Annotated in this window: 46 protein-coding genes; 8 read left to right on the forward strand and 38 right to left on the reverse strand. The window is 71.9% G+C overall.

Annotated features, from left to right (window positions below; translation table 11 throughout):
• Positions 1–532: 532 nt before the first annotated feature.
• The 34 genes from DI005_RS13030 to DI005_RS13195 form a co-directional block, all read right to left on the reverse strand.
• Positions 533–1,192 (reverse strand): response regulator transcription factor, encoded by a 660-nt coding sequence (locus tag DI005_RS13030; protein ID WP_112272488.1) that lies wholly within the window; start codon positions 1,190–1,192, stop codon positions 533–535.
• Positions 1,189–2,745 (reverse strand): ATP-binding protein, encoded by a 1,557-nt coding sequence (locus DI005_RS13035; protein WP_233520119.1) that lies wholly within the window; start codon positions 2,743–2,745, stop codon positions 1,189–1,191. Before DI005_RS13035 ends, DI005_RS13030 begins: the two co-directional genes overlap by 4 nt.
• A complete protein-coding gene (locus tag DI005_RS13040) occupies positions 2,690–2,986 on the reverse strand; it encodes a hypothetical protein (protein WP_113642257.1) in 297 nt (98 codons plus the stop codon). The genes DI005_RS13035 and DI005_RS13040 overlap by 56 nt, the downstream gene beginning before the upstream one ends.
• A gap of 84 nt (positions 2,987–3,070) precedes the next feature.
• The gene (ileS, locus tag DI005_RS13045; protein ID WP_113642258.1) at positions 3,071–6,241 is read right to left on the reverse strand and encodes an isoleucine--tRNA ligase; all 3,171 of its coding nucleotides are present in this window, start codon (positions 6,239–6,241) and stop codon (positions 3,071–3,073) included.
• Positions 6,242–6,533: 292 nt separating this feature from the next.
• On the reverse strand, positions 6,534–7,088 hold the full coding sequence (locus DI005_RS13050; RefSeq protein WP_113642259.1) for a hypothetical protein: 555 nt from the start codon (positions 7,086–7,088) through the stop codon (positions 6,534–6,536).
• 89 nt (positions 7,089–7,177) lie between these two features.
• Positions 7,178–8,053, reverse strand: a complete 876-nt coding sequence (locus DI005_RS13055; RefSeq protein ID WP_112272497.1) for a DivIVA domain-containing protein — start codon at positions 8,051–8,053, stop codon at positions 7,178–7,180.
• A 49-nt stretch (positions 8,054–8,102) separates the two neighbouring features.
• Complete coding sequence (locus tag DI005_RS13060) at positions 8,103–8,387, reverse strand: YggT family protein (RefSeq protein WP_110340495.1); 285 nt, start codon at positions 8,385–8,387, stop codon at positions 8,103–8,105.
• 31 nt (positions 8,388–8,418) lie between these two features.
• Positions 8,419–9,039 carry a cell division protein SepF gene (locus tag DI005_RS13065; RefSeq protein WP_112272499.1) on the reverse strand — a complete coding sequence of 207 codons (621 nt, stop codon included), beginning with the start codon at positions 9,037–9,039 and terminating at the stop codon, positions 8,419–8,421.
• Positions 9,040–9,117: 78 nt separating this feature from the next.
• A complete protein-coding gene (locus DI005_RS13070; RefSeq protein WP_113642260.1) occupies positions 9,118–9,846 on the reverse strand; it encodes a YggS family pyridoxal phosphate-dependent enzyme in 729 nt (242 codons plus the stop codon).
• A 2-nt stretch (positions 9,847–9,848) separates the two neighbouring features.
• Positions 9,849–10,547: a peptidoglycan editing factor PgeF gene (pgeF, locus tag DI005_RS13075; protein WP_113642291.1), complete on the reverse strand. Its 699-nt coding sequence runs from the start codon at positions 10,545–10,547 to the stop codon at positions 9,849–9,851.
• Between the two features lie 169 nt (positions 10,548–10,716).
• Positions 10,717–12,033 (reverse strand): cell division protein FtsZ, encoded by a 1,317-nt coding sequence (ftsZ, locus tag DI005_RS13080; RefSeq protein WP_112272503.1) that lies wholly within the window; start codon positions 12,031–12,033, stop codon positions 10,717–10,719.
• 391 nt (positions 12,034–12,424) lie between these two features.
• Positions 12,425–13,234 carry a cell division protein FtsQ/DivIB gene (locus tag DI005_RS13085; protein WP_112273192.1) on the reverse strand — a complete coding sequence of 270 codons (810 nt, stop codon included), beginning with the start codon at positions 13,232–13,234 and terminating at the stop codon, positions 12,425–12,427.
• Between the two features lie 206 nt (positions 13,235–13,440).
• A complete protein-coding gene (murC, locus tag DI005_RS13090; RefSeq protein ID WP_113642261.1) occupies positions 13,441–14,844 on the reverse strand; it encodes a UDP-N-acetylmuramate--L-alanine ligase in 1,404 nt (467 codons plus the stop codon).
• On the reverse strand, positions 14,828–15,964 hold the full coding sequence (murG, locus tag DI005_RS13095; protein ID WP_112272507.1) for an undecaprenyldiphospho-muramoylpentapeptide beta-N-acetylglucosaminyltransferase: 1,137 nt from the start codon (positions 15,962–15,964) through the stop codon (positions 14,828–14,830). Before murG ends, murC begins: the two co-directional genes overlap by 17 nt.
• Complete coding sequence (ftsW, locus tag DI005_RS13100; RefSeq protein WP_112272508.1) at positions 15,961–17,430, reverse strand: putative lipid II flippase FtsW; 1,470 nt, start codon at positions 17,428–17,430, stop codon at positions 15,961–15,963. The genes murG and ftsW overlap by 4 nt, the downstream gene beginning before the upstream one ends.
• The gene (gene murD, locus DI005_RS13105) at positions 17,417–18,832 is read right to left on the reverse strand and encodes a UDP-N-acetylmuramoyl-L-alanine--D-glutamate ligase (RefSeq protein ID WP_113642262.1); all 1,416 of its coding nucleotides are present in this window, start codon (positions 18,830–18,832) and stop codon (positions 17,417–17,419) included. The genes ftsW and murD overlap by 14 nt, the downstream gene beginning before the upstream one ends.
• Before the next feature lie 5 nt (positions 18,833–18,837).
• Positions 18,838–19,923 carry a phospho-N-acetylmuramoyl-pentapeptide-transferase gene (gene mraY / locus DI005_RS13110; RefSeq protein ID WP_112272512.1) on the reverse strand — a complete coding sequence of 362 codons (1,086 nt, stop codon included), beginning with the start codon at positions 19,921–19,923 and terminating at the stop codon, positions 18,838–18,840.
• Positions 19,920–21,380, reverse strand: coding sequence for a UDP-N-acetylmuramoyl-tripeptide--D-alanyl-D-alanine ligase (murF, locus tag DI005_RS13115; RefSeq protein WP_113642263.1), 1,461 nt, complete (start codon positions 21,378–21,380; stop codon positions 19,920–19,922). Before murF ends, mraY begins: the two co-directional genes overlap by 4 nt.
• Entirely contained in the window at positions 21,377–22,972 is a 1,596-nt protein-coding gene (locus DI005_RS13120) for a UDP-N-acetylmuramoyl-L-alanyl-D-glutamate--2,6-diaminopimelate ligase (protein ID WP_113642264.1), read from the reverse strand. Before DI005_RS13120 ends, murF begins: the two co-directional genes overlap by 4 nt.
• A 328-nt stretch (positions 22,973–23,300) precedes the next feature.
• On the reverse strand, positions 23,301–24,224 hold the full coding sequence (locus DI005_RS39695; protein ID WP_369973574.1) for a hypothetical protein: 924 nt from the start codon (positions 24,222–24,224) through the stop codon (positions 23,301–23,303).
• Complete coding sequence (locus tag DI005_RS13130; RefSeq protein ID WP_112272520.1) at positions 24,221–24,703, reverse strand: hypothetical protein; 483 nt, start codon at positions 24,701–24,703, stop codon at positions 24,221–24,223. Before DI005_RS13130 ends, DI005_RS39695 begins: the two co-directional genes overlap by 4 nt.
• Complete coding sequence (locus DI005_RS13135; RefSeq protein WP_113642265.1) at positions 24,700–25,953, reverse strand: MCE family protein; 1,254 nt, start codon at positions 25,951–25,953, stop codon at positions 24,700–24,702. Before DI005_RS13135 ends, DI005_RS13130 begins: the two co-directional genes overlap by 4 nt.
• Positions 25,953–27,107 (reverse strand): MCE family protein, encoded by a 1,155-nt coding sequence (locus DI005_RS13140; RefSeq protein ID WP_112272524.1) that lies wholly within the window; start codon positions 27,105–27,107, stop codon positions 25,953–25,955. Before DI005_RS13140 ends, DI005_RS13135 begins: the two co-directional genes overlap by 1 nt.
• A complete protein-coding gene (locus tag DI005_RS13145) occupies positions 27,107–28,291 on the reverse strand; it encodes an MCE family protein (RefSeq protein ID WP_112272525.1) in 1,185 nt (394 codons plus the stop codon). Before DI005_RS13145 ends, DI005_RS13140 begins: the two co-directional genes overlap by 1 nt.
• Positions 28,291–29,331 carry an MCE family protein gene (locus tag DI005_RS13150; RefSeq protein WP_112272526.1) on the reverse strand — a complete coding sequence of 347 codons (1,041 nt, stop codon included), beginning with the start codon at positions 29,329–29,331 and terminating at the stop codon, positions 28,291–28,293. Before DI005_RS13150 ends, DI005_RS13145 begins: the two co-directional genes overlap by 1 nt.
• Entirely contained in the window at positions 29,328–30,380 is a 1,053-nt protein-coding gene (locus tag DI005_RS13155) for an MCE family protein (protein WP_112272528.1), read from the reverse strand. Before DI005_RS13155 ends, DI005_RS13150 begins: the two co-directional genes overlap by 4 nt.
• Entirely contained in the window at positions 30,377–31,681 is a 1,305-nt protein-coding gene (locus DI005_RS13160; RefSeq protein WP_113642266.1) for an MCE family protein, read from the reverse strand. The genes DI005_RS13155 and DI005_RS13160 overlap by 4 nt, the downstream gene beginning before the upstream one ends.
• The gene (locus tag DI005_RS13165; RefSeq protein WP_170200591.1) at positions 31,678–32,526 is read right to left on the reverse strand and encodes an ABC transporter permease; all 849 of its coding nucleotides are present in this window, start codon (positions 32,524–32,526) and stop codon (positions 31,678–31,680) included. The genes DI005_RS13160 and DI005_RS13165 overlap by 4 nt, the downstream gene beginning before the upstream one ends.
• Positions 32,526–33,320, reverse strand: a complete 795-nt coding sequence (locus DI005_RS13170) for an ABC transporter permease (protein WP_112272532.1) — start codon at positions 33,318–33,320, stop codon at positions 32,526–32,528. The genes DI005_RS13165 and DI005_RS13170 overlap by 1 nt, the downstream gene beginning before the upstream one ends.
• Before the next feature lie 24 nt (positions 33,321–33,344).
• The gene (locus DI005_RS13175; protein WP_113642267.1) at positions 33,345–34,118 is read right to left on the reverse strand and encodes a glucose 1-dehydrogenase; all 774 of its coding nucleotides are present in this window, start codon (positions 34,116–34,118) and stop codon (positions 33,345–33,347) included.
• A 7-nt stretch (positions 34,119–34,125) separates the two neighbouring features.
• Complete coding sequence (locus DI005_RS13180) at positions 34,126–35,634, reverse strand: aldehyde dehydrogenase (RefSeq protein WP_113642268.1); 1,509 nt, start codon at positions 35,632–35,634, stop codon at positions 34,126–34,128.
• Between the two features lie 9 nt (positions 35,635–35,643).
• On the reverse strand, positions 35,644–36,528 hold the full coding sequence (locus tag DI005_RS13185; RefSeq protein ID WP_112273194.1) for a 3-oxoacyl-ACP reductase: 885 nt from the start codon (positions 36,526–36,528) through the stop codon (positions 35,644–35,646).
• Between the two features lie 5 nt (positions 36,529–36,533).
• Positions 36,534–37,622 carry a Zn-dependent alcohol dehydrogenase gene (locus tag DI005_RS13190; protein WP_112272535.1) on the reverse strand — a complete coding sequence of 363 codons (1,089 nt, stop codon included), beginning with the start codon at positions 37,620–37,622 and terminating at the stop codon, positions 36,534–36,536.
• Positions 37,623–37,713: 91 nt separating this feature from the next.
• Positions 37,714–37,905, reverse strand: a complete 192-nt coding sequence (locus tag DI005_RS13195) for a ferredoxin (protein ID WP_112272536.1) — start codon at positions 37,903–37,905, stop codon at positions 37,714–37,716.
• A 90-nt stretch (positions 37,906–37,995) separates the two neighbouring features.
• On the opposite strand from DI005_RS13195, the gene DI005_RS13200 reads away from it, so the two are divergent.
• The 5 genes from DI005_RS13200 (at position 37,996) to DI005_RS13220 (ending at position 43,615) form a co-directional block, all read left to right on the forward strand.
• The gene (locus DI005_RS13200) at positions 37,996–39,213 is read left to right on the forward strand and encodes an acyl-CoA dehydrogenase family protein (protein WP_113642269.1); all 1,218 of its coding nucleotides are present in this window, start codon (positions 37,996–37,998) and stop codon (positions 39,211–39,213) included.
• Between the two features lie 8 nt (positions 39,214–39,221).
• Entirely contained in the window at positions 39,222–40,286 is a 1,065-nt protein-coding gene (locus tag DI005_RS13205) for an acyl-CoA dehydrogenase family protein (RefSeq protein WP_113642270.1), read from the forward strand.
• A complete protein-coding gene (locus DI005_RS13210) occupies positions 40,283–41,881 on the forward strand; it encodes a long-chain-fatty-acid--CoA ligase (protein ID WP_113642271.1) in 1,599 nt (532 codons plus the stop codon). The genes DI005_RS13205 and DI005_RS13210 overlap by 4 nt, the downstream gene beginning before the upstream one ends.
• Positions 41,882–41,886: 5 nt before the next feature.
• The gene (locus tag DI005_RS13215; protein ID WP_113642292.1) at positions 41,887–43,059 is read left to right on the forward strand and encodes a hypothetical protein; all 1,173 of its coding nucleotides are present in this window, start codon (positions 41,887–41,889) and stop codon (positions 43,057–43,059) included.
• A 64-nt stretch (positions 43,060–43,123) separates the two neighbouring features.
• On the forward strand, positions 43,124–43,615 hold the full coding sequence (locus DI005_RS13220; RefSeq protein ID WP_113642272.1) for a hypothetical protein: 492 nt from the start codon (positions 43,124–43,126) through the stop codon (positions 43,613–43,615).
• A gap of 125 nt (positions 43,616–43,740) precedes the next feature.
• On the opposite strand, the gene DI005_RS13225 is transcribed toward DI005_RS13220, so the two are convergent.
• The 3 genes from DI005_RS13225 to DI005_RS13235 form a co-directional block, all read right to left on the reverse strand.
• Positions 43,741–46,440 carry a bifunctional GNAT family N-acetyltransferase/acetate--CoA ligase family protein gene (locus tag DI005_RS13225; protein WP_113642273.1) on the reverse strand — a complete coding sequence of 900 codons (2,700 nt, stop codon included), beginning with the start codon at positions 46,438–46,440 and terminating at the stop codon, positions 43,741–43,743.
• Positions 46,441–46,445: 5 nt separating this feature from the next.
• The gene (locus DI005_RS13230; protein ID WP_112272540.1) at positions 46,446–47,618 is read right to left on the reverse strand and encodes an acetoin utilization protein AcuC; all 1,173 of its coding nucleotides are present in this window, start codon (positions 47,616–47,618) and stop codon (positions 46,446–46,448) included.
• A gap of 124 nt (positions 47,619–47,742) precedes the next feature.
• Positions 47,743–48,591, reverse strand: a complete 849-nt coding sequence (locus tag DI005_RS13235; protein ID WP_113642293.1) for a sulfurtransferase — start codon at positions 48,589–48,591, stop codon at positions 47,743–47,745.
• A gap of 138 nt (positions 48,592–48,729) precedes the next feature.
• Between DI005_RS13235 and DI005_RS13240 the strand changes: the two genes are divergently transcribed.
• The 3 genes from DI005_RS13240 to galE all read left to right on the forward strand — a co-directional run bounded on the left by DI005_RS13240 (position 48,730) and on the right by galE (position 51,824).
• The gene (locus DI005_RS13240) at positions 48,730–49,425 is read left to right on the forward strand and encodes a metal-dependent transcriptional regulator (RefSeq protein WP_112272542.1); all 696 of its coding nucleotides are present in this window, start codon (positions 48,730–48,732) and stop codon (positions 49,423–49,425) included.
• Positions 49,422–50,594 (forward strand): galactokinase, encoded by a 1,173-nt coding sequence (galK, locus tag DI005_RS13245; protein ID WP_112272543.1) that lies wholly within the window; start codon positions 49,422–49,424, stop codon positions 50,592–50,594. The genes DI005_RS13240 and galK overlap by 4 nt, the downstream gene beginning before the upstream one ends.
• Before the next feature lie 225 nt (positions 50,595–50,819).
• Positions 50,820–51,824, forward strand: a complete 1,005-nt coding sequence (galE, locus tag DI005_RS13250) for a UDP-glucose 4-epimerase GalE (RefSeq protein ID WP_112272544.1) — start codon at positions 50,820–50,822, stop codon at positions 51,822–51,824.
• Here the strand turns inward: galE and DI005_RS13255 are convergent.
• On the reverse strand, positions 51,790–52,890 hold the full coding sequence (locus DI005_RS13255) for a DUF4192 domain-containing protein (RefSeq protein WP_113642274.1): 1,101 nt from the start codon (positions 52,888–52,890) through the stop codon (positions 51,790–51,792). The two genes, galE and DI005_RS13255, sit on opposite strands and share 35 nt — an antisense overlap.
• Positions 52,891–52,929: the final 39 nt, after the last annotated feature.

The raw sequence follows: 52,929 nt of genomic DNA on the forward strand, positions 1-52,929 counted from the left end.
TCCGGACCGCGAGTCCCCCACTCCCGACCGCGAGTCCCCCGCTCCGGACCGCGAGTTGCCCGCTCCGGACCGCGAGTCCGCCACTCCCGACCGCGAGTCCCCCACTCCCGACCGCGAGTCCCCCACTCCCGACCGCGAGTTGCCCGCTCCGGACCGCGAGTCCCCCGCTCCGGACCGCGAGTCCCGCACTCCCGACCGCGAGTTGCCCACTCGGGACGACGCAAGGCACCCCAGGTCGCCCGAACCCGAACGCAGTGAAGGCCACCTTCACTGCGTTGAACAGGCACAGCGGCGCGCAGCGCCTCCGCTTGGGTGGTGGGGGGAGGCGGGCGGGCGCAGGGAGGGTGATCTTCACTGCAGCCAGCGCGTCCCGGCAGACCCCGGCCCCCAACGGGGAACTCGCGGGCCCGAACGGGCAACTCGCGCGTCCGAACGGGGAACTCGCGCGCCCCAACGGGCAACTCGCGCGCCCCAACGGGCAACTCGCGCGCCCGAACGGGGAACTCGCGCGCCCGGGCGGGGAACTCGCGGTTCAGCCCAGGCGGTAGCCCATGCCGCGCACGGTCACGATGTGGTCCTGGCCGATCTTGCGGCGCAGGGTCCGCACGTAGACGTCCACGACGTTCGAGCCGGGATCGAAGTCGTACCCCCACACGTGCGAGAGGATCTGCTCGCGCGAGAGCACCTGCCCCGGATGCCGGAGGAACAGCTCCAGCAGAGAGAACTCCCGCGCCGTGAGGTCCACCACGCCGTGAGGGGTCTCCGCGCGGCGCGTACGGAGATCCAGCGACACCGGCCCGTTGCGAAGCACCGTCACCTCGGGCGTGCGATCGGCAGGCCGCAGCCGGAGACGTACCCGCGCGAGCAGCTCCTCGAACCGGAACGGCTTGGTCATGTAGTCGTCGGCGCCGCCCTCCAGGCCGGCGACCGTGTCGTTCACCGAGCCACGCGCCGTCAGGATGATCACCGGCGTGCTGACCCGCGCCTGCCGCATCGCCTGCAGCACCGCGAAACCGTCCCGCCTCGGCAGCCCGAGGTCGAGCACGACGAGGTCGTACCCGCCCGCCACGACATGGGCGAGCGCGGCGTCGCCGTCACCCACCACCGTGGTCACGAAACCGTTGGCTCGCAAGCCCTTCTCGACGAACGAGGCGATGCGCTGCTCGTCCTCGGCGATCAGGATCCGGCTCATCCGCGTGCTCCCCCCGCTGGTAGTTCGATCCCGAACGTCGCCCCCTGCCCCGGCTGCGACACGACCCTGGCCTGGCCGTGATGTGCCTCGGCGATGGCCTTGACGATCGCCAGGCCGAGCCCGGCCCCACTGCCGTCTCGCGCGCCGGTGGCACCGCGCACGAATCGGTCGAAGATCCGCGGAGCGTCCTCCTGCGACACACCGGGGCCGGTGTCGGTTACCCAGAACGACACCGATCCGTTGTGGACGGCCGAGCCGATCCGGATCACCGCGCCATCCTGCGTGTGCTGCACGGCATTCTGCGCCAGCTGCACCACCGCCTGCGTGACCCGCTGACCGTCGATCCAGACCTCACCCTCGCCGAGCGACTCCAGTATCCACGACCTCGGGGCGATGGCCCTGACCTTCGCGTCGATGTCGCTCGTCAGCTCCGGCACGGACGTCCACTCGGGACGCAGGAAGTCCGGCTGCTCCGCCTTCGCCAGCAGCAACAGGTCGTCGACGATGCGCGCCATCCGGTCGAGCTCGTCGGTGCACAGCCGCACGACCTCGGCTCGCTCGGCAGGATCGTCACCCATCACCTCCAGGTGCCCCCGGATGATCGTGATGGGGGTGCGCAGCTCGTGGCCCGCGTCGTCGAGGAACTGCCTGCGCGTGGCGAACGCGCTCTCCAGCCGGTCGAGCATCGCGTTGAACTGCTCGGCGAGCGCGGCGATGTCGTCGCGGCCGTGCACAGGGATCCGGTGGGTGAGGTCCTGCTCGGTCAGTTCCGCAGCCGCGCGGCGCACCGTGTTGACCGGGGCAAGGATCTGCCCGGCGACCACCCACGACACCCCGGCGGCCAGCACGAGCGCGACCGCGCTGATCGCCAGCAGCGTGCGCACGGTGTCGTTGGCGTCGGCCTTCGCGATGTCGACGACGTAGCCACTGACGAACCACGCCCGCGGCTGGCCCGAGCCGGACGGCGGCAGCACGTCGACCCGCAGCCAGCGCAGCTCGCCGCCCTCGGTCTGCACGGTTCCGGTCGCCTGCGGCGCGTTCACGATCTCCCGCAGCAGGGCGTCGTCGAACGCGACGTGGTCGAGCCCCTGGTCGCTCTGCCGCACGGTGTTGAGACCGTTGCCCTCGGCCACAACACCCAACAGCACCTCGGCCCGGTCCGGGTACTGGCCGGCGAGATGCCGTTCGAACAGCTGGTACGGGTCGGTCAGCTGCTGGTCCGTCGCCGGGTCCCGGCCCATCTGGGCGACCCGACGGAACTCCTCGACGTCCTGCTCGAGACCGCTGTTGACCCTGCGGTCGATGGCCCGGTACTCGAACTCGGCGACGAGCAGCACGACGGTGGCGAGCCCGGCGGTCATCACCAGCACGAGCCAGCCCATGATCTGCACCCTCGCCGGCACTCGCGTGCCGCGCGCCGACGCCGGTTTGCCCGCGATCGGCTGGTACACGGTCGGCCGGTCGCTCAGCGGAGCGCCCGGCTGCCGACCCGAGCCGTCAGCCATCGTCGCCGTCGTCGTCGCGGTCGTCGTCGCGGTCGTCGTCGTCATCATCGTCGTCGTCCACCGGCGGTGGGGGTGGCAGCTTCGTGTCGCTCGGTGTGCTCGTCGGCTCGCTGGACGACGGGGTCGGCGTGGCGGCCGAGGTTCCCGCCGGTGCGGACTCCCCGATACGCACGACCTGGGAGGTCTCCTTCGGCGGGCTCGGTTCCGACAGCAGCAGCGTGGCCAGCACGGCAGCGACGGGCAGGGCGAGCACCGCCACCAGCGCGACGATTCGCGGTGTTCGACTCATACCCTCACCCTCTCGCCCGGAGGCGAAAGCCCGATGAGCCGAAGATGAGGAAATCTTCATCGACGGCTCACCCGGCCATCGTCCCTAGCTTTTCGCGACGGCGACGCTGACCTTGTCGCCGTCACCCACCGAACCGGAGAATCCGGAGGGCACCGGGCCGTACTCGACCGCGGTGGCGAGGGTCTCGGCGGCGACGAACCGCTCGTGCGCCCTCGCGGCGGCGAGCACGTCCTCCGGCGCGTCGACGGTCAGCGTGATCCGGTCGGCCACGTCGAGCCCGGCGTCGCGGCGGGCCTGCTGCACCACGCGCACCAGGTCCCTGGCAACGCCCTCGGCCGCGAGGTCCGGCGTGACGTCGGTGTCGAGCAGGACGAGGCCGGAGCCTCCGGGCAGCTCGGCCGCCGCGCCGGAGTCCTTCGCGACGAGCCTGCGCTCGTACTCGCCGTCGACCAGCTCGATCCCGGCAGCCACCACGGCGCCCTCCGGTGTGGTGCTCCACTCCCCGGCCTTGACCGCCTTGATGACGCGCTGCACGTCCTTGCCGAGCCGTGGCCCCGCCGCCCGCGCGTTCACCGCGACCTCGAACCCGCCATGCGCGGCGACGTCGGTGGTCAGCTCAACCGACTTGACGTTCACCTCGTCGCGGATGATGTCGGCGAACGGCCGGAGCAGCTCGGAGTCCTCCGCCGCCACCAGCAGCTTCGCCAGCGGCAGCCGCACGCGGAGTTTGTTGGCCTTCCGCAGCGACAGCGCCGACGAGCACACCTGGCGCACCCGGTCCATGGCCGTGACGAGCGCGGCGTCGGCGGGCAGCTCGGACACGCTCGGCCAGTCCGTGAGGTGCACGGACCGGCCGCCGGTGAGCCCGCGCCACACCGCCTCGGTGGTCAGCGGCAGGAGCGGCGCCGCCGTCCGGCAGACCACCTCGAGCACGGTGTGCAGGGTGTCGATGGCGTCCTGCTCCCCGGCCCAGAACCGGTCGCGCGAGCGCCGCACGTACCAGTTCGTCAGCACCTCGAGGAAGTCCCGCAGGGTCGCGCACGCGCCCGCGACGTCGTAGTGGTCGAGCGCGTACTCGACGTCGGTGACGAGCTCGTGGGTCTTGGCCAGCACGTAGCGGTCGAGCACGTGCTGGGAATCGGTGCGGACCTTGCCCTCCACGCCCTCGGCGCCCGCGTACAGCGCGAGGAAGTAGTACGAGTTCCACAGCGGCAGCACGGCCTGGCGCACGGCGTCGCGGATGCCCTTGTCGGTGACGATCAGGTTCCCGCCGCGCAGGATCGGGCTGGCCATGAGGTACCAGCGCATCGCGTCGGAGCCGTCGCGATCGAACACCTCGGTGACGTCCGGGTAGTTGCGCAGCGACTTCGACATCTTCTGCCCGTCGGAGCCGAGCACGATGCCGTGCGAGACGCAGGTCCGGAACGACGGCCGGTCGAACAGCGCCGTCGCCAGCACGTGCAGCGTGTAGAACCAGCCGCGGGTCTGGCCGATGTACTCGACGATGAAGTCGCCAGGGTAGTGGTGCTCGAACCAGTCGGCGTTCTCGAACGGGTAGTGCACCTGGGCGTACGGCATCGAGCCCGAGTCGAACCACACGTCGAGCACGTCCGGCACGCGGCGCATCGTCGACTTCCCCGTCGGGTCGTCCGGGTTGGGCCTGGTCAGCTCGTCGATGTAGGGCCGGTGCAGGTCGGTCGGCCGCACCCCGAAGTCGCGCTCCAGCTCGTCGAGAGAGCCGTAGACGTCCACGCGAGGGTAGTTCGGGTCATCCGAGGTCCACACCGGGATCGGCGTGCCCCAGTACCGGTTGCGCGAGATGGACCAGTCGCGGGCGTTCTCCAGCCACTTGCCGAACTGGCCGTCCTTGACGTGCTCCGGGTACCACGTGATCTGCTGGTTCAGCTCGACCATGCGGTCCTTGAACTCGGTGACCGCCACGAACCACGACGACACCGCGCGGTAGATCAGCGGGTTGCGGCAGCGCCAGCAGTGCGGGTACGAGTGCTCGTAGGTCTCGTGCCGCAGCAGGATGGCGCCCTGCCGCGCCGCGGACCCCGTGCCGTTCTTGAGGTCGCGGATGATGTCGGCGTTGGCTTCGAAGACGTTCTGGCCCTCGTAGTCGGGCACCTGCGCGTCGAAGCGGCCCTTGGAGTCGACCGGCGTCACCGGGGTGATGCCCGCCGCGTCGGTGACGACCTTGTCCTCCTCACCGTAGGCCGGTGCGATGTGGACGATGCCCGTGCCGTCGTCGGTGGTCACGTAGTCGGCGGCGAGCACCCGGTGGGCGTTCTCGTGGCCGGCGAAGTACGGGAACGGTGGCGCGTAGCGGGTGCCGAGCAGGTCGGCCCCCTTGTACCTGGCGACCACCGACGGCTCCTCGCCGAGCTCCTTCGCGTAGGCGCCGGCGCGGGCCTCCGCGAGCACGAACCGCCTGCCCTCGGCGTCGGCGACCTGGACGTAGTCGACGTCGGGATGCACGGCGGTGGCCAGGTTGGACGGGACCGTCCACGGTGTGGTGGTCCAGATGAGCAGGTACGCGCCGTCGAGGTCGCTGTCGTTGCCCTCGACGCGGTAGCCGATGGTCACCGCGGGGTCCTGGCGGCTCTGGTAGACGTCGTCGTCCATCCGCAGCTCGTGGTTGGACAGCGGCGTCTCGTCGCGCCAGCAGTACGGCAGCACCCGGTAGCCCTCGTACACGAGGCCCTTGTCCCAGAGCTGCTTGAACGCCCAGATCACCGACTCCATGTAGGTGACGTCGAGCGTCTTGTAGTCGTGGTCGAAGTCCACCCACCGGGCCTGGCGGGTGACGTACTCCTGCCACTCCTTGGTGTAGCGCAGCACTGACTCGCGGCAGGCGCGGTTGAACTCCGCGATGCCCATCTCGTCGATCTGCGACTTGTCGGTGATGCCCAGCTGGCGCTCGGCCTCCAGCTCGGCGGGCAGCCCGTGGGTGTCCCAGCCGAAGCGGCGCTCGACGCGCTTGCCGCGCATGGTCTGGTAGCGGGGGACGATGTCCTTGACGTAGCCCGTCAGCAGGTGGCCGTAGTGCGGGAGGCCGTTGGCGAAGGGCGGGCCGTCGTAGAAGACGTACTCGTTGGCGCCGTCGGTGCCGGGCTCGCGGGCTTCCACGGTCGCCGCGAACGTGCGGTCCGACTCCCAGTAGGCCAGCACGTCCTTCTCCAGCACGGGGAACGACGGCTGGGAGGGGACCTGGTCGGCGGGCTGCCCGCCGACGGAAGCCTTGGGGTACATCCGGGGTGCTCCTCGCGGTTCGTCTGCTCTCGTACGGGCTCGGCGAGCCCACACGGGGACGACACGGCGCACTGGGCGCACGTTCCGCGGTACCACCCCGCTTGCCCGCGCCGCTGGGGCGAGGGCCTCTCGTTCGGCGGCTGTGACGGGCCGCGACCGTCCGGTTCTACTGAGGCGCGCACCGCGCCCGTTCTTCCGGAGGCTCCCCGGTGATGGCCGGATCGACGCCTGTGCCTACCAGATTAACGGGTCCCGGCAAACCCTTTGTGCTCGGCTCCTGGACCTCAGTAGCTCACTTGCGCGATTCGCGCTTCTCGCGGTGCTCTGCGGCGAGGGTCGCGTCCGGGGTGCACAGCGCGCACGGCGTGAAGCCGAGGTCGCGGGCCTCCTTGACGGGCAGCGGGATGGTGTCCTTGCTCTCCAGCCACGTGCACCCGCCGAGGTGGTAGCGCGGGTACTCGTCCACCACGAGCACCTCGGTCTCGAGCGCCGAGACCACGAGCAGGTCGGCCGCGTCGGTCTGCTCCTCGGCCGGCTCTCCGGCGACGGTCTTGAGTTCGCCGGTCGCGGGAAGCAACGCCGTCTGGCCCTCCTCGGTGGGCTCGTCCGTCGTCTCCCGCTCGGCGTCCTTCTCCCCCGGCTCGTCCCCTTCGGCATCCGGTTCGGCGTCGGCGGGGCTCTGCGCCCTTGCCGCCGCGCGCCTGCGCAGCCAGTCGACGACCAGCAGGAGTCCGGCGAGCACGGAGAGACCGATGGAGATCCAGGCCCACAGCGAGTTGGCGGTGATGAGCGCCGTGACCACCAGTCCGAGGGCGGCCAGCACCAGGATGAGGACGAAGTAGAGCACGGTGAATTACAGCACGGAGGAGACAGAAAAACGGTTCCGACCCTCCCACAAGGAGTGTCGGAACCGTTTCTGAGCGCTATGTGCGGGCGTCAGCCCGCTTCAGCACGGGGACCGAACGAGTAACCCTGCCCACTGCCGCCGCCCGCGCTGCCGCTGCCGGACTGACCGGAGCCGGACGAGGACGCCGAAGCAGGTGCGGCGGAGCCGCGGTCGTCGAGTTCGCGCAGCTGGGACTCGAGGAACCCGCGCAGGCGCGTGCGGTATTCGCGCTCGATGGTGCGCAGCTCCTCGATCTTCTTGTTCAGCGAGCTCTTCTCGGCGTTCAGGTTGTTCATCGTCTCGGTGTACTTGCGCTGCGCCTCGCGATCCAGGGTGGTCGCCTTGTCGCGCGCCTGGCGTTCGAGGGTCTCGGTCCTCGTCCGCGCGTCGTTCAGCATGGTCTCGGCACGGGTGCGTGCCTCGTTGACCATCGAGTCCGCCTTCGAGCGGGCGTCGGAGAGCAGCTGCTCGGACTTGGTCCGCGCCTCGGCCAGCATCCCGTCGGACTCGGTCTTGGCCTCGGCCGTCAGCCGGTCGGCCATCTCCTGCGCGAGCCCCAGGACCTTCGCGGCCTGCACGTTCGGCTCACCGCTGTCCCCCATGAAGCCGTGGGCCTGCGTCTGCTCCATCGACGACGGCGGGGGCACCGGCGCCAGCCTGCGGGACGGGGTCTCGTCGCGGGGCGGAGCCTGCGATGGGGCGCCGACACCTGCCTTCGCGGACTCCAGCTCGCTACGAGTCGATTCCAACTCGGCATCGAGCTGCTCGACCTGCTGCCGCAGCTCGTTATTGTCCTCGATCAACCGGGCAAGTTCGGTCTCCACCAGGTCGAGGAACGCATCAACCTCGTCCTCGTTGTAGCCCCGCTTGCCGATTGGAGGCTTGCTGAACGCGACGTTATGCACGTCAGCAGGGGTCAACGACATCTGATCACCTCACGCACTCCATGGCCTGCCGGACAACCCGGGTTCCCCGTTACCCGGGATACGCCAGTTGCATCAGTATGAACACAACCAACAGCAGCACCATAATCGATAAGTCCAGCCCCACGCCGCCGATCCGCACGATCGGAATAATCCGGCGGACGAGTCGAACCGGTGGGTCCGTCACTGTGTAGATGGTCTCGAGCGTGACCGCAACCCCGCCCGCGGGCCGCCAATCACGGGCGAACGCTCGAACCAGCTCCACCACGATCCGTGCCGTGAGCAGGAGCCAGAAGGCAAAGAGCAGCCAATAAAGGATCAACCGGACCGCATCCACGTCACCACTCTGCCACACCCCGGACGTCCGCCTAATGGCGGAGGAACAAGCCGCCCTCGGCGATGCGCCTGCGGTCCTCGGCGGTCACGTCGACATCCGGCGGTGAGAGCAAGAACACCTTGTTGGTGACCTTGTCCATGGACCCCCGGAGCGCGAACGCGAGCCCCGCCGCGAAGTCGACAAGTCGCTTCGCGTCGGCGTTCTCCATCTGGGTGAGATTGATGATCACGGGGGCGCCGTCGCGATACGCCTCGCCGATCTCGCGCGCCTCGTGGTAGCTCTTCGGGTGCAGCGTGGTGATCCGGCTCAGCGGGTCACGGCCGGCCGCCGACGACGCCGCCGCGCGCACCGGCTCGGGCGCCGGCCGCAGGCGAGCGACCGGGTCGGGCTGCCGGTCCACCGCGAGCGCTCCGTGTGTCGCGGGCTCACCCGGCGTGACCGGACGGCGAGTGCGCACCGGCTCGACCTCGTCGAACTCGTCCATCACGTGGTAGCGCGGCCTCGATCGCCGCGGCTGCGCTTCGCGGGGCTCGTCGTAGGCGTCGTAGTCGTCCTCGTCGGAGTAACCGCGCCGGTAGTCGTCGTCGAAGTCGTACTCGTCCTCGGCTGGGACCATCCCGAAGTAGGCCTTCAGCTTCTGCAGCGCGCTCATGCCCCTCCTTCGCCCTTCACGGCCGCCCCCACCCTGACGCTGAGTCACGCGCACGGACGCCGCTGTGGGTGAACCTCTCTATGGCGAGGCTAGACCGCGACCGCCGAGCAACGCAGTTCCGACACGCACACACGTTGACCCGTGCGCGATGGCTTGCTCCAGATCGCCGCTCATACCAGCGGAAATCTCGGTCGCCTCGGGATGATCACGACGAAGCGACCCGGCCGCCTCCGCGAGCCGCGCGAACGCGGGCGCCGGATCGGCACCCAGCGGAGCGACGGCCATAAGCCCCCGCAAGTGGAAAATGTCACTCTTCTCAGCGATCCGTTCCGCGAGGGCCGGTAACTCTCCGAGCGGGCAGCCGCCCCTGGCCGGATCGTCGTCGAGGCTCGCCTGCACCAGCACGTCGAGCGGGCGCTCGCGCCCGCCGGCGTCGAGCGCGGCGGCGACCGACTTGGCCAGCGCGTCGGCGAGCCGGGGCGAGTCGACCGTCTGCACCTCGGCAGCCCACCGGGCGACCGAGCGCGCCTTGTTGCGCTGGAGCCTGCCGACCATGTGCCAGCGGACCGCCGCGTCCGGGCGCAGCCGCGCGACCTCACCGGTCTTCGCCGCCGCCTCCTGGTCCCGGTTCTCGGCGAGGTCGGCCACGCCGAGGTCGGTCAGCAGCGCGGCGTCGTCGGCCGGGAACGTCTTGGTGACGGCCAGGAGGCGGACCTCGCTCTCGGAGCGGCCCGCGGCCTCGCACGCGGCGGCGATCCTGGCGCGGACTGCCGCGAGGTTCTCGGCGAGCTCGGCGCGGCGGTCCATGCTCAGGCCTCGATCCACGTGATGCCGGCCAGCCGGCCGGTCGGGGCCTGCCTGCGGTGGCTGAACAGCGTGTCGTCCTCGAAGGTGCATCGGGGGTCGACGCCGATCTTGCCCACACCCGCGTCGGCGAGCTGCCGCCACAACCCGGCGCGCAGGTCGAGGGCCGCGGTGCCCTTGCGGCTGCGACACCTGCTGCCCGGCAGGTGGGCCTCAACGTCGGCGGCCATCTCGAGCGGCACCTCGTAGCACTCGCCGCACACCGAGGGCCCGAGCAGTGCCTCGATGCGATGAGGCTGCGCGCCGAGCGAGCGCATGGCCTCCAGCGCCGCGGGCACCACGCCGACCCTGGCGCCGACGCGGCCGGCGTGGACGGCGGCGACGACCCCGGCCTCGGCGTCGCCGAGCAGCACGGGCACGCAGTCGGCGACGAGCACGACCAGCGCGACGCCCGGCCGCGCGGTCACGAGCGCGTCGGTGGCCTCGGCCGGCGCGCGCTCGGTGCCGTCGACGATCGTGGCGGTGCGGCCGTGGACCTGCTCCATCCAGGCGATGCGGTCCAGGCCCAGCTCGGAGGTGAGCCGCTCGCGGTTGGCGGCGACGGCGGCCGGGTCGTCGCCGACGTGGTCGCCGAGGTTGAACGAGTCGTACGGCGGCTTGGACGCACCGCCCGCCCTGGTCGTGACCACCCGCCGGATGCGCAACACGCCACCCTTTCCGTCAGTGCGAAGTCTTCCCGGAGAGCCTAATAAAAGCCCCCAAGGCCACGGTGATCAGCACAGCGACGCGCAGCGTCTCCGCTCGGGTGGTGGCGGGAGACGGGCGGGCGCGCTGAACGCACCAAAGGTGGCCTTGGGGGCAGTCGTCAGTGGGTCAGCGGCGCATGAAAGGCGGGACGTCGACGTCGTCGTCGGACGGGTCGTCGGTCACCGGGAAGGCGCGGCTGGGCAGGCTGCCCTGCGAGCGCTGTGCCGACGAGGTCGGCTGGTAGCCGCCGCGCGCGCCCGTGCCGGCCTGCGGGGGCAGCGACCCCGACTGGGAGCCGTGCCCGTTGCCCGCCGAGGGCGGCTGGGTGCGGGACACCGGCGGCGTCGGGTGCCCGTTGCCGCCGTTGCCCGCGGGCGGCGGGGTGCTTGGCGCGGACGCCTGCGCGGAACCACCGCCGCCGACCTGGCCTGCCTCGGCGGTCGCGGTGGAGCCGCGCGAGCCGAACGTGCCGGGGTCGAGCTTCTTGTGTGTGGGCGCGCCCGCGTCGAACCCGGCCGCGATCACGGTGACCCGCACCTCGTCGCCGAGCGAGTCGTCGATGATCGTGCCGAAGATGATGTTCGCTTCGGGGTGGGCGGACTCCTGCACCAGCGAGGCCGCCTCGTTGATCTCGAAGAGTCCCAGGTCGGAGCCACCCGCGATCGAGAGCAGCGCGCCGTGCGCACCGTCCATCGACGCCTCGAGCAGCGGCGAGTTGATCGCCTTCTCCGCGGCCTGCACGGCGCGACCCTCGCCACGCGCCGAGCCGATGCCCATCAGAGCGCTGCCCGCACCCGACATCACGCTCTTGACGTCGGCGAAGTCCAGGTTGATCAGTCCGGGCGTGGTGATCAGGTCCGTGATGCCCTGCACACCGGAGAGCAGCACCTCGTCGGCCGAGCGGAACGCGTCCATGAGCGAGACGCCGATGTCGCCGAGCTGCAGGAGCCGGTCGTTGGGGATCACGATCAGCGTGTCGCACTCGTTGCGCAGCGCCTGGATGCCCTCCTCGGCCTGGCGGCCGCGGCGCTTGCCCTCGAACGAGAACGGACGCGTGACGACACCGATCGTGAGCGCACCGAGCTTGCGCGCGATCTGCGCGACGACGGGCGCGCCACCGGTGCCGGTGCCACCGCCCTCGCCCGCGGTCACGAACACCATGTCGGCGCCCTTGAGGACCTCCTCGATCTCCTCGCGGTGGTCCTCCGCGGCCTTCTGCCCGACCTCGGGGGCGGCGCCGGCGCCGAGCCCGCGGGTCAGCTCCCGGCCGATGTCCAGCTTGACGTCGGCGTCGGACATCAGCAGCGCCTGCGCGTCGGTGTTCACCGCGATGAACTCGACACCCTTGAGGCCGACCTCGATCATCCGGTTCACGGCGTTCACGCCGCCGCCGCCGATACCGACGACCTTGATCACCGCGAGGTAATTGTGCGGGGGCGTCATCGGATTCGCCTTCCTGATCGTGGTGCTGTTCCTGCCTCCGCCGGAGGTCGACGACTTGGGTGGTGTGGTCCCCGAGAAACTCTCAACCTCTAGTCGAGGTTTAGAGTTATGTCAACTCCAACGTTGCTGTAGGACGGTAGGCATCGGGCAGGCTCGAATCCAGGAGCCACGCCGTGTGTCGCGGACGTCATTCGCCACAACGTGTTCCCGCGTTCGGCTCACGCCGTCAGGCTGGAGCAGGCGCAGCTCGTTGTCGCCGGGCCCCGATCGTCAACGGCGCATCGGTTCGCGCGGTGCGCCACAGCCCGGTAAGCACCACGTCGCCCATGGGTCCTCGTCGGTGGACTCGCCCTGGCCGGGCACAGGCTCAGCCGTCGTCACCGGCCAGGCCTCACGACACCGTCGGCAGCTCCGGACTCGAAACGTCGTAGATCTTGCCCTTGCGGGTCATGAGCGCGGCGAGCACCTTGCCCTTGCGGTCGGCCTGCTCGGCGTCGCCCCAGCGCACCACCTTGCCGTCGGCCAGCGTGAACTCCACGCTGCCCGGCGACTCCGCGCGCAGGACTGTGACGCGCTCCCGCAGCTGGCCGGGCAGCGAGGCGAGCACCTCGGTCACCGCGCGCGTCGCCGGGTCGCGAGGGCCCACCTCGGCGAGCTTCAGCTCGGGGAAACCCTTGGGCGGTTCGGGAATCTCCTTGTACACCACGCCACCGGTGTCCACGAGGAACAGCGCCTCACCCGTGTTGTAAAAGCCGATCGGGGTCCGCTCGGTCACCGCGATCTCGATCGTCGAGGGCCACGAGCGCGACACGTCGACCGTCGCCACGCCCGGCAGCGTCGCGACGCGCGCGGCGATGTCGTCGGTGTCCACGCGCAGCATCGCGCGCCGGTCAGGCACCTGCGCGACCTCCCGCACCTGCTCGGCCGGGATGCTCTCCGCGCCGACCACCTCCACCGAGCGCACGCCCAGCAGCGAGGTGAAGAACAGCACGTAGACCAGTCCCGCCACCGTGAGCACGCTCAGCAGCGCCACCCAGCGACGCCGCAGCGCCTTGCGCCGCGTCACTCCCGTGCCCGTGCGTGCCCTCGCCGACTCGGGCCTGCGGCCACGGCGGCTGCGCAGCTCCTCGGTGGTCCGCCGTCGCGACCGCGTCCGCCGCCGCTCCGGACGCTGACCCGCGCGCTGCCTCGTGGTGGTCATGGGCAGCGCCGCCTTTCGCCTGTCCCAGCAGCGGCGAAGCCGCATGGTGTGGCCGACAGCCGGCACCGCAGCGGGTTCTCAGCCGCCTCCTCGCGAGGACGGCGACCACATGGTGAATCGGCGTTCATGAGGAGGCGATCCCACAGCGAGGAGGAGGCTGAGGCCCCGCCGCCCGCGCCGCCACGCAAACCACTTCGCAACACTCCCTAGGCGCCACGGCGGTCGAGTTCGGCGAGGATCTCGGGCCCGAGCTGCGTGACGTCCCCAGCGCCCATGGTGACCAGCAGGTCGCCCGGCTTGACCAGGTCGGCGGCGAGCGCGGCCGCCCGGTCGAACGCGGGCTCGTAGTGCACGGTCGCGCCGGTGATCCGTTCGGCGATCAGCTCACCGGTGACGCCGGGCTCCGGCTCCTCCCGCGCACCGTAGACGTCGAGCAGGATCACCTCGTCGGCGAGCCCGAGCGCGGCGGCGAACTCGTTCGCGAAGGTCCTGGTGCGCGAGTACAGGTGTGGCTGGAAGACCACCACGACGCGGCCGAGCCCCGCCGCGTGCCGCACGGCGCGCAGCTGCGCCGCGACCTCCGTCGGGTGGTGGGCGTAGTCGTCGTAGACGCGCACGTCGGCGGCGCGGCCCTTGAACTCGAAGCGCCTGCGCACCCCGCCGAACGCGGCGAGGCCCTCGGCGAGCCCGTCGGCGGGCGCGCCCAGTTCCAGCCCGGCCAGCAGCGCGGCGACGGCGTTGAGCGCCATGTGCTCACCCGGCACCGCCACCCGCACGTCGAGCTCCTCGCCTGCCAGCGCGATCCGCACGGTCCCGCCGTCCTCGTGCGGCGTGTAGCCCAGCACGCGGGCGTCCTGCTCGCCGGTGGCCGAGCGGCCGTAACGGCGCACGCGCACGCCGTCGGCCTCGGCGCGCGCGGCCAGTTCGGCCGCCGGGGCGTCGTCGGCGCAGACGATGAGCACCCCGCCCGGCTCGACGCGCTTGGCGAACTCCGCGAACACCGCGACGTAGGCCTCCGCCGTGCCGTGGTGGTCGAGGTGGTCCGGCTCGACGTTGGTCACCACGGCGACCGACGGCGTGTAGGTCAGGAACGAGCCGTCGCTCTCGTCGGCCTCGGCGACGAACATGCCGCCCTCGCCGTGGTGGGCGTTGGCCCCGGACTCGTTGAGGTCGCCGCCGATCGCGAACGACGGGTCGAGCCTGCAGTGCTGCAGCGCGACCGTGAGCATCGACGTGGTCGACGTCTTGCCGTGGGTACCCGCGATACACGCGGTGCGGTGGCCCGCCATGAGCGCCGCGAGCGCCTGCGCCCGGTGCAGCACCGGCACGCCGCGCTCCCTGGCGGCGGCCAGCTCGGGGTTGGTGTCCTTGATCGCGGTCGACACGATCACGGCCGACGGCCCGCCCTCGAACGCGTCGAGGTTCTCCGCTCGCTGGCCCACTTCGATGCGGGCGCCCTGCGCGCGCAGCGTGAGGAACGCGCGGGAGTCCTTCGCGTCGGAGCCGGACACCTCCGCGCCGCGGGCGAGCAGGATGCGGGCGATCCCGCTCATCCCGGCGCCGCCGATGCCGATCAGATGGGCGCGTCGCAGCTCATCGGGAAGTTCCATGTCCCCCAGCCTCCAGAACCAGTTTGGCCAGCACCTCGTCGGCCTCGCGGTGCCCCAGTGCCACCGCGGCCGCGCTCATCTTCGCGAGCCGCTCCGGGTCGGTCACGAGGGGGAGCACCAGCTCGGCCACCTTTTCCGGGGTCAGCTCGGCGTCGGGCACGAGCAGGGCCGCACCGGCGTCGACGGCGGGCTCGGCGTTGAGCGCCTGCTCGCCGTTGCCATGCGGCAGCGGCACGAACACCGACGGCAGGCCGACGGCCGACACCTCGGCCACGGTCATCGCCCCGGACCGGCACAGCACCATGTCGGCGGCGGCGTAGGCGAGGTCCATGCGCTCCAGGTACGGCACGGGCACGTACGCGGGGCGGCCGGGGTACTCGCGCACCGCCACCGTGTTCTTCGGCCCGTGCGCGTGCAGCACGCCGACCCCGGCGTCGGCGAACTCCTTCGCCGCGCCGGACACGGCGTTGTTGATCGAGCGGGCGCCCTGTGACCCGCCGAAGACGAGCAGCGTGGGCGCGTCCGGGTGGAGCCCGAAGTGCTCGCGCGCCTCGGCGCGCAGCGCGGGCCGGTCTAGCGCGGTGATGGAGCGGCGCAGCGGGATGCCGATGACGTCGGCGCCGGGCAGCGTCGTGCCGGGCACGGCGACCGCGACCTTCTTCGCGAACCGGGCACCGACCTTGTTCGCGAGGCCCGCGTGCTTGTTCGCCTCGTGCACGACGATCGGCACGCGGCCGCGCGCGGCCAGGTAGGCGGGCAGCGCGACGTAGCCCCCGAAGCCGACCACCACGTCGGCGCCGACGCGGTCGAGCACCTCGCGGGTGCGGCGCACGGCGTCGCGGACCTTCAGCGGGAGCCGCAGCAGCTCCGCGGTGGGCTTGCGCGGCAGCGGCACGGGCGGGATGAGCTCGAGGGGGTAGCCCCTGGCCGGGACGAGCCGGTTCTCCAGGCCGCGCTCGGTGCCCAGCGCGACCACCTTCGCGTCCGGCCGCAGCCGCTTCACGGCGTCGGCCAGCGCTAGCGCCGGTTCGATGTGGCCCGCCGTTCCCCCACCGGCAACGACCACCGTCGGTGCCGCCGCCGAAGCGGCCTTCTCGCCCCCAGGTACGGGCTGGCTCACCTGTGTCCTCTCCGCGTCGAACTTCCTCGCCGGGTGCCGCCTCTCGGCGTGCTCCGTCGACCGTACTCCGGGGCCGCCCGCCTGCGGTCCGGCGCCGCGGCGGACCGCGCGCTGCGGGGGGCCGGTCTGCCGCCCTTGGCCTGGCCGCTCCGGCCGCTGCCCCTGCGCTTCGAGGGGGGCCGGTACGGGTCCGGCGCGGGCAGCCGCATCAGGCGCCCGAACTTACCGGGTCCCTGGGTGCGAAGTGCCGCCACCGCCTCGGGCTCGTGCCGGGCGCAGTTGGCGAGGATGCCGAACAGCAGCATCGTCACGAGCAGCGACGTTCCGCCGTAGGAGATCATCGGCAGGGTCACGCCGGTGACCGGCAGCAGGCCCACGACGTAGCCGATGTTGATGGCCGCCTGGGCCACGAGCCACACCGTGAGCGTGCCGGCGACGATGCGGATCCACGGGTCGAGATTGCGCACGGCGATCCGCAGCCCGACGAACGCCAGCAGCCCGAACAGGCCGATCACCACCAGGCAGCCGACGAAGCCGAGCTCCTCTCCGATGAGCGCGAAGATGAAGTCGTGTTGCACGTTCGGCAGGTACATCCACTTCGACTGGCCCTGCCCGAGCCCCTTGCCGAACAACCCGCCGTCGGCGAGCGCGTAGAGCGCCTGGTTGGCCTGCAGCCCCTTGCCCAACGGATCGGCGTCGGGGTTGAGGAACGACATGATGCGGTCGAGCCGGTACTCGGCGATCAGCGCGAGCAGGACGGCCCCCGCGACACCACCCGCGAAGATCACCGCGAACAGCCGCTTCGGCGCGCCCGCGAACCACAGCAGGGCAACGAGCACCACGCCGAGGGTGATCGTGCCGCCCAGGTCGGGCTGCGCCATGACCAGCGCGAACATCAGCAGCGCCACCGGCACCAGCGGTACGAGCAGGTGCCGCCACTGGTGCAGCACCTGGTACTTCACCACGAGGATGTGGGCGCCCCACAGAGCCAGCGCGACCTTGGCGACCTCCACCGGCTGCAGCGACAGCGGGCCGATCACGAACCAGCCCTGCGAGCCGTTGATCTTGCTGCCGAGCGGGGTGAGCACGAGCGCCAGCAGCCCGAGACACACGACGACACCGGTGGACGAGAGCGCGCGGATGCGTTTCAGCGGCACGCGCACGCCGAGCCAGAACACCACCGCGCCGAGCACGCAGAACAGCAGGTGGCGCTGGAAGAGCGCGTAGACGCTGGAGTCGCTGCCCGGGCTGTACGACGAGACCGACGACGCCGACAGCACCATCACGATGCCGATGGCGCCGAGCGTGCCGCACGTGGCGAGGATCAGGTGGAAGTCGGCCAGCGGGCGGGAAAGCCACGCCGTGAGCGCGGTGCGCACCGCGGTGAAGCCGCGTTCGGCCCGCTCCCTCCTGCGGCGGGGACCCCGCTCGCCGGTGCTGTCCCGGACCTCGTCAACCGCCGTCACGCTGGTGCTGCCCTCTCAGCGCGTCGACGGCCGCGGCGAACGCGTCGCCCCGTGCCGCGTAGTCGCGGAACATGTCCAGCGACGCGGCAGCGGGCGCGAGCAGCACCGCGTCACCGGGTTGCGCCAGGGCGCGGGCCGCGCTCACCGCCGAAGTCATGGGTTCATCGTCACCCGGACCCAGTCGCTTCACCGGGACATCCGGCGCGTGTCGCGCAACAGCGGCGGCGATCACGTCGGCGTCGGTGCCCAGCAGCACGACCCCGCGGAGCCGTCCCGCGACCGTCGCGACCAGTTCCTCCACGGACGCTCCCTTGAGCAGGCCGCCCGCGATCCACACCACGGAGGAGTGCGCGAGCAGGGAGCCCACGGCGGCGTGCGGGTTCGTGGCCTTCGAGTCGTTGATGTAGCGGACGCCGTCGAGCTCGGCGACCTCGACGGCCCGGTGCGCTCCGGGCCGGAAGGAGCGCAGCCCCTTCGCGACGGCGTCGGCGCCGACGCCGTATGCCCTGGCCAGCGAGGCGGCGGCCAGCGCGTTGGCCACGTTGTGCGGGCCGGGTGGCCGCACGTCGGCGAGGGTGGCCAGCTCCTCGGCATTGCGCACCGGATCGGCGACGAACGCCCGGTCGACCAGCAGGTCCTCCACCACGCCCAGCTCGCCGGGCCGGGGGGTGTCGAGCCGGAAGCCGACGTGCGCGGCGCCCTCCGGCGCGTGCTCCCCGGCCAGCCGCACCGACGTCGCGTCGGCGACGTTCCGCACCACCGTGGCCGAGCGCGCGTGGATCGTGCCCTTGGCGTCGGCGTAGGCGTCGAAGCCACCGTGCCAGTCGAGGTGGTCCTCGGCGACGTTCAGCACCACGGATGCCTTCGGCGCGAGCGTGCTCGACCAGTGCAGCTGGAAGCTCGACAGCTCGACGGCCAGCGCCTCGTGCCCCGCGAGCACGGCGTCGAGCACGGCGAAGCCGACGTTGCCGCAGGCCACGGCGTCCACCCCGGCCGCGCGCAGCACCGACTCCAGCATGCCGACCGTGGTGGTCTTGCCGTTGGTGCCGGTGACGGCGAGCCACGCGGGCGGGTGGTCCCTTTCCTGGGAGATCCGCCAGGCCAGCTCGACGTCGCCGATCACTTCGACGCCCCGCGCGGCCGAGGCCGCGAGCAGCGGGGCGCCCGGCCGCCAGCCGGGGCTGGTCACGACCAGCGCCGTGCCATCGGGAGGCTCGGTGAGGCCGGGGACGAGCGTGGCGCCGAGCCCTTCGAGCTCGGCGAGCCGCTCCGCGTTGCCGTCGGTGACGGTGACCTCGGCGCCCAGCCCGGTCAACGCGGTGGTCACCGACCTGCCGGTCACCCCGGCGCCCGCGACGAGCACCCGCATCCCGGCTGTGTCCACGCGGTCGACGCCGTCCATGCCGCCTAGCCTCCTCCGAGCCCGAGCTGCTCGCTGTAGAACAGGCCGAGCCCGAACATGCAGCAGATCGCCGCCAGCAGCCAGAACCGGATGATCACCGTGGTCTCGGCCCAGCCGGCCAGCTCGAAGTGATGATGGAACGGCGCCATTCGGAAGAGCCTGCGCCGCGTCGTCCGGAACACCGCGATTTGCAGCACCACCGAGACCATCTCGACCACGAACAGGCCGCCGATCACGATCGCGAGCAGCTCGGTGCGGGTGGTCATCGACAGACCCGCCACCAGGCCACCGAGCGCGAGCGAACCGGTGTCGCCCATGAAGATCTTCGCGGGCGCGGCGTTCCACCACAGGAACCCGACGCACGCACCGGCCCCGGCCGCGGCCACCACCGCGAGGTCGAGCGGGTCGCGCACGTCGTAGCAAGCGGCCTGCGGCGACTCGACACAGCTGAGCCGCGCCTGCCAGAACGCGATGACGACGTAGGTGCACAGCACCATCGCGGCGGCGCCGCCCGCGAGCCCGTCGAGGCCGTCGGTGAAGTTCACCGCGTTCGACCACGCCGAGATCAGCAGGTAGCAGAAGAGGATGAACACCGGCACCGGGAAGAAGATCAGCGCCAGATCACGCACGTAGGAGAGGTTCTGCGACGCCGGGGTCAGCCCGTTCTCGTCGGCGAACTGGAGCGCGAGGATGCCGAACCCGAGCGCGACGACGAGCTGGCCCACCAGCTTGGCCGTCTTGTTCAGGCCGAGGTTGCGCTGCTTGCGGATCTTGATGAAGTCGTCGAGGAAGCCGACGATCCCGAGCCCGACCGACAGCCCGAGCACCAGCAGGCCCGACGCCGTCGGCCCGTCGTTGGTCGAGCTGCGCAGCCAGTCGGCGAGGTGGGCGACGAAGTAGGCGACCACCATCGCGACGATGATCGCCACGCCGCCCATCGTCGGCGTGCCGCGCTTGGACTTGTGCCCCTCCGGGCCCTCCTCGCGGATCTCCTGACCAAAGCCCTGCTTCGAGAAGAACCGGATCAGGTACGGCGTGAGCAGGATGGAGACCAGCAGCCCCACCGAGGCCGCGATCATGATGCTGATCACGCGTTATCGCCTTCCAGTAGCGAATCGGCCACGCGCCACAGCTCGGCGACCTTCGAGGCCTTCACCAGAACGACGTCGTCGGGACGCAGCTCGCCGCGCAGCAGCGCGATGGCGGCGTCGGTGTCGGGAACCAGGACCGACTCCTCTCCCCAAGAACCCTCGTGGCTTGCGCCGTGATGCATGGCCGCGGCCTCCTGGCCGACCACGACGAGCCGGTTGATGTTGAGCCGGACGGCGAGCCTGCCGATCTCGTCGTGCGCGGACACGGTATCGGCCCCGAGTTCTCCCATCACACCGAGTACCGCCCACGACCGGCGCTGCTTCGCCATGGAGGCCAGCGTCTTGAGCGCGGCCCGCATCGACTCCGGGTTGGCGTTGTAGGAGTCGTTGAGGACGGTCACGCCGTCGGCGCGGGTGGTGACCTCCATGCGGCGGGCCGAGCGGCGCTGCGCGGCGGACAGCCGCTGTGCGACGTCGGCGACCGACGAGCCCAGCTCCAGTGCCACGGCGGCGGCGGACAGCGCGTTGCCGACGTGGTGCTCGCCGAAGAGGCCCAGCGTCACGTCGGCCGCGCCCTGCGGGGCGACGAGGCGGAACGACGCGCGGGCCTGCTCGTCGAGGCGCACGTCCTCCGCGCGCACGGTGGCTTCGGGGTGTTCGCCGACGCCGACGATCCGCGCCTTCGTGCGCGCGGCCATCGCGGCGACGAGCGGGTCGTCGAGGTTGAGCACCGCGACGCCGTCGGCGGGCAGCGCCTCCACGAGCTCGCCCTTGGTCTTGGCGATGCCCTCGCGGGAGCCGAACTCACCGACGTGCGCGCTGCCGACGTTGAGCACAACGCCGATGCGCGGCGGCGCGACGGCGGCCAGCTCGGCGATGTGACCTGGGCCGCGCGCGGAGAGCTCCAGCACCAGGTGGCGGGTGCTCTCGTCGGCGCGCAGCGCCGTCCACGGATGGCCGAGCTCGTTGTTGAACGACCCCGGCGGGGCGACGGTCGGCCCCAGCGGCTCCAGCACCTGCGCGATGAGGTCCTTAGTGGACGTCTTGCCCGACGAGCCGGTGACCCCGACGACCGTGAGCCCGCCCTCGGCGAGCCGCGTCACCACGTGCCGGGCGAGTTTGCCCAGCGCCGCGAGCACGGCCGCGCCGGAGCCGTCGGTGTCGCCGGCCAGCGCGACCGAGCGCTCGTGTGCCGCGCCCGGTGGCAGCGGCGGCACGATCACGGCAGGCGCGTCGACCTCGCGAGCGGCCAGCACGCCCGCGGCGCCGGCCTCGATCGCGCGCGCGGCGAAGGTGTGCCCGTCCACCCGCTCGCCAGGCAGCGCGACGAACAGCCCGCCCTCGGTGAGCTGCCGGGAGTCGAACTCGACGGGCCCGCTGACGCGCTCGCCGCCGTCACTGTTGTGCAGCCTGCCGCCGACGACGTCGGCGATCTCGGCCAGGCTCAGCGCGATCACACGATCACCTCGAGTTTGTCGCGGATGGCGGCCTCCAGCTCGTCGCGGTCGGAGAACGGGTGGACCACACCGGCGATCTCCTGGCCGGTCTCGTGCCCCTTGCCCGCCACGAGCACGACGTCGCCGGGGCGCGCGCGCTCGACGGCGGTGACGATGGCCTCGCGGCGGTCGCCGATCTCCAGCACCTCGCTGCCCTGGGCGGGGCTCACTGCGCGCGCGCCGTGCAGCATCGCGTCCCTGATGGCGGCGGGGTCCTCGCTGCGGGGGTTGTCGTCGGTGACGATCACCAGGTCACTGCCCCTGACCGCGGCCTCTCCCATCATCGGACGCTTGGCCGTGTCCCGGTCACCGCCGCAGCCGAGGACGGTGATGATGCGGCCCTCGGTACGGGCGCGCAGGGCCTGCAGCGCCTGCGTGACGGCGGCGGGCTTGTGGGCGTAGTCGACGACGGCCGTGAACTCCTGGCCGAGGTAGACGCGCTCCATGCGGCCGGGCACCTCGACGCTCGCGAGGCCCTCGACGATGTGCTCCAGCGACACGCCGGTGGTGTCCAGGATCGCGGCGGCCAGCGCGGCGTTGGCGACGTTGAACTCACCCGGCAGCGGGAGGGTCGCCGTCGCCGTGCGGCCGTCGGGGTGGTGCAGCACGAAGGACTGCTCGCCCGTCGGCGTGATCGCGATGTCGGAGGCACGCCACACGGCCTTGGTGCCGGGCTCGGTCGACACCGTCACCGTCTGCGGGGTCACCAGCTGCTGGCCCCACGCGCTGTCGACCACCACGGCCTCGTGCGTGGACCGGCCGTCGAACAGCAGCGACTTGGCGGCGAAGTACTCCTCCATGTCGCGGTGGAAGTCGAGGTGATCCTGCGAGAGGTTCGTGAAGGCGCCGACGGCGAAGCGGGTGCCGTTCACTCGGCCCAGTGCTAGCGCGTGGCTGGAGACCTCCATCGGCACGTGGGTGACGCCCTGCTCGGCCATCACCGCGAACAGCGCCTGCAGGTCGGGGGCCTCGGGCGTGGTGAAGGCGCTGGCGAGGCGTTCGCCGGCGATGCGCGTCTCGACGGTGCCGATGAGGCCGGTGACCCGGCCCGCGGCGCGCAGGCCCGACTCGACGAGGTAGGCGGTGGTGGTCTTGCCGGAGGTGCCGGTGATGCCCAGCACGGCCAGTTGCAGCGACGGCTCGCCGTAGATCCACGCGGCGATCTCGCCGAGCACCCCGCGCGGGTCGCTGTGGACGAGCACGGGGAGGTCGGTGTCGCGCAGCGCGGGGCGCTCCGCGCCGGCCTCGTCGGTGAGGATCGCGGCGGCGCCCGCGGCGATCGCGTCGGCGGCGAAGTCGGCGCCGTGCGCGCGGGCGCCGGGCAGCGCGGCGAAGAGGTCGCCGGGCATCACGTGCTGGGCTCGCAGCGTCGCACCGGTCAGCGCGACCTCGGCGGCGGCCGGGTCGGCGATCAGGCGGGCATCGGCGCGCGCGACCAACGTCGTCAGCGGCACCGGTTCGATGCGATGCGGACGCGGCGGCGCGACGACGGCCTTGGCCGGGCTGTCCGGAACCCGCCCTGCCTGGGCGGACTCGTCCTTGTTGACAGACACGCGGGAAGGTTACCGGCGGGGCACTCGGCTCCTGGAAGCGGTGCAGCCCCTCGCGCGAGTCCCCCGCTCCAGCCCGCGAGTCCCCCACTCGGAGCAGCGAGTTCCCCGCTCCAGCGCGCGAGTTGCGCACTCCCGTTCGCGAGTTGCGCACTCCCGTTCGCGAGTCGCGCACTGCGGTTCGCGAGTCGCGCACTGCGGTTCGCGAGTCGCGCGTTCGCGGTGGGCCCGCGGGCTTCGCAGCGGTCCCCAACGCGCAACTCGGCGTCCCCAACGCGCAACTCGCCGTCCCGAACGCGCAACTCGCCGTCCCCAACGCGCAACTCGCGGGTCAGAGGCCCGCCAGGGCCGCGATCTTCCACTCGCCGCCGACGCGTTTGGCCACCACGGCCAGTGCGGCGCTGGTGGTCTCCTGGCGGTTGGCGTCGGCGGTGTGCAGGGTCTGCTGGTCGACCAGGGCAAGCACGCGTGCCTCGTCGCCTGCCAGTTCCCGCACGCCGACGGAACGCACCGTGGTGGTGCGCACCAGGCGCTGCTCACGCGCTTGCGCCGACGCCGCCGCGAAACTCTCCTCGTACTGGCCCACCGCCTGCTCCACCAGCACGCGATCGGCCGCGCGCTCGGTGCGCTCCAGGTTGTTGTAGTCGTAGGAGAAGATCGCCTTCAGTCCCGCGCTCACCTGGTCGGCGACCTCGCGCGTCCCGGCCTCGTCCGCCAGCGCTACGTTGCCGCCCGGGTCCCTCAGCCGTTCCGCCTCCAGCGCCGACCACACCGCCACGCCCACCGCGAGCACCAGCACCGCGGTCAGCACCGCCATGATCGTCGCCCGCCTGCGCGGCAGCCCCGCGACCCGCCCGGCCGCCGGGGAACCGGCAGCGGGCTCCGCATCCGGGTCTCGCTCCGCGCCAGAAGCCCGCTCCACCGCTGAGCCCGGATCCCCATCTGAGTCTTGCTCCGCATCCGGGGCCCGCTCCACCGCTGAGCCCGGCTCGCCATCCGGCGCCCGCTCGCCCGCTGCGTCTGGGTCCGCGCCCGAAGCCCGCTCCACCGCCAGACCCGGCTCCGCCTCCGGAGCCCCCGCGGCCTCCGGCGGCTCCGGCGTCTGGGCATCGCTGCTCGCCGGCGCGGCGAGGTCCTCCCGCCCCGTACCCCGGGAGCCCGAGGCGCCCCTCGCGAACGGTGACGGGGTCCTGTTCCGCCGCTGCCCCGTCTCCTCCGCCCGCTCGGCGCCGGCGTCCGCACCCGGCTCGCTCATCGACCCGCCGCCTGCACGTCGCTGACCTTCCATCCCGCGTCCGTCCGCTCGGCGCGAACGGTCAGCCTGCTGCGCTGCGGCGCCGGGGGTTGCCCCTGCGTGCCCAGCCGCACCTCCAGCACGGCGATGAGCCGGGCACTGCCCGCCCCCAGGTCCAGCTCGGTCACGGCAGCCTGCAGCACGCTCGCCGACGCGACCGTCCGCGTCCCCGCCGCACGGTCGAGTTGCAGCTGGCGGTCCCTGGTGAGCTCGTCGCCGAGCTTGCCCGTGGTGACGTCGAGCCAGCGGTCGATGTCGCGCCCGGCCGTGCGGTGGTCGATCGTGTGCAGCGCGAGCAGTCCGTCGGACACGGCGGCGAGCACGGCGTCGCGCTCCCGTGACACCTCCAGCGCGTCGTCGTTCGCGGCGCTCACCCACGACCAGCCGAACCACGCGGCGGCGGCCACGGCGAGCGCAGTCAGTACCGCGAGCACCCTCATTCCGGCAGCCCCAGCAGCCCGCCGACGCCGCCGGAACCGGAGCCGCCGAGCAACCCCAGCAGGCCCGGCAGCGCGTCGTCGCGCGGCCGCCCGTCCGTGGTCGGCTGCTCGGGCGTGCTCTGCTCCGGCACGTCCACCGGCATGCCCGCGTACGGCGCGTTCTGCGCGCCGCGCACGCTGCTCGGGCTGCCGGGCGGCTCCGCGCAGTACGCGTCGGTGTTGGGAGGCGCCTCGCTCGTGTCGTTGGCGGGTCGCTGGCGCGTGCCCTCATAGCCGCGCGTGCACGAGTACGGGTCGAACAGGTTCAGCACGAACCCGAGGTGGCCTTCCCCGCCCGAGGTCACCGACCGCGTGAACGCCGAGATCACCGGGTAGGCCACGAGCAGCTGCTCGATCGCGTCGACGCGCGCCGTGGTGATGGTGGACGTCGTGAGCAGGTTGGCGATCACGACGCCGAGGTCGGTGCCGGACACGGCGAGCACGTCGCTGACCTCACGGCTGAGCTTCGGGGCCTCGTCGATCACCTTCCGCAGGTCTGGATCGGCGCCCTTGAGCTGTCCCGCGATGGTGCGCAGCCCTTCGGCGATGGCCGCGATGTCATCGGCCTGCCGCCGTTGCGTGTCGAGCACCACGCGCCCATCGGCGAGCAGCGCCCGCGTCTGCGGCAGGTTCTCGGTGGCCGTGGCGGTGAACGAGCCCGCCGCGTCGAGCAGCTGCTGCAGCTCGGGTCCCGCGCCGGCGAACGCGTCGTAGGTCTCGTCGACGACCGTGCGCAGGGAGCCGGGATCGACGCTGGCGACCAGCTTGTCGAGGTTGGCCAGCACGGTGTCGGGCGCCAGCGGGATGGACGTGCGTTCCTGCGTGATCACCGAGCCGTCCTCGAGGTAGGGGCCGTTCTGGTGGCGCGGTACCAGGTCGACGTACTGCTCGCCGACCGCCGACCGGTTCGACACCCTCGCCTCGGTGTCGTCCGGGATCGGCTCCGCGCCCGACTCGACGTCGAGGGTCAGCTCGACGCCGTGCTCGGTGAGGTTCATCGCCACGACCCTGCCGACCGCTACACCCCGGTAGGTCACCTCCGCGTTCACGAAGATGCCACCGGAGTCGGCCAGCCGCACGGTCACCGCGTAGCCACGCGTGCCGAAGAGCCGGTCCAGCCCCGCGTAGCTGATGCCCGCGTAGAGCACGGACACCACGGCGATCACCACGAACACGAGGAGCTTCATCCGGTGCCGTCCGGTGAGCCTCATCAGCCACCACCTCCCAGCAGCCCGCCGAGCAACCCGCCGAGCACACCGCCTTCCCGAGACTCGGTGGCTGGTGGGTTCGTCTCCGGCAGTGGCAGCGTGGGCGGCGCCGGGCCGCCGAGATCGAGGGGCGGCAGCTGGATCGGCGGCTGGGACGAGTTGGTGAAGTTCTGCAGCAGCAGGTCGAGGTTGAGGTCGACGCGCGCGGTCACGTTCGCGTAGTCGCCCCTGATCACCGCGCCAGCCGAGTCGGGGAACGGGTAGGTCGGCAGGATCTTCAGCGCGGTCGGCAGGTTCGTGCCGGCTTCGGCGAGCTTCTCCAGCGTCGGGGCGAGCGCGTGCAGGTTGGCCACCAGCTCGTCGCGGCTTGCGTTGATCGTCTCCGTGGCGACGCCGGAGAGCCTGTCGAGCGACTGCAGCATCCCGACGAGCTGGTCGCGCTGCCCGGTCACCACCCGCAGCCCCGGTTCCAGGTGGTCGAGCGCGGTGGTGAGGTTGCCGGTCTGCGCGACGAGCGTGCTGGAGAGCCGGTTGAGCCCGTCGATCGCGCGGATGATCTCGCCCTTCTGCCCGTCCAGCTCGGTCGCGAGGTGGTCGACGCGCGACAGCAGAGCCCGCACCTCGGCCTCGTTGCCGGACAACGCCGCGTTGAGCTCCTCGGTGATCGTGGACAGCTGCTCGATGCCGCCGCCGTTCAGCAGCAGCGACAGCGCCCCGAGCACCTCCTCGACCTCGGGGTTCCGGTTGGTCCGCCCCAGCGGTATGCGCGCGCCGTCGGCGAGCGTGCCGGTGGCCCGTTCGCCCGCGGGCGGGCCCAGCTCGACGAACTTCTCCCCCAGCAGGCTCGACTGGCGCAACCGGGCGTCGGCGTTGGCGGGCAGCACCACGTCGCCGTTGACGGCGAGCGTCACGATGGCCGACTTCGTGTCCTTCGCCAGCTCCACCTTCTCCACGCGGCCCACGGCCACGTCGTTGACCTTCACGGCCGCCTGCGGCACCAGGTCGAGCACGTCGGCGAACTGCGCCGTGACACGGTACGGGTGGTCACCGAGGTCGGCGCCACCCGGCAGCGGCGTGTTGTACAGCCCGCCGAAGCCGCCGTCACCGCAGCCGGCGAGCAGCACGCAGGCCGCGAGGGCGAGGACCAGTCGTCTCATCAGCCCGTCTCCAGCGGTGTCGTCAGCAGGTCGACCACCGGCAACGGCAGCGGCGGCAGCTTGCCGTTCTGCAGCGCGTTCAGCGTCTCGGGCACCGAGGGCAGGTCGAGGGTCTCGTCGAAGAACGGGGCGAGACCCCGGCACAGGTCGCCGAGCGTGTCGGGCAGCTGGGCGGGCGTGCCCGCGCTCACGAGCTTGCACAGCGTCTCCATCAGCGGGTGCGCGAGCTCGTTGGCGTTGTAGCGCACCTGGATGCTGCCAGACGCGGCGTCGTAGGTGTTGATGAAGTTGGTCATGCCGGTCGGCCCGACGTCGAGCACCTCGGCGAGCGCCGCCCGCTGGTCCACGAGCACGCCGGTGATCCCCGCCAGTTTGTCCACATTGGAGGATAGAAGGTCGCGGTTGTCCTGGACGAACTGCCGCACCTCCGTGAGGGAGCCGCCCAATGCGGACAGCGCGGCGGCCACGTCGTCGGAGTCCTCGGCGAGGAACCCGGTCACCTGCGCGAGCCGGTCGTAGAACTCGGTGAGCTGCGCGTCGCTCTGCGCCAGCGTCGAGGTGAACGTCTGCAGGTTCCGGACCGTGGCGAAGAGATCTCCCTTGGAACTCTCCAACGTGGTCGCCAGCTCCGCGAGCCGGGTGACGGTGGTGTTGAGGTTCTTGCCGTTGCCGTCCAGGTTGGCCGCGGCGGTGTCGAGCACATCGGACAGTGCGCCGTTCGCGTTGGCGCCGTCGGGACCGAGGCTGGTGGACAGCTCGTTGAGGCTGCCGTAGAGGTCGTCGAGCTCCACCGGGGTCGCCGTGCGCTCGCGCGGAATCACCGCACCGGCCGCCAGCGCGGGCCCGGTGTCGTAGGCGGGGGTCAGCTGCACGTACCGGTCGCTCACGAGGCTCGGCGCGACTACGACGGCGCCAGCGCCCTCGGGGATCGGAACGTCCACCTCCATGTCCACGCGCACCGCGCCGCCCTCCGGCCGCACCTCCGTGATCTGCCCGACGGGGATGCCCAGCACGCGCACCGACGAGCCCGCGTAGAGCCCGACGGTGCGGTCGAAGTAGGCGCTGATCTTCGTGCCGCCCTCGCGCGTTAGCCACCACAGCGCGGTCGCGAGCACGAGCACGGCCACGCAGGCCAGTGCGAGCCAGCTGTAGAGGCTGCGCCGGGCTCTCGTGTCGACGGTCATCAGTTACCTCCGCGGACGTCGACGCCCTGGTTCGGCGCCGCGATTGGCGGCGAGCAGCCCTCGGGGTTGATCTGCGCGCCCGCCACCGTGATCACCGGGGGCAGCAGGCCGCAGATGTAGCCCTCGAACCAGCGGCCGTTGCCTGTGGCGTTGGCGCCGATGCGGGTGAACGGCGCGAGCAGTTCGAGGCTGCGGTTGAGGTTGTCCTGGTTGCGCTGCAACAGATCCGTGACGACGCCGAGCTGCCGCAGCGCTGGGGTGAGCTGCTCGCGGTTGTCGGCGACGAGCCCGGTGAGCTGCTCGGAGAGCTGCTGGGCGCCCGTCAGCAGCCGGTCGATGGCGTCCTCGCGGTTCTGCAGCTCGGTCAGCAGCAGGTTGCCGTCGTCGATCACCCGGCGCAGCTGCGTGTTGCGGTCGGCCAGCACCTTCGAGACGCCGCTGGTGCTGGACAGCAGGCGGGCCAGTTCGTCGTCACGGGAGGACACCGTCTGCGCGAGCGCCGACATGCCGCTGAGCGCGTCCTTGAGGTGCTGCGGGGTGTTCTCCAGCGAGTCGGCGATCACCTCGAAGCTCTGCGCCAGCTGCCCGGTGTCGATGTCGCCGACGGTCCGGTCGAGGTCGGTGAAGACGTCCTGGATCTGGTACGGCGTGCTGGTGCGCTCCAGCGGGATCGGCTCGTTCGGGTCCAGCACGCCGTCGCCCTTCGGCCGCAGCGAGAGAAACTTCTCGCCCAGCAGGGTCTTGACCTCGATCGAGGCCTCGGTCTGCCTGCCGAGCCGGACGTTCTCGACGGCGAAGGTCACGTGCACCTTCCTGCCCGCCAGCGTCACCTCGTCGACCTCGCCGACCTTGACGCCGGCGACCTGCACCTCGTTGCCGGAGGACAGGTCGGCGGACTCGGCGAAGTAGGCGGAGTAGGTGGTGCTGTTGCTGAGGAGGGGCAGCTGGTCGGAGTTGTAGGCGACCAGCCCGACGAGCGCGATCAGCACGAGCGTCACCGCGCCCACCGCGGCCTGGTTGCGTTCCTTGAGTGGCTTCATGGTCCTGTCGGCGCTCCCGTCGGTTTGCACCGCTCCGGTTGCTCGGTGGCCGGCAACGGCAGGAAGGGCAGGGTGACGTTGAGCGAGGAGATGCCGATCGTGCCGGTGAGCCCGCAGAGGTAGTAGTTGAACCAGCTGCCGTAGCTCAGCGTGCGCGTGAACTTCTCGAGGTTTCCGGGCATCACCTGCAGCAGGTGCTCGAGCAGTTCCTCCGAGCCGGCGAGGTTGCCCGAGAGCGCGCCGAGCGCGGCGATGTCGCGCTGCAGCGGCGGCCGCGCGTCCTCCAGCAGTCCGGAGGTGACGGTCGTGAGGTCGCCGAGCGCCGACACCGCTTCGCCGATGGGCCGGCGTTGCTCCGAGAGCCCGGTCACGAGCTGCTGTGTGGCGTCGATGAGCCCGCCGAGCTGGGGGCCGCGCTGGTTGACGGTGCCGAGCACGTTGTTCAGGTTGCCGATGACCTGGCCGATCACCTCGTCCCGGCTCGCGATGGTGGACGTGAGCGACGCCGTGTGCGACAGCAGGCTCTCGATCGTGCCACCTTCCCCTTGCAGCACCTGGATGATCTCGTAGGAGAGCTGGTTGACCTGCTCTGGATCGAGCGCGTCGAACAGCGGCTTGAACCCGTTGAACAGCACGGTGAGGTCGAGTGCCGGCTGGGTCCGTTCGACCGGGATCCGCGCCCCCGGTTCGAGCACGCCATCGCCCGCGACGTCGGTGCCGAGCGAGAGGTAGCGCTGTCCGACGAGGTTGCGGTACTTGATCGTCGCGGTGACCCCGGCGGGCAGCTCGCGCACCGACTCGACGTCGAAGTGCACTTCGGCGAGATTGTCCTCCGAGACGGTGATCTCGGAGACCTGCCCTACCTTGACACCCACGATGCGCACGTCGTCGCCGCGCTGCAGGCCGGAGGCGTTGGTGAACAGCGCCGTGTAACCGGACGTGGGGCCGAAGTTGGTGTTGGCGATGGTGGCGCCGAGTATCCCGGTGAGCAGCACGGTGACGGCCGCGAACACGACGATCTTCACCAGCGACGGGACGAAACTCCTCATTCGAGCACCACCTCCGCTCCGCGATAGAGCGGCCCGACGAGCAGGCTCCCCCAGCCCGGCGCGTCCTCGGGTGCGATGCCGGTGGACGGCGCGAGCAGCTCGGCGAGCAGCTGGTGCTCGGCAAGGGAGTTCGCCACCCGCGGCACCCCGGCCGTCGTCCCGCTGCCGTAACCGGCCCGCTTGGGCGGCGGCGGATGGGTGGAGCCGTCCTTGATGGGGCCGTCGGACGGGTACTGCGGCCACGCGCCCGGCGGCTCCACCTGCGGGTAGCAGCGGGGACCGCGTTTGTCGTCGTAGCGCGGCTCGTCCTGGCCGGGCAGGTACTTGCCGCGGCTGGCCGTGATCCGGATCGTCACGTGGTTCATCTCGTCGGTGCCCTTGCCGAACGCCTCCTCCGCGCGGGGCACGGCCTCGGCGAGCTGACGCAGCAGGCACGGGTACTCCGGCGCGTACTTCGCGAGCACGTCGAGGGTCGGCTGCACGGTGCTGGTGAGCGCGATCAGGTTGTCCTGGTTGACCTCCAGGAACCGGCCGAGGTCCACCGAAGCGGTGCTGACGCTCGCGTACAGCTCGCCCAGCGCCTGCTGTTTCTCCACGATCGTGCGCGTGGTGGTGGTGAGATCGGACAGTGCCTGGAGGAAGTCCGGTGCCACGCGGTCGTAGGTGTCCGCCACGTCGGCGAGACCGGTGATGTCGGCCTTGAGGTCCGGCAGCGACGGGTTCAGCTTGCCCAGGTAGTTCGAAAGCTGCACAAGCGTGTCCCCGAACTGCTCCCCGCGGCCCTCCAAGGCCGTCGACACCGCATTGAGCGTGGAGGAGAGCTTCTGCGGCTGCACGGCCTGCAGGAGCGGCATCACGTCGTTGAGCACCTGTTCCAGCTCGATCGCCGAGCTGGAGCGGTCCTGGCCGATCACGGCCCCGGCCGCGATCGGCTCGGCCGCCCGCTCCGGCAGTTGCAGCGCGACGTACCGCTCACCGAAGAGGGTCTTCGGCAGCAGCCTCGCGGAGACGTTCGCGGGTATCACGCCCACCTTCTCCGGTTGCAGCGCCAGCTCCAGCGCGGCGCCGTCGCCGGTGGTCTCGATGGCGCGCACCTCGCCGACGAGCATGCCGCGCACCTTCACGTCTGCGCCCACGCGCATCTGGTTGCCGACGTGGTCGGTCTCCAGCCGCACGCCCACGTAGTCGGTGAACGCCTTGTTGTAGATCGCCACGCACAGCGCGAGCAGCAACGCCGCCACGATCAGGAACACCAGGCCGAGTACCTGGTGCCAGAGCCTGCGCAGCAGCGTCGCCCTCACCCGGAGATCCTCACCGTCGTGGAGGAGCCCCAGATCGCGAGGCTCAGGAAGAAGTCGATGACCACGATCAGCACGATCGACGTCCGCACCGCTCTGCCCACCGCGACGCCCACACCCGCCGGTCCCCCGCTCGCGGTGTAGCCGTAGTAGCAGTGGGACAGGATCACCAGTGCGCTGAACACGATCACCTTGAGGAACGACCAGAGCACGTCCTCTGGTGGCAGGAACAGGTTGAAGTAGTGGTCGTAGGTACCGGCCGACTGCCCGTAGAACCACACCGTGATCTGCCGCGACGCCAGATAGGAGGAGAGCAGCCCGACGGCGTAGAGCGGGATCACGGCGGTGATCCCGGCGAGCACCCGCGTGGTGACGAGGTAGGGCATGCTCGGCACGCCCATCACCTCCAGCGCGTCGATCTCCTCCGAGATGCGCATGGCGCCGAGCTGGGCGGTGAACCCACAACCCACGGTCGCCGACAGCGCGAGCCCCGCCGCGAGCGGCGCCACCTCGCGGGTGTTGAAGTACGCCGAGATGAACCCCGTCAGCGCGGCGGTGCCGAGCTGGTCGAGCGCGGAGTAGCCCTGCAGGCCGACGATGAGACCGGTGAACAGGGTCATGCCGATCATCACGCCGAGGGTCCCGCCGATCACGGCGAGCGCGCCCGTGCCGAAGCTGACCTCGGTGAGCAGCCGCAGCATCTCGCGGCTGTAGCGGCGCACGGTGCGCGGCGCCCACGCGAGCGCCCTGGCGTAGAAGGAGAGCTGCCTGCCGAAGCCCTCGAGGCTCGCGCCGGGACGCGCGATGATCTCCAGGGTGCGGTCGGACACCGTCGGCTCGCCGCTCATCACAACGCCTTCGGCGGGACGATCTGGAGGTAGATCGCGGTCAGGGCGACGTTGATGAGGAACAGCAGCAGGAACGTGATGACCACCGCCTGGTTGACCGCGTCCCCGACTCCCTTCGGCCCGCCCGCCGGGTTGAGTCCGCGGTACGCGGCCACCACGCCGGCGACGAAGCCGTACAGGAACGCCTTGATCTCACTGATGAAGAGGTCGGGCAGCTGCGCGAGCGCGTTGAAGCTCGCGAGGTACGCACCGGGCGTGCCGCCCTGCATGACGACGTTGAAGAAGTAGCCGCCGAGCACACCGACCACGCTGACGAGGCCGTTCAGCAGCACCGACACGACGATCGCCGCGAGCACCCTCGGCACGATCAGCCGCTGGATGGGATTGACGCCGAGCACTTCCATGGCGTCGATCTCCTCGCGGATCTTTCGCGCCCCGATGTCGGCGCAGACGGCGCTGCCGCCCGCCCCGGCCACGAGCAGCGCCGTGATCAGCGGGCTCGCCTGCTGCACGATCGCGAGCGCGCTCGCGGCACCGGTGAACGACTGCGCGCCGATCTGCTGGGTCAGCGAGCCGAGCTGCAACGCGATCACCGCGCCGAACGGGATCGCGACCAGCGCGGTGGGCAGGATCGTCACGCTGGCGAAGAACCAGCACTGCTGGATCCACTCCCTGGTCTGGAACGGCCTGCGCGGAATCGCGCGCAGCACCTCCCACGCCAGGGTCGCGAGCCTGCCCACCTGTGCCAGCGCGGCGGTGCCGGGGATCGTCATCGACCCCTGCTGGGCTCCCATCAGACCTCCGGCGGCTCTACTCGGTCACAGCTTCAGCGCGTGTGTGGCCGTGGCGCCCCCGTCCGCCACGAACTCGCCCCCCGTGCAGTACGAGCTCTCGTCGCTGGCCAGGAACAATGCCACGTCGGCGATCTCCTCCGGCCGCCCGACCCGCTGCAGTGCGAGTCTGCGGGCCACCCGCGAGAAGTCCACCTCGGCGCCCCCGGCCGCGTCGCTCACCATCTGGGTGTCGATCATGCCGGGATGCAGTGAGTTGACCCTGATGCCGCGTTCTCCGAGCTCGAGCGCGGCGACCTTGGTCATTCCCCTGATCGCGAACTTACTCGCCGTGTAGGCGACCAGGAACGGCATACCGGCGAGTCCCTCCACAGAGGACACGTTGACGATCGAGCCGCCACCCGCGGTGGACATGGGTTCAACGACCGAGCGCATGCCGAGAAACGCCCCGACCTGGTTGATTCTGATCACCCGCTCGTAGTCGGCCAGTGTGGTCTGGCCCAGCGGAGAGAAGTGCAGCACCCCGGCGTTGTTGACCAGGACGTTGAGCGTGCCGAACTCGGCGACCGTGCGGTCCACGGCCTGCGCCCAGTCGTCCTCCTCGGCCACGTCGAGGTGCGCGTAGGCGGCAGGGTCGCCGAGCTCACCGGCGAGCGCCTTGCCCTCGGCGTCGTTCACGTCGGCGATCATCACCTTGGCACCCTCGGCGGCGAACCGGCGCGCCGCGGCGGCACCCTGCCCGCGCGCGGCGCCGGTGATCAGCGCGACCTTTCCCTTCAGCCTGCCCTCCAGCGTGCCCATGCCCGCGTCACATCATCTCGTCGGTCAGGGGCATGAACACCGATTTGAGCTCGGTGTAGGCCTCGATCGCCGACAGCCCGCCCTCGCGGCCGAGCCCGGACTGCTTGAACCCGCCGAAGGGCAGATGCGGTTCGATCTGGAAGCCGTTCACGCCCACGGTGCCCGCCCTGAGCGCGCGCGTGACCCGGAAGGCCCGCTGGACGTCGGCGGTGAACAGCCCCGCGCCGAGCCCGTACTCGGTGTCGTTGGCGAGCGCGATCGCCTCGTCCTCGTCGTCGAAGGGCACCACGGCGAGCACGGGGCCGAAGATCTCCTCCTGCGCGATGGTGGCCGAGTTGGCGACATCGGCGAAGATGGTCGGCGCCACGAAGTTGCCGCCCGCCAGGTCGCCGCCGAGCCGCTCGCCACCGGTGACGAGCCTGCCCTCGGACTTGCCCTGCTCGATGTAGCCGAGCACCCGGTCGAGCTGACGCTCGTTGATGAGCGGCGCGGAGATCACGGCCGGGTCGAACGGGTCGCCGTAGGTCACCGCGGCGGCCATGCCCTGCGCGGCGCCGAGGAACTCGTCATAGACGTCGCGGTGCACCAGCGCCCGCGTGTTGGCCACGCACGCCTGCCCGGACAGGCCCATCGTCACGGCGCCGACCACGGTCGCGGCGGCCACGCCGACGTTGGGCGCGTCGGCGAACACCACGGCTGGGCTCTTGCCGCCGAGCTCGAGCGAGACCCGTTTGAGGGTGCCCGCCGAGGCCTCGACGATGCGCTTGCCGACGGCGCGGCTGCCGGTGAAGCTCACCTTGTCGACGTCCGGATGGTTGATGAGCGCCTCGCCCACCTCCTCGCCCGTGCCGGTGACGACGCTCAGCACACCCTCCGGCAGGCCGGCTTCGACGAGCAGCTCCACCATGCGCAGCACGGAGAACGTGCAGTACTCGGACGGCTTGAGCACGATCGTGCAGCCCGCCGCCAGCGCGGGGGCGACCTTCTGCGCGAAGAGCAGGAACGGCGCGTTCCACGGCAGGATCGCCGCCACCACGCCGATCGGCTCGCGGAAGGTCATGGCGAGGTGGTCGCCACCCTGGTACGGCGGCAGCGTCTGGCCGCCGAGCTTGTCGACCCACCCGGCGTGGTGGTCGAAGACGTCCGCCGCGGCGCCCACCGACGTGGCGTAGATGCCGCCGAAGGACAGCGGCACCGAGTTGTCGAGCGCCTGCAGCGCGCGCAGCTCGTCGGCGTGCTTGCGCAGCAGCTCGGCGTAGCGGTGCAGCAGCCCGATGCGCACCCCCGCCCGCGAGCGCGACCAGGTGCCCGAGTCGAACGCCTTCCTCGCGGCGGCGACGGCGGCGTCGACGTCGGCCGCGGTGGCTTTGGCGAACTCGCCCACCTCCTCGCCGGTCGCCGGGTGGTGGTGGGTCCAGGTGGCGCCGCTCTCGGACGGGCCCCAGGAGCCGTCGATGAGGAGCTGGCCTGCCTTGAGCCCCACCGACTCGCGGTGCGGCTGCACGGTGAGCGTCATGTGTTCTCCCTAGGGAAGCGTCAGAACGTCGTTGGCTGCGAACATCCGATCGGGGTCGCGGTCGGCGAAGTACCCGCCGACGTGCTCGGCGAGCTCGGCGGTGGTCCACGTGCCGCCCGCCGTGTCGAAGCGCCGTTCCACCTCCGGTGGTTTGAGCAGCGCGACCATGCCGCCGTGCACCACGAAAACCTGGCCGTTGATCGCCTCGGCCGCGGGCGAGGCGAGGTAGGCGACGAACGGGGCGACGTGGTCCACCGACAGCGGGTCGACGCCCTCGGCGGGCGCGTCGCCGAAGACCTCCTCGGTCATCGCGGTCCGCGCCCGGGGACAGATGGCGTTGGCGCGCACGCCGTAGCGGGCGAGCGCCCGCGCGCTCGACACCGTGAGCGCTGCGATGCCCGCCTTCGCGGCGCTGTAGTTGGGCTGGCCTGGGGAGCCGACGAGGAACGCCTCCGACGCGGTGTTGACGATCCGGCCGTACACCGGTCCGCCCTCCACTTTGGACTTTCCGCGCCAGTACGCCGCCGCGCCGCGGCAGAGCAGGAAGTGCCCACGGAGGTGGACGCGGAGCACGGTGTCCCACTCCTCGTCCGACATCGAGAACAGCATCCGGTCACGCAGCACGCCCGCGTTGTTGACGAGCACGTCCAGCCCGCCGAAGTGCTCGGTCGCCGCGGCGAGCAGCGCGTCGGCGGTCTCGCGCTCGCCGACGTCGCCGGTGACCGCGAGCGCCTTGCCACCGGCTGCCTCGATGTCGGCGACGGTCCGCGCGGCGCCGTCCCCGACGTCGTTGACCACCACCGCCGCACCGGCCGACGCGAGCGCGAGCGCCTCCGCGCGCCCGAGCCCCGCGCCCGCTCCGGTGACGACGGCGGTCCTGCCCTCAAGGCTCACGGAGCTCACCCGAGGGTCACCACCTGGCGGATGACGTCGCTGGTGCCCTGGCGCAGCACGCCGAGGCCGTCGTTGATCTCGCTGAAGCCGAGGCGACGGGAGATCATGCCGTCGAGGTCGAGCAGTCCGGCCCGCCAGAACTTCAGCATCCGCGCGGTGTCACGGTGCACGTGCGCGGAGCCGTAGAACGAGCCGAGGATCTTCTTGTCGTGCAGGAACAGCTCCTGTGCGCTGAACTGCACCATCGCGTCGGCCTTGCCAGCGCCGACGATGATCACGGAGCCGCCGCGGCGGGCGTTGTCCCACGCGGAGCGGATCGTGGCGGGCAGGCCGACCACGTCGAAGGCGTGGTCGAAGCCCTCGGCGCCGGTCAGCGACTCCTTGAGCTCGGCGAGCCCCTCCGGCGTCGTCGCGTGCGTGGCGCCGAAGCGGCGGGCGACGTCGTGCTTGGCCTCGACGGGATCAACCGCGACGATCGTCGTGGCACCGGCGATGCGCGCGCCCTGGAGCACCGAGATCCCGACGCCGCCGCATCCGATCACCACGACCGCGGAGCCCGGCGTGACCTTCGCGGTGTTGAGCACGGCCCCGACGCCGGTGAGCACGCCGCACGCGATGAGCGCGGCGGTCTCGAACGGCACGTCCTGGTCGACCTTGACAGCACCCGAGGCGGGCACCACCACCTCCTCGGCGAAGGTGCCGAGCCCGGCGTAGCCGAAGACCGGAGTGTCGCCCTGCTTGAACCGGGGCGAGGTGAACGCCGCGATCGCGTGGACCGCGCACAGGTTCGGCTCGCCGCGCAGGCAGCTCGGGCAGCTGCCGCAGGGCGGCACGAACGACACGGTGACGTGGTCGCCGGGCGCGAGGTGCTCGACACCCTCGCCCACCTGGAGCACCTCACCGGCGCCCTCGTGGCCGATGATGCCCGGCGCGAGCGCCGGCAGGGTGCCGTCCATCGCGGACAGGTCGCTGTGGCAGATGCCCGATGCGCGCACGCGGATCCGGACCTCGTGGGGGCCCGGGTCCACCGTCGTGACGTCGTCGCGCAGCTCGAGCTTCTCGTCGCCGATCGCGTTCAGTACGGCTGCTCTCACTCCGGCTGCCTCCCGCCAGGTCACCGCGAGCCGCCCTTGGCCCGCGTTTGCCGCAAGATTAGAATCTGTTCTCGTTTAGGGCAAGCCTCAATCAGCGGCTCTTGAACAGGGCATTCCTTGGGCAGGCGTCGATCGCTTGCGAAACAAGTTCTACTTGGTCTTCTGGCACCTCGGCCCGGACGATGCGCAGTTCGTCGTCGTCATCCAGCTCGAACACCCCCGGCGCGATCCCCACGCAGACCGCGTTGGCCTCGCACAGGTCCCGGTCGACCTCCACCTTCATGTCCGACCTCCTCGAAGAACTAGAACCTGTTCTACACTAGCCCGGCGGACGAGCCCGGCACCATGCCCAACGCGCGAGCGGGAGGATCAGATGCGGATCGGTTTCACATCCGAGCAGGAACGGCTACGCGCCCACCTCCGGGAGTACTTCGCCGAGCTGATGACGCCCGAACGTCGCGAGGGGCTCGCCAGCGAGGGCAGTGGGGGCACCGCCAATGAGGGCGTGGCCGGCGGGGGAGAGTACGGCGATGGCGTGGCGTACAAGGAGATCGTTCGTCAGCTGGGCCGGGACGGCTGGCTCGCGATCGGCTGGCCGGAGGCCTACGGCGGGCAGGAGCGCTCGATGCTCGACCAGCTCGTCTTCACCGACGAGGCGGCCATCGCCGGGGTGCCGGTCCCCTTCCTCACGATCAACACGGTCGGCCCGACGATCATGCGATTCGGCACCGAGGAGCAGAAGGCGTTCTACCTGCCGAGGATCGCCGCGGGCGAGCTGCACTTCTCGATCGGCTACTCCGAGCCCGGCGCGGGCACCGACCTCGCGTCGCTGCGCACGCGGGCCGTGCGCGACGGCGACGAGTACGTGATCAACGGGCAGAAGATGTGGACGAGCCTCATCGAGTACGCCGACTACGTGTGGCTCGCCGCCAGGACGGATCCCGACGCGCCCCGGCACAAGGGGCTCAGCATGCTCGTGGTGCCCACCTCGGCCGAAGGGTTCTCGTGGACCAAGGTGCGCACGGTCGCCGGGCCGGGCACGAGCGCGACCTACTACGACGACGTCCGCGTGCCGGTCAGCGCGCGCATCGCGGAGGAGAACGCGGGCTGGCCGCTGATCACCAACCAGCTCAACCACGAGCGCGTCGCGCTGACCTCAGCCGCCCCGCTCGCGTCGGCGCTCGCCGACGTGCTCGCCTGGGCACGCGAGACCAAGCAGCCCGACGGCAGCCGCGTGATCGACGCCGAATGGGTCCGCACGCACCTCGCCCGCGTGCACGCCCACACCGAGTACCTCAAGCTGCGCAACTGGAGGATCGCCTGGGCCGCCGCCCAGAGCGAGCTGAGCCCCGCCGAGGCGTCGGGGACCAAGGTGTTCGGCACGGAACTCGCCACGGAGGCCTACCGGCTGCTCATGGAGGTGCTCGGCGCGGGAGCGGTGGTGCGCGAGGGCTCGCCGGGCGCGCTGCTGCGCGGGCGGATCGAGCGCGCGCACCGGTCGGCGCTGATCCTCACCTTCGGCGGCGGCACCAACGAGATCCAGCGCGACCTCGTCGCCGCGACCGCACTCGGTCTTCCCGTCAAGCGCTAGGGGCAACCATGGACTTCACCCTCACCGAAGCACAGCAGGACCTCGCGGCGCTCACCCGCCGCATCGCGAACGACCACGTCACCCCCGAGTCGCTCGGGCCGGCGGGCGCGGGCGGCTTCGACCGTGCACTGTGGACGGCCCTGGCCAGGGCGGGCGTGCTCGACGCCGCGCTGCCCTCGGCGGTCGGCGGCGGCGGGTTCGGGCTGCTCGAACAGTGCTCGATCCTGATCGAGCTGGGCCGGGCCGTCGCCCCGGTGCCCTACCTGCCGGGCATCGCCGCGGCGGCCGCCACACTCGCCGAATTCGGCACCCCCGAGCAGACGGAACGCTGGCTCGTTCCCGTGCTGCGCGGCGAGCGCGTGCTCGCCGTAGCCCTGCCCGACACCGGCGCGCCCACCGGGTTCACCGCCGAACGCGACGGCGCGAGCCTGCGCGTCTCCGGTGCGCAGTCGGCGGTGCCCTTCGGTGCGTTCGCCGACGGCTTCCTCGTGCAGGCCACGTCCGCCGACGGCGAGCTCGTCGCCGTGGTAGACGCGAACGACCTCACGGTGTCCCCGCAGTCGGCCGTGGACCACGCCGACGCCGCGCTCGCCGAGGCCACCGACGCGCGCGCGAGCGCCGTGCTGCCCGCACGGGCGGTCCCGTGGCTGCGAGCGCGCGCCACGGCCGGGCTCTGCGCGTTCCAGCTCGGGGTGCTGGAACGTGCCGTGGAGCTCACGGCGGAGTACGCGCGCGAGCGCACGCAGTTCGGGCAGCCCATCGGCGGGTTCCAGGCCGTGCGGCACCGCCTCGCGGACGCACACCTCGACGTCGAGGCGGTGCGGCTGACCCTGTGGCAGGCCGCGTGGCGGCTCACCGAAGGAGAGGACGCCGCCGAGGAGGTCGCCACGGCCAAGTACTGGGCGGCCGAAGCCGGACACCGCGTCGCCCATACCGTCGTGCACGTCCACGGCGGCGTCGGCATCGACGTCGACCACCCGGTGCACCGCTACTTCGTCGCGGCCAAGCGCACCGAGTTCGCGCTCGGCGGCGCGACCGCGCACCTGCGTGAGCTCGGCTCGCAGCTCGCATGAACGCCGTTCCCACCGTCACCGAGCTGCTGCTGGCCCGCACCGGCGACGAGCACGCCGGGCTGCGGTTCGCCGACCGCGCGTGGACGTGGGCGGAGTGCGTACGGCGGAGCGCAGCGCACGGCGCGCTCCTGCGCACGCTGCTGCGTCCCGGCCCGCCGCCGCACGTCGGAGTGCTCGCGGACAACGTGCCGTCGTTCGCCTTCCTGCTCGGCGGCGCCGCGCTGTCGGGCACGGTGCTGGCCGGGCTGAACCCGACCCGCCGGGGCGAGGCGCTGGCGCGCGACGTCCGGCTCGCCGACTGCCAGTTCGTGCTCGCCGAGGCGAAGTACGTGCCGCTGCTGGCCGACGTGGGCGTGCCCGTACTCGACCTCGACGGTCCGGAGTGGACGGAACTGCTCGCCGCGCACGCCCGCGCCGAGCCCAAGCCGGTGCCCGCCCGCCCTGACGACCTGCTGATGCTCATCTACACCTCCGGCACGAGCGGCGACCCGAAGGCGGTGCGCTGCACCCACGGCAAGATCGCGTTCCCCGGCCGGATGCTCGCCGAGCGGTTCGCGCTGTCCACGGCGGACACCGTGTACGTCGCGATGCCGATGTTCCACTCCAACGCGATCATGGCGGGCTGGGCGGTCGGGCTGGCGGCCGGTGCCACGATCGCGCTGCGCCGCCGGTTCTCCGCGTCGGGCTTCCTCCCCGACGTGCGCCGGTTCGGCGCCACGTACGCGAACTACGTCGGCACACCGCTGTCCTACGTGCTCAGCACGCCAAGGCTGGCCGACGACGCCGACAACCCGCTGCGCGTCGTGTACGGCAACGAGGGCGCCGAGGCCGACCTCGCCGCGTTCGCCGAGCGGTTCGGCTGCCGCGTGGTGGACGCGTTCGGCTCCACCGAGGGGGGCGTCGGGTTCGCGCGCACCCCGGACACCCCGCCCGGCTCGCTCGGCAGGCCCACCCCCGGTGTCGAGGTGCTGCACCCCGGCACTGGCGCGCCGTGCCCGCCCGCGCGGTTCGGCGCGGACGGCACGCTGCTCAACGCCGCCGAGGCCGTGGGCGAACTGGTCAACACCACCGGCGCCGGCTGGTTCGCGGGCTACTACGGCGACGACGCCGCGACCGAGGAGCGGCTGCGCGACGGCCGGTACCACACGGGCGATCTCGCCTACACCGACGAGCGGGGCTTCTGCTACTTCGCGGGACGGCACGGCGACTGGCTGCGCGTCGACGGCGAGAACCTCGGCACGGCACCGATCGAACGGGTACTACTGCGCCACCCCGCGGTCGCGGAGGCCGCCGTGTACGCGGTGCCGGGGCGCGTCGGCGACGACGTGATGGCCGCGCTCGTGCCCGAGCCCGGCGCCACGCTCACTCCCGCCGAGTTCGGCGCTTTCCTGGCCGCGCAGCCCGATCTCGGCCCCAAGCAGCTACCACGCTTCGTGCGGATCGTCGACCAACTGCCGAGGACGGCCACGTTCAAAGTGGTGAAACGCCGGCTTGCCGCCGAGGGCGTGGACTGCTCCGATCCGATGTGGTCCAGACCGAATGCGGCGCCGATGTACGAAACCCGCCCCACGCGGGACGAATCTGCCCTACCGTGACCGGCATGCGAAGCCGAGGACCGCTCTGCGCTCTCTCCGCACTCAGCCTGGTCGCCGCCGTGTCGGTGGTGTCCGCACCCGCGGCGGGCGCCGCGCCGGTCACGCTCACGGCGAGCGACTTCCGCCTCGCCGAGGGCGCCTACAACCCCGTGATCGCGAAACTCGACGACGCCCTGCCGAACGCGTCGCTGCCCGCCGTGCTGGACAGCGCCAACCGCACCGGCACCACGAGCGGGTGCGACCCCTCCGCGACCGGGCAGGTGGCGGCGTTCTGCTGGCAGTCGGGCGACAACGGCACCGCCGACTGGTACCCGCAGGGCATCAGCAGCACCGCCGACGCCTACGGCAGCGGCACCTACGAGGGCCGCACCGCGCTGTTCGTCAGCTGGTACTACAACGGCTCCGGCACCAACAAGGGCGTCCGTGTGTCCTTCGTGGACTACGCGACCCCCTCCGCCCCGAAGTACCGCCACGTGCTGCTCGTCGAGCCGTACACCAACTCGGCGGGCCTGCCCGACTTCCGCCCGGTGACCGTGCACGCCGGCGGCATCTTCACCTACGGCCACTACCTCTACTCGGCCGACACGTGGGGCGGGTTCCGGGCCTTCGACCTGCGCCACCTGTGGCGGGTCTCGACCGGGGACGAGTCGAAGATCGGCAGGCAGTCCGACGGCAGCTACCACGCCTTCAACTACGCCTACGTGCTCCCGCAGGCGCAGAAATTCACGGCGTCCACCACGAACGGCGTCGCGCGGCTGCGCTACTCGGCGGCCTCGCTGGACCGCACCAGCTCGCCCGACAGCGTGATCGTGCCCGAGTACAACGCCGACGGCACCGGCTCGCGCGTCGTGCGCTTCCCGATCGACCACACCGACCGCAAGTTCAAGGAGTCGGCCGACGGCTACACCCACGCCACCGAGGCCTACCGCACCGACATCGCCAGCATGCAGGGCGCGACGGCGATCAACGGCCAGTTCCTGGTGTCGGCGAGCGCGGGCTCGGGCTCGCGCGGGTCGGTGTACACGTTCACGGCGAGCAGCGGACCGGCCAAGCACAGCGGCGCCCAGCCGATCGGCCCGGAGGACCTCTCCTACCGGGGCCCGCAACAGCAGCTGTGGGGCCTCACCGAGTACCCCGGGAAACGCTACGTCTACGCGATGCGGCCCTCGGCGTTCTGACCCGCCGTTTGACAGGGCGCGGGCGGCGGCCCGCATAGTGGGGTCCCCGAGAGGCGAGGACACCATGGACACCGACTCACTGCGAGCCGCCTACCGCACGCTGCTGGACGCCGCCGCCACCGTCGCCGGCTCCGCCGACCCCAGCCCGGCCCCGCCGCGCGGCGAGTGGAACGCCGACCAGATCCTGGCGCACGTCTCACTTGTCAGCGCCACGACCATCGCCACCACCTCGGCCGTCGCCGCGGGATCGCACACGACCTACGACAACCGGCTCGCACAGGAACTCTGGACCCTGGAGCGCGTCATCGGGCTCGCGGGCGGCAACAGCGGGCTCCGGGAGCGTGTCCGCCTCCAGGGTGAGGCCCTGTGCGCGCTCGGTCCGGCGCTGAGCGAGGCCGAGCTCGACACGCTGGTGCCAACCCGGCTGCTGTCCAACTACGCGGTCCTCGTCGACCGGCCCCTGCCACTGCGGGACATCCTCGGGGGGCTGGCGGACACGGAGCTGCCGGGCCACGCGCGGCAGCTCCTCGACCTCCTGCCGGGGAGGCGCCGCTAGAGCCCGCTTCGGAAATGGCACCGCTTTCGCCTGCGCCGTCGACCGGCGCCAACGCCGCGATGAGCGGCGGTGGTCGTGCCGGCCGGCGGGCCTGGCGTTCCGCCGCCCGCCACCCGCAACGCTCGCTAGTCCTCCGGGGCGGTGATGGGGCGCAGCCTGCGCGGCCCCGAGTCGGGGCGGGACGGCGGCGGGCCGAGCACCATGCGCGCGTTGGTCACGAACGCTCCGTCCGGCGAGGCGAGGATCGGGTCGAGCGACAGCGAGCGCACCTCCGGGTTGTCCTCGGCCAGCGCCGCCACGCGCAGCACCATGTCCTGCAACGCGGCGAGGTCGGCGGGCTCGTCGCCCCGGTAACCGGTCAACAGCGGCGCGGTCTTGGGCTCGCGCACGATCGTCGCGGCGTCGACGTCGGTGAGCGGCACCGCGCGGAATGCCTGGTCGCCGAGCAGCGTGCTCACCACGCCGGAAAGCCCGAAGGAGACGAGCGTGCCGAACGAAGGGTCGTCCTGCAGCCCGATCACGCACGACACGCCCTTCGGCGCCATGCGCTGCACGTACACCTCCTCGGCCCCGGAGACCTCCCGCAGGTCGCGGTAGCTGACGCGCACCGAGTCCTCCGACGTGAGGTCCAGCCGCACCCCCGCCAGGTCCGGCCTGCCGCGCAGCCGGTCGTCGTACGCCTTGAGCGTCACCGGGTAGCCCAGTTCCTCCGCCGCCGCCACGGCCCCGTCGGCGTTGGTGACGAGGCGGAACGGCACCACCTCGATGCCGTAGCACGCGAGCAGCCGCACCACCTCGTCGTCGGTGAGCACCCGGTTGTGGTCGTCGGCCAGCAGCTCTCGGACCATCCCCTGTGCCTGCTCGACGTGCAGCCCCGCCGGGCGCACGATCGTCCCCTGCGGTCGCTGCCGCCACGCCGCGTAGCGCACGACACGGGCGAGAGCGTTCACCGCCCGCTCCGGGCTCGGGTAGCTCGGGATCGACCCCGCGGAGGGAGCCCCGTCCTCGCCCGGCACCGCCAGCTCGGCGGGCACCCCCTCGGCGGCGAGGAACGTCGAGACGATCGGCTTCTGGACCGTGTCCTCCCTCGCCGTGACGGTCTCGCGCAGCGCCCGCGCGTACGCCGTGCCGGGAATCGCCACCGGGGGCACGAACACCGCGACGAGCGCGTCGACCTCCGGCGAGTCCAGCGCCTCCCCCACGGCGGCGGCGAACTGCTCCGGCGACGCCTGCGGCCCGACGTCCACCGGGTCGATCCCGAGCCGCAGCCCCTGCGCCCGCGCGGTGTCGGCGGCGAGCAGCCCGATCGCGCTGGAGTTGCCGACGATCGCGACGCGCGAGCCCGTTGGCAACGGCTGGTGGGCGAAGAGGAGCGCGGTGTCGAACAGCTGGGCCAGCGAGTCCACCCGCACGACACCGGCTTGCTCGAACAGCGCCTGCACGCTCGACTCGTCGATGTCGGTCGACGTGGCGGCCAGCTGCGGGCGCACCGCGTGCCGCCCCGACTTCACCGCCACGATCGGCTTACTGCGGGCGAGCCTGCGGGCCAGGCGCGCGAACTTGCGCGGGTTGCCGAAGGACTCCAGGTACAGCAGCACGAGGTCGGTTCTCGGATCCGTCTCCCAGTACTGGAGCAGGTCGTTGCCGGAGACGTCGGCGCGGTTACCGGCCGAGACGAACGTCGAGAGCCCGAGCCCGCGCGCCTCGGCGTCGGCGAGGATCGCGGTGCCCAGCGCACCGGACTGGCAGAAGAAGCCCGTGCGACCCCGCTTGGGCAGCCGGGGCGCGAGCGTGGCGTTGAGCCGCACGCGCGGGTCGGTGTTGAGCACGCCGAGCGCGTTCGGACCCACCACGCGCATCCCGTGTGCCCTGGCCTCGCCGACGAGCCGCAGCTCGGCATGCTGCCCGTGCGGCCCGGCCTCGCCGAAGCCCGCCGACACGATCACGAGTGTCTTGACGCCCTTGGCGAGCGCGCCGTCGAGCACCGACTCCACCTGGCCGGCGGGCACGGCGACGATCGCCAGGTCCACCGGGTCAGGGATCTCCAGCACCGACTTGTACGCCCGCACCCCGCGCACGGAGGCGTGCTCGGGATTCACCGGGTACACCGTGCCGGCGAAGTCGGCCGAGAGCAGGTTGCTCAGCACCGCGTAGCCGATCTTGGTCGGGTCGGTGGACGCGCCGATGACGGCGACCGAACGGGGGTGGAGCAGGTTGTGCACGCTGCGTGCCTCGGCGGCCTGCTCGCGGGCGCGCGCCACGGCCAGCGACTCCTCGGTGGGATCGATGTCGAACTCCAGGTGCACCACGCCCTCCTCGAAAGCGCGGCTCACCTGGTAACCGGCGTCGCGGAACACGCGGATCATGGCGGAGTTCTCGGCGAGCACCTCGGCGACGAACCGGCGCAGACCCCGCTCCGAAGCGGCGGCGGCGAGGTGCTCGAGCAGGATCGACCCGAGGCCCCTGCCCTGGTGCGCGTCGTCGACCACGAACGCGACCTCGGCCGACTCGGCGTCCAGTCGCTCGTACCGGCCCACGGCGACCACGTCGTCGCCGAGCAGCGCCACGAACGCCACGCGGTCGTGGTGGTCGACCGTGGAGAAACGCTCCAGGTCCCTCGCCGGGATGCGCGGGTAGGCGCCGAAGTAGCGCAGGTAGCGCGTGCGGTCGGACAGCCGGCCGTGCAGCGCCACCAGCCCGTCGGCGTCCGTCGGCACCACGGGTCGCAAGTGGACGGTTCCGCCGTCGGAGAGCAGGACGTCGGCCTCCCACTGGCGCGGGTAGCCGAACGGGTCGAAGCTCCGCTCGCCGGTGTCGCTCGCCATCTCGATCAGTCCCTCGGATCGTCCGGATCCAGGCCGTGCAGCGGGAACACCGCCCTGCGGGTGTCCCGGACCGCCACGTCGACGGCGTCGTCGAGCCCGTCGCCCCAGGGCGCGAACCCGGTGTCCCCGCCGTCGGTCATGCTCAGCGGCAGCTCCGCCCTCGGCGCCGCCTCGCGCACCAGGTCCGACCACTCGGCCGGCAGCGGGGTTTCCGGATCCACGTCGCGGTCGAGGACGGTCGCGATCAGGTGGGTCCACGACCGTGGCACCACGCGGATCAGCTGGTAGCCACCGCCGCCGACCGCGAGCCACCTGCCGTCGGCGTGGGTGTCGGCGAGCTCGCGCAGCGTGCGGTAGATCGTGCGGTGACCGTCGACGGTGAGCGCCAGGTCGGCGAGCGGATCCTCCTCGTGGGAGTCGACGCCGCACTGGCTCACCAGCAGCTGCGGGCGGAACTCGGCGAGCAGCGACGGCACCACCGCGTGGAAGGCCCGCAGCCAGCCCGCGTCCTTCGTCCTCGGCGGCAACGGGATGTTCACGGCGCTGCCCTCGGCGCCCTCGACCCCGATCTCGCTGGAGTACCCGGTGCCGGGGAACAGCGTGAAGGGGTGCTGGTGCAGCGAGATCGTCAGCACGCGGGGGTCGCCGTAGAAGGCGGCCTGCACGCCGTCGCCGTGGTGCACGTCGGTGTCGACGTAGGCAATGCGGTCGAACCCGTTGTCCAGCAGCCACGAGATGGCCACCGACAGGTCGTTGTAGACGCAGAAGCCGGACGCGCGGTCGCGCATGGCGTGGTGCAGCCCGCCCGCGATGTTCACCGCCCGCCGGGCCTTGCCCTCGGCGATGCAGCGCGCGCCGAGCATCGTCGAGCCGACGACCAGCGACGCCGCCTCGTGCATGTTCGTGAAGATCGGGTTGTCGCTCGTGCCGAGCCCGTGCCCGACGTTCCAGCTCGCCATGGGCGCCTGCTTCACCGCTTCGAGGTACTCCGCGGCGTGCGCGCGGTACAGCTCGGCCTCGGTCGCCGGCTCGGGCACGAGCAGAGGCACGTCCTCCAGCACCCCCAGCGCGGTCGCGAGCTTGATCGTGAGGTGCAGGCGGACCGGGTTGAAGGGATGCTCGCCACCGAGGTCGTAGCCGAGCAGTGCGGGGTCCCAGACGACGGCGGAGGGCGACATAAGAGGAGGGTAGCCGCGCGGAGCGCGTCCTTGGGGGTGGCGGCCGGGTGACGGGAGGGCATACCGCCGCGCAGAACACGTCCTTGCGGGGCCGGGGTGGGCGACGGGTGGGCGCAGCCGGGTACTAGCCGGGTTCGGGACCGGTCGCCGCGGGCCTCGCTGGGTCGGCCGACCAGTTCGACCACGACCCCGTGTACAGCGCGGCGGGCTCACTCCTGCCCGCGACCTCCAGCGCCAGCACGATCGAGCTGGCGGTGATCCCGGAGCCGCAGTAGGCCCCCACCGGCACGCCGTCACCCACGCCGAGCGCCGCGAAGTGCTCGGCGAGCTCCTCCGGCGAACGCCAGCGCCCGTCGGTCCCGACGTGTGCGGCGAACGGGGCGTTGCGGGCGCCCGGGATGTGGCCCGCGCGCGGGTCGATGGGCTCCGTCTCGCCCGTGTAGCGCTGCGGTGCCCTCGCGTCGAGCAGCACGCCCTCGCGGGCGAGCGCCGCGGCGGCGTCGGCGTCCAGCACGGGCAGGCCGCCGGGGCGGACCTCGAGGTCGCCCTCGGACGGCTCCGGCTCCTCGGTCGTGACGGGCCTGCCCTCGGCCTCCCACACGGCGAAGCCGCCGTCCAGCACGGCGACCTGGGCGTGGCCTGCCCAGCGCAGCAGCCACCATGCCCGCGCGGCCACCGACGAGTCCCCGTCGTCGTAGGCGACGACAAGGTGTCCCTCGCGCACCCCGGCGGCGCGCAGCACCCGCTGCAGCGCGGCCGGGTCCGGCAGCGGGTGCCTGCCGCCCGGCCCCGGTGGGGCCGCGAGCTCCGAGTCCACGTCGACGTACACGGCGCCAGGCACGTGCCCGGCCCGGTAGGACTCCGCACCCGGCGGGCCGGTGAGGCGCCAGCGCACGTCGAGCACGGTGGGGCGGTCCCCCTCGGGCGCGTCGAGCAGATCCGCGAGTTCGGCTGTCGTGATGACGGAACGCATGCGGGTCATCCTCCTCCGGGCCCGGCCGGTCACGCACCGTGGGCGGCCCGCTGACCAGCGGGCCGTCGTTACGTGATCGCCTGCCGTAACTGTCGGGCACAACGACTACCATGAGCAACGCGAACAAAGGGGACAGGCGTGAACGATCTCATCGACACCACCGAGATGTACTTGCGCACCATCTACGAGCTCGAGGAAGAGGGTGTCGTGCCGCTGCGCGCGCGAATCGCGGAGCGGTTGCAGCAGAGCGGCCCGACCGTGAGCCAGACGGTGGCGCGTATGGAGCGTGACGGGCTGGTGGTGGTGGCCGACGACCGGCACCTCCAGCTGACGGACCACGGCCGGGAGCTGGCCATCGCCGTGATGCGCAAGCACCGCCTCGCCGAGCGGCTGCTCGTGGACGTCATCGGCCTGGAGTGGGAGCACGTGCACAACGAGGCGTGCCGCTGGGAGCACGTCATGAGCGAGGCCGTCGAGCGCAAGCTCGTGCAGCTGCTCGACCACCCGACCACCTCTCCGTACGGCAACCCGATCCCCGGCCTCGACAAGCTGGGCGAGGGCGAGCCCGCGCCGCCGGCCGAGGCCGACCTGGTGCGACTGGACGAGGTGGCCCGCTCGGGCGGAGGCAAGGTCGAGATCCGGCGCATCGCCGAGCACGTGCAGCTCGACGAGTCGCTGATGACCGAGCTGAAGTCCGTGGGCATCGTGCCCGGCCAGACCGTGCACGTCGGCAAGATCAACGGCGGTGGCTCCACCGTCGAGGTCTCCGACGACCACAACTCGGCACAGGTCTCGGCGTCGGTGCTGCACGCCGTGCTGGCTCAGGCCCGGTGACCTCTGCCGAAGCGGCAGCCGGCGCGTTCCGCACCCTGCACGGCACCGAGCCGCGCGGTGTGTGGTCGGCGCCTGGCCGGGTCAACTTGATCGGCGAGCACACCGACTACAACGACGGCTTCGTGCTGCCGTTCGCCCTGCCCCATCGCCTCGCCGCCGCGGGTTCCCCGCGCGACGACAAGGTTCTCACCCTGGCGACGCTCGGTTCCGACGGCCGCATCCAGCAGGCCGACCCCGTGCGGATCCCGGACCTGTGCCCCGGCGAGCCCGACGGCTGGGCCGCCTACCCTGCCGGTGTCGCGTGGGTGCTGCGCGAGCACGGCATCGACGGCGGCGCCGATCTGGTGATCGCGGGTGACGTGCCCACGGGCGCGGGCCTGTCGTCGTCGGCCGCGATCGAGTGCGCCGTCGCGCTGGCCCTTCTGGGCCTCGCGGGCCACGGCGACCCGGACCGGGCCCGCCGCGCCGAGATCGCCCGCTGGGCACAGCGCGCCGAGAACGAGTTCGTCGGCGTGCCGACCGGCGTGCTCGACCAGACCGCGTCGCTGTGCTGCGTCGAGGGCCACGTGCTGTTCCTCGACGTGCGTTCCGGCGAAAGCGAGCAGGTCCCCTTCGACGCCGAGGGCGCCGGCCTGCGCGTACTCGTGATCGACACCCGCGTCAAGCACGCGCACGGCGAGTCCGGCTACGGCGAGCGCAGGCGGGGCACCGAGCGGGCCGCCGAGCTGCTCGGCGTCGAGGCGCTGCGCGAGGTCACCGGCGACGGCCTGTCGTCGGCGCTCGGCACGCTCCCCGCCGAGTTGGCGCCTCTCGTGCGCCACGTCGTCACCGAGAACGACCGCGTGGTCGAGGTCGCCCGGCTCCTGCGAGAAGGCCGGATGGCCGACATCGGCCCGGTGCTCGACGCCTCGCACGTCAGCATGCGCGACGACTACCGCATCTCGTGTCCCGAGCTCGACCTCGCCGTCGACTCCGCCCGCGAGGCGGGTGCACTCGGCGCCCGCATGACCGGCGGTGGCTTCGGCGGCTCGGCGATCGCGCTCGTCCGCGACACCGACCAGCAGGCCGTGGAGAACGCGGTCAACGCGGCGTTCGAGCAGGCCGGGTACCGCAAGCCACGGCTGTTCACCGCGGTCCCCTCGGCGGGCGCGGGCCAGGACCGACCCTGATCCCTGCCCGCCACGGGCGGGGTGCACACTGTGCTCCGTGCCCGCGTCCGGCGATCCCCGGTGGCGGGTGTCACCATCGGGAAGGCCCACACCGGCACCCCCGTTCCAGGAACCGGCCGGGCACAGCGGCACACCAGCCCGCGCTCAGCTTCGGCACAGGCCCCGCTCGTGGCGTGGCCGACGAGCACCCCGATCCGTAGTCGCAACGAGGAAGGCCCCGAGCAGATGCCCACCGACACGGCACCGTCCGCCAAGCCCATGAAACTGGTCGTCACGGGTGGAGCCGGCTACATCGGCAGCGTGTGCGCGGCCCGGCTCGTCGAGGCCGGCCACGCCGTCACCGTCGTCGACGACCTGTCCACCGGCCACGAGGACGCCGTGCCCGAGGGCGCGGAGTTCATCCGCGGCGACGCGGCCGAGGTCGCCGAAACGTTGCTGGCTCAGGGTTTCGACGGGGTGCTGCACTTCGCGGCGAAGTCGCTCGTCGGCGAGTCGATGCAGGACCCCGGTACCTACTGGCGCGGCAACGTGCTCACCTCCCTCCGGTTGCTCGACGCGATGCGCACCCACGGCACGCCGCGCCTCGTCTTCTCCTCCACGGCCGCGACCTACGGCGAACCCGACACGAGCCCCATCCGGGAGACCGCGCCCACCCGGCCAACCAACACCTACGGCGCGACCAAGCTCGCCATCGACCACGCGATCACCAGCTACGCGCGGGCCCACGGGCTCGCCGCGGTGAGCCTGCGCTACTTCAACGTCGCGGGTGCGTACGGGCGCTACGGTGAGCGACACGCCACCGAGACGCACCTGATCCCGCTCGTGCTGCAGGTCGCCACCGGTGACCGTGCCCAGGCGCAGATCTACGGCGACGACTACCCCACCGACGACGGCACAGCGGTCCGCGACTACATCCACGTCACCGACCTCGCCGACGCCCACCTGCTGGCGGTGGAGCACGCCCGCGCCGGCGAGCACCAGATCTACAACCTGGGCAACGGCACCGGTTTCTCGGTGCGCCAGGTGATCGAGGCCTGCCGAGAGGTGACCGGCCACCCGATCCCCGCCGTGGTCGGACAGCGCCGGCCGGGTGACCCGGCGGTGCTGGTGGCCTCGAGCGAGGGCGCCAGGACCGCGCTGGGCTGGAAGCCAGAGCGCGCTGACCTCACCGGGATGGTCGCCGACGCGTGGCGGTTCACCCAGGACCGCAGGGCGGCGAACCCCGCGTAGGCGGCTCTTCGCCGTCCTCAGGCCCCCACAACGGAGAGGCATCGCACGTGCCGCCGAGCCTGGCGAGCTTCGCGGGCGGCATCGCGTGGGCCAGCGCCTGCCCCAGGAGGCCGGCCAGGACATGTTCGCGATGGGCCTCCAGCGCCCTCTCGACGGCCATGCCGGCCAGCGGCCCGTCTCCCCTCACGTAGGCCGAATAGGCGAGCAGGCTCGCCACCTGCGCGCGCTCCGGCTTCGGCGTGGCCCGCACGAGCGCGAGCCACAGCCGCTCCGCCGTGGCCGCGTGCGGGCCGCCCGGCGGCAGCGCTGTCGCGAGACAGGCGTCCCTGACGTCGGCGAGCTCGAGTGCGATGGCCAGCTCGGCGATCTCCTGGTCGGAGAACGTCAGCTCGCCGCGGGCGGCTCTCGCCAGCGCTGCCCGCACCGCCGCGAAGGCACGCCCGAGCAGTTCGGGACCCGGCTCGGCCGTCACACCGAGCAGGTCGACCGCGACGTCGAGCAGCGCTGCCCTGCGAGCCAGCGCCGGCTCGTCGTCGGGAGCCAGCTGCTCCGCCATCTCCTCCCTGCTGCCGAAGGTGACCAGGCCCGCGTGCGCGGACACGGCCGCCATGACGGACGAGGCCGGGTCGGGTAGCCGTCCGCCACAGCCCGGTTGGTCGTAGCAACGCCACTCCGCTCCCTCGCGGATCTCCGGTACCCACAGCGCGTGCACGAGCGGGATGCCGCGTTCGCCGAGGACGGCGGTGAGGGTGTCGACCAACGTGGCGTACGGCGGCCCGGTGCCCTGTTCCGGCGGGTCCCCGCCGACGACGGCGATGGTGACGCCGCCGGGTTCCCCGGCCAGCAGGGGTTGTTCGAGCTGGAGCGCGAGATCGGTCTCGCAGCCCGGTTCGGGCAGGTCCGCGCGGAGCACGCAGCCGACGCGGTTGGCGGCGGATCCACTGTGGACGACCGCGAGGATCGAGTCGGCGGGCCGGAACCCGATGAGGTGCGGGAGCGCCGCGAGCAGTTGCCCCGGCGCGCGGAGGTCGACCGTGGTGGTGCCGGTCGTGGATGAGGTGGTCATGAGTCCACGATGGCGTGGGGAGGGTGGGGGTGGCGGGGG

Source organism: Prauserella sp. PE36 (assembly GCF_003311655.1).
Taxonomy (GTDB): Bacteria; Actinomycetota; Actinomycetes; order Mycobacteriales; family Pseudonocardiaceae; genus Prauserella_A; species Prauserella_A endophytica.

Bases quoted from the DNA above. Each gene is read 5' to 3' on its own strand.
- DI005_RS13205 (WP_113642270.1), top strand. From the start codon at position 39,222: ATGGACTTCACCCTCACCGAAGCACAGCAGGACCTCGCGGCGCTCACC.
- DI005_RS39695 (WP_369973574.1), bottom strand. From the start codon at position 24,224: ATGAGCGAGCCGGGTGCGGACGCCGGCGCCGAGCGGGCGGAGGAGACG.
- DI005_RS13130 (WP_112272520.1), bottom strand. From the start codon at position 24,703: ATGAGGGTGCTCGCGGTACTGACTGCGCTCGCCGTGGCCGCCGCCGCG.
- DI005_RS13180 (WP_113642268.1), bottom strand. From the start codon at position 35,634: ATGACGCTCACCGTGCAGCCGCACCGCGAGTCGGTGGGGCTCAAGGCA.
- DI005_RS13065 (WP_112272499.1), bottom strand. From the start codon at position 9,039: ATGAGCGCGCTGCAGAAGCTGAAGGCCTACTTCGGGATGGTCCCAGCC.
- DI005_RS13055 (WP_112272497.1), bottom strand. From the start codon at position 8,053: ATGTCGTTGACCCCTGCTGACGTGCATAACGTCGCGTTCAGCAAGCCT.
- DI005_RS13145 (WP_112272525.1), bottom strand. From the start codon at position 28,291: ATGACCGTCGACACGAGAGCCCGGCGCAGCCTCTACAGCTGGCTCGCA.
- DI005_RS13200 (WP_113642269.1), top strand. From the start codon at position 37,996: ATGCGGATCGGTTTCACATCCGAGCAGGAACGGCTACGCGCCCACCTC.
- DI005_RS13155 (WP_112272528.1), bottom strand. From the start codon at position 30,380: ATGAGGAGTTTCGTCCCGTCGCTGGTGAAGATCGTCGTGTTCGCGGCC.
- DI005_RS13235 (WP_113642293.1), bottom strand. From the start codon at position 48,591: ATGCGTTCCGTCATCACGACAGCCGAACTCGCGGATCTGCTCGACGCG.
- DI005_RS13210 (WP_113642271.1), top strand. From the start codon at position 40,283: ATGAACGCCGTTCCCACCGTCACCGAGCTGCTGCTGGCCCGCACCGGC.
- DI005_RS13030 (WP_112272488.1), bottom strand. From the start codon at position 1,192: ATGAGCCGGATCCTGATCGCCGAGGACGAGCAGCGCATCGCCTCGTTC.
- DI005_RS13255 (WP_113642274.1), bottom strand. From the start codon at position 52,890: ATGACCACCTCATCCACGACCGGCACCACCACGGTCGACCTCCGCGCG.
- DI005_RS13140 (WP_112272524.1), bottom strand. From the start codon at position 27,107: ATGAGACGACTGGTCCTCGCCCTCGCGGCCTGCGTGCTGCTCGCCGGC.
- ileS (WP_113642258.1), bottom strand. From the start codon at position 6,241: ATGTACCCCAAGGCTTCCGTCGGCGGGCAGCCCGCCGACCAGGTCCCC.
- DI005_RS13040 (WP_113642257.1), bottom strand. From the start codon at position 2,986: ATGAGTCGAACACCGCGAATCGTCGCGCTGGTGGCGGTGCTCGCCCTG.
- DI005_RS13225 (WP_113642273.1), bottom strand. From the start codon at position 46,440: ATGGCGAGCGACACCGGCGAGCGGAGCTTCGACCCGTTCGGCTACCCG.
- galE (WP_112272544.1), top strand. From the start codon at position 50,820: ATGCCCACCGACACGGCACCGTCCGCCAAGCCCATGAAACTGGTCGTC.
- murD (WP_113642262.1), bottom strand. From the start codon at position 18,832: ATGGACGGCGTCGACCGCGTGGACACAGCCGGGATGCGGGTGCTCGTC.
- DI005_RS13230 (WP_112272540.1), bottom strand. From the start codon at position 47,618: ATGTCGCCCTCCGCCGTCGTCTGGGACCCCGCACTGCTCGGCTACGAC.
- DI005_RS13220 (WP_113642272.1), top strand. From the start codon at position 43,124: ATGGACACCGACTCACTGCGAGCCGCCTACCGCACGCTGCTGGACGCC.
- DI005_RS13070 (WP_113642260.1), bottom strand. From the start codon at position 9,846: ATGGACCGCCGCGCCGAGCTCGCCGAGAACCTCGCGGCAGTCCGCGCC.
- DI005_RS13035 (WP_233520119.1), bottom strand. From the start codon at position 2,745: ATGATGACGACGACGACCGCGACGACGACCGCGACGACGACGGCGACG.
- DI005_RS13150 (WP_112272526.1), bottom strand. From the start codon at position 29,331: ATGAAGCCACTCAAGGAACGCAACCAGGCCGCGGTGGGCGCGGTGACG.
- DI005_RS13170 (WP_112272532.1), bottom strand. From the start codon at position 33,320: ATGGGAGCCCAGCAGGGGTCGATGACGATCCCCGGCACCGCCGCGCTG.
- murC (WP_113642261.1), bottom strand. From the start codon at position 14,844: ATGGAACTTCCCGATGAGCTGCGACGCGCCCATCTGATCGGCATCGGC.
- DI005_RS13175 (WP_113642267.1), bottom strand. From the start codon at position 34,118: ATGGGCACGCTGGAGGGCAGGCTGAAGGGAAAGGTCGCGCTGATCACC.
- DI005_RS13085 (WP_112273192.1), bottom strand. From the start codon at position 13,234: ATGACCACCACGAGGCAGCGCGCGGGTCAGCGTCCGGAGCGGCGGCGG.
- DI005_RS13135 (WP_113642265.1), bottom strand. From the start codon at position 25,953: ATGAGGCTCACCGGACGGCACCGGATGAAGCTCCTCGTGTTCGTGGTG.
- DI005_RS13165 (WP_170200591.1), bottom strand. From the start codon at position 32,526: ATGAGCGGCGAGCCGACGGTGTCCGACCGCACCCTGGAGATCATCGCG.
- DI005_RS13195 (WP_112272536.1), bottom strand. From the start codon at position 37,905: ATGAAGGTGGAGGTCGACCGGGACCTGTGCGAGGCCAACGCGGTCTGC.
- ftsZ (WP_112272503.1), bottom strand. From the start codon at position 12,033: ATGACGCCCCCGCACAATTACCTCGCGGTGATCAAGGTCGTCGGTATC.
- DI005_RS13215 (WP_113642292.1), top strand. From the start codon at position 41,887: ATGCGAAGCCGAGGACCGCTCTGCGCTCTCTCCGCACTCAGCCTGGTC.